This window comes from Peptoniphilus ovalis (assembly GCF_018919265.1).
Taxonomy (GTDB): Bacteria; Bacillota; Clostridia; order Tissierellales; family Peptoniphilaceae; genus Peptoniphilus_A; species Peptoniphilus_A ovalis.
The window spans coordinates 115,343-173,013 of the sequence record NZ_JAHLQO010000002.1 but is presented as its reverse complement, the minus strand read 5'-3'; the positions used below and the strand labels follow the sequence as shown (position 1 = coordinate 173,013).

Annotated in this window: 50 protein-coding genes (2 of these 50 running past the window's edge); 8 read left to right on the top strand and 42 right to left on the bottom strand. The window is 31.0% G+C overall.

All coding sequences use genetic code 11. The features are described from left to right. Positions 1-160 carry the start of a gamma-glutamyl-gamma-aminobutyrate hydrolase family protein gene (locus KQI68_RS03055; protein ID WP_216548658.1) on the bottom strand. It extends 596 nt beyond the left edge of the window, so 160 of the gene's 756 nt are visible here — the first part of the coding sequence; its start codon is at positions 158-160; its stop codon lies off the left edge, out of view. 174 nt (positions 161-334) lie between these two features. On the opposite strand from KQI68_RS03055, the gene KQI68_RS03050 reads away from it, so the two are divergent. Genes KQI68_RS03050 through KQI68_RS03040 form a run of 3 tightly spaced genes read left to right on the top strand, consistent with a single transcriptional unit; the run spans position 335 to position 2,978 of the window. Beyond that, positions 335-1,096, top strand: coding sequence for a carbon-nitrogen family hydrolase (locus tag KQI68_RS03050; RefSeq protein WP_216548657.1), 762 nt, complete (start codon positions 335-337; stop codon positions 1,094-1,096). A 15-nt stretch (positions 1,097-1,111) separates the two neighbouring features. Further along, positions 1,112-1,792: a DUF2848 family protein gene (locus KQI68_RS03045; protein ID WP_216548656.1), complete on the top strand. Its 681-nt coding sequence runs from the start codon at positions 1,112-1,114 to the stop codon at positions 1,790-1,792. Between the two features lies 1 nt (position 1,793). Next, on the top strand, positions 1,794-2,978 hold the full coding sequence (locus tag KQI68_RS03040; protein WP_216548655.1) for an NRAMP family divalent metal transporter: 1,185 nt from the start codon (positions 1,794-1,796) through the stop codon (positions 2,976-2,978). A 34-nt stretch (positions 2,979-3,012) separates the two neighbouring features. Here KQI68_RS03040 and KQI68_RS03035 read toward each other — a convergent pair whose 3' ends face one another. The 19 genes from KQI68_RS03035 to KQI68_RS02945 form a co-directional block, all read right to left on the bottom strand. After that, complete coding sequence (locus KQI68_RS03035; RefSeq protein ID WP_216548654.1) at positions 3,013-3,654, bottom strand: GntR family transcriptional regulator; 642 nt, start codon at positions 3,652-3,654, stop codon at positions 3,013-3,015. 5 nt (positions 3,655-3,659) lie between these two features. Further along, entirely contained in the window at positions 3,660-4,325 is a 666-nt protein-coding gene (locus KQI68_RS03030; protein ID WP_216548653.1) for a YoaK family protein, read from the bottom strand. Between the two features lie 384 nt (positions 4,326-4,709). Next, the gene (gene purD / locus KQI68_RS03025; RefSeq protein WP_216548652.1) at positions 4,710-5,954 is read right to left on the bottom strand and encodes a phosphoribosylamine--glycine ligase; all 1,245 of its coding nucleotides are present in this window, start codon (positions 5,952-5,954) and stop codon (positions 4,710-4,712) included. Between the two features lie 8 nt (positions 5,955-5,962). After that, positions 5,963-7,474 carry a bifunctional phosphoribosylaminoimidazolecarboxamide formyltransferase/IMP cyclohydrolase gene (gene purH / locus KQI68_RS03020; RefSeq protein WP_216548651.1) on the bottom strand — a complete coding sequence of 504 codons (1,512 nt, stop codon included), beginning with the start codon at positions 7,472-7,474 and terminating at the stop codon, positions 5,963-5,965. Position 7,475: 1 nt separating this feature from the next. Further along, positions 7,476-8,078, bottom strand: coding sequence for a phosphoribosylglycinamide formyltransferase (gene purN / locus KQI68_RS03015; RefSeq protein WP_216548650.1), 603 nt, complete (start codon positions 8,076-8,078; stop codon positions 7,476-7,478). Further along, complete coding sequence (gene purM, locus KQI68_RS03010; RefSeq protein ID WP_216548649.1) at positions 8,062-9,093, bottom strand: phosphoribosylformylglycinamidine cyclo-ligase; 1,032 nt, start codon at positions 9,091-9,093, stop codon at positions 8,062-8,064. Before purM ends, purN begins: the two co-directional genes overlap by 17 nt. A gap of 9 nt (positions 9,094-9,102) precedes the next feature. Then, on the bottom strand, positions 9,103-9,579 hold the full coding sequence (gene purE / locus KQI68_RS03005) for a 5-(carboxyamino)imidazole ribonucleotide mutase (protein ID WP_216548648.1): 477 nt from the start codon (positions 9,577-9,579) through the stop codon (positions 9,103-9,105). A gap of 9 nt (positions 9,580-9,588) precedes the next feature. After that, positions 9,589-10,269 carry a phosphoribosylaminoimidazolesuccinocarboxamide synthase gene (locus KQI68_RS03000; protein WP_216548647.1) on the bottom strand — a complete coding sequence of 227 codons (681 nt, stop codon included), beginning with the start codon at positions 10,267-10,269 and terminating at the stop codon, positions 9,589-9,591. Between the two features lie 294 nt (positions 10,270-10,563). Next, positions 10,564-12,786 (bottom strand): choice-of-anchor I family protein, encoded by a 2,223-nt coding sequence (locus KQI68_RS02995; RefSeq protein WP_216548646.1) that lies wholly within the window; start codon positions 12,784-12,786, stop codon positions 10,564-10,566. Positions 12,787-12,914: 128 nt separating this feature from the next. Further along, the gene (locus tag KQI68_RS02990) at positions 12,915-13,346 is read right to left on the bottom strand and encodes a Dps family protein (RefSeq protein ID WP_216548645.1); all 432 of its coding nucleotides are present in this window, start codon (positions 13,344-13,346) and stop codon (positions 12,915-12,917) included. A 125-nt stretch (positions 13,347-13,471) separates the two neighbouring features. Beyond that, a complete protein-coding gene (locus KQI68_RS02985) occupies positions 13,472-14,653 on the bottom strand; it encodes a M20 metallopeptidase family protein (RefSeq protein ID WP_216548644.1) in 1,182 nt (393 codons plus the stop codon). Positions 14,654-14,750: 97 nt separating this feature from the next. Beyond that, positions 14,751-16,304: a bifunctional metallophosphatase/5'-nucleotidase gene (locus KQI68_RS02980; protein ID WP_216548643.1), complete on the bottom strand. Its 1,554-nt coding sequence runs from the start codon at positions 16,302-16,304 to the stop codon at positions 14,751-14,753. 2 nt (positions 16,305-16,306) lie between these two features. Beyond that, positions 16,307-17,125: a phosphonate ABC transporter, permease protein PhnE gene (gene phnE, locus KQI68_RS02975; RefSeq protein WP_216548642.1), complete on the bottom strand. Its 819-nt coding sequence runs from the start codon at positions 17,123-17,125 to the stop codon at positions 16,307-16,309. An 8-nt stretch (positions 17,126-17,133) separates the two neighbouring features. Further along, the gene (gene phnE, locus KQI68_RS02970; protein WP_216548641.1) at positions 17,134-17,955 is read right to left on the bottom strand and encodes a phosphonate ABC transporter, permease protein PhnE; all 822 of its coding nucleotides are present in this window, start codon (positions 17,953-17,955) and stop codon (positions 17,134-17,136) included. A 9-nt stretch (positions 17,956-17,964) separates the two neighbouring features. Next, positions 17,965-18,723: a phosphonate ABC transporter ATP-binding protein gene (phnC, locus tag KQI68_RS02965; protein WP_216548777.1), complete on the bottom strand. Its 759-nt coding sequence runs from the start codon at positions 18,721-18,723 to the stop codon at positions 17,965-17,967. Positions 18,724-18,779: 56 nt separating this feature from the next. Beyond that, positions 18,780-19,844, bottom strand: coding sequence for a phosphate/phosphite/phosphonate ABC transporter substrate-binding protein (locus tag KQI68_RS02960; protein WP_216548640.1), 1,065 nt, complete (start codon positions 19,842-19,844; stop codon positions 18,780-18,782). A 215-nt stretch (positions 19,845-20,059) separates the two neighbouring features. Then, on the bottom strand, positions 20,060-22,183 hold the full coding sequence (ppk1, locus tag KQI68_RS02955; protein WP_216548639.1) for a polyphosphate kinase 1: 2,124 nt from the start codon (positions 22,181-22,183) through the stop codon (positions 20,060-20,062). Further along, a complete protein-coding gene (locus tag KQI68_RS02950; protein WP_216548638.1) occupies positions 22,184-23,083 on the bottom strand; it encodes a Ppx/GppA phosphatase family protein in 900 nt (299 codons plus the stop codon). A 134-nt stretch (positions 23,084-23,217) separates the two neighbouring features. Then, on the bottom strand, positions 23,218-26,109 hold the full coding sequence (locus KQI68_RS02945) for an insulinase family protein (RefSeq protein WP_216548637.1): 2,892 nt from the start codon (positions 26,107-26,109) through the stop codon (positions 23,218-23,220). A 223-nt stretch (positions 26,110-26,332) separates the two neighbouring features. Between KQI68_RS02945 and KQI68_RS02940 the strand changes: the two genes are divergently transcribed. Then, positions 26,333-27,862 (top strand): oleate hydratase, encoded by a 1,530-nt coding sequence (locus KQI68_RS02940; RefSeq protein WP_216548636.1) that lies wholly within the window; start codon positions 26,333-26,335, stop codon positions 27,860-27,862. 87 nt (positions 27,863-27,949) lie between these two features. Beyond that, positions 27,950-28,339: a pyridoxamine 5'-phosphate oxidase family protein gene (locus KQI68_RS02935; RefSeq protein WP_216548635.1), complete on the top strand. Its 390-nt coding sequence runs from the start codon at positions 27,950-27,952 to the stop codon at positions 28,337-28,339. Positions 28,340-28,458: 119 nt separating this feature from the next. Here the strand turns inward: KQI68_RS02935 and uidA are convergent, their stop codons facing one another. The 9 genes from uidA to dpaL all read right to left on the bottom strand — a co-directional run bounded on the left by uidA (position 28,459) and on the right by dpaL (position 40,310). Beyond that, positions 28,459-30,255, bottom strand: coding sequence for a beta-glucuronidase (gene uidA / locus KQI68_RS02930; RefSeq protein WP_216548634.1), 1,797 nt, complete (start codon positions 30,253-30,255; stop codon positions 28,459-28,461). A gap of 57 nt (positions 30,256-30,312) precedes the next feature. Beyond that, on the bottom strand, positions 30,313-31,308 hold the full coding sequence (gene tsaD, locus KQI68_RS02925) for a tRNA (adenosine(37)-N6)-threonylcarbamoyltransferase complex transferase subunit TsaD (protein WP_216548633.1): 996 nt from the start codon (positions 31,306-31,308) through the stop codon (positions 30,313-30,315). A 4-nt stretch (positions 31,309-31,312) separates the two neighbouring features. Continuing rightward, entirely contained in the window at positions 31,313-31,747 is a 435-nt protein-coding gene (gene rimI, locus KQI68_RS02920) for a ribosomal protein S18-alanine N-acetyltransferase (RefSeq protein ID WP_216548632.1), read from the bottom strand. Continuing rightward, positions 31,731-32,393 (bottom strand): tRNA (adenosine(37)-N6)-threonylcarbamoyltransferase complex dimerization subunit type 1 TsaB, encoded by a 663-nt coding sequence (gene tsaB / locus KQI68_RS02915; protein ID WP_216548631.1) that lies wholly within the window; start codon positions 32,391-32,393, stop codon positions 31,731-31,733. The genes rimI and tsaB overlap by 17 nt, the downstream gene beginning before the upstream one ends. Further along, on the bottom strand, positions 32,374-32,832 hold the full coding sequence (gene tsaE / locus KQI68_RS02910) for a tRNA (adenosine(37)-N6)-threonylcarbamoyltransferase complex ATPase subunit type 1 TsaE (RefSeq protein ID WP_216548630.1): 459 nt from the start codon (positions 32,830-32,832) through the stop codon (positions 32,374-32,376). Before tsaE ends, tsaB begins: the two co-directional genes overlap by 20 nt. Beyond that, complete coding sequence (locus KQI68_RS02905) at positions 32,816-33,349, bottom strand: nitroreductase family protein (protein WP_216548629.1); 534 nt, start codon at positions 33,347-33,349, stop codon at positions 32,816-32,818. The genes tsaE and KQI68_RS02905 overlap by 17 nt, the downstream gene beginning before the upstream one ends. Before the next feature lie 83 nt (positions 33,350-33,432). Next, entirely contained in the window at positions 33,433-37,650 is a 4,218-nt protein-coding gene (locus tag KQI68_RS02900) for an InlB B-repeat-containing protein (RefSeq protein WP_216548628.1), read from the bottom strand. 217 nt (positions 37,651-37,867) lie between these two features. Beyond that, the gene (locus KQI68_RS02895) at positions 37,868-39,094 is read right to left on the bottom strand and encodes a Zn-dependent hydrolase (protein WP_246541228.1); all 1,227 of its coding nucleotides are present in this window, start codon (positions 39,092-39,094) and stop codon (positions 37,868-37,870) included. Further along, on the bottom strand, positions 39,087-40,310 hold the full coding sequence (dpaL, locus tag KQI68_RS02890; protein WP_216548627.1) for a diaminopropionate ammonia-lyase: 1,224 nt from the start codon (positions 40,308-40,310) through the stop codon (positions 39,087-39,089). Before dpaL ends, KQI68_RS02895 begins: the two co-directional genes overlap by 8 nt. A 113-nt stretch (positions 40,311-40,423) precedes the next feature. On the opposite strand from dpaL, the gene KQI68_RS02885 reads away from it, so the two are divergent. Next, positions 40,424-41,350, top strand: a complete 927-nt coding sequence (locus tag KQI68_RS02885) for an AraC family transcriptional regulator (RefSeq protein WP_216548626.1) — start codon at positions 40,424-40,426, stop codon at positions 41,348-41,350. A gap of 42 nt (positions 41,351-41,392) precedes the next feature. Here the strand turns inward: KQI68_RS02885 and KQI68_RS02880 are convergent, their stop codons facing one another. From KQI68_RS02880 to KQI68_RS02830, 11 genes are all read right to left on the bottom strand, one after another. Further along, positions 41,393-42,190 carry a putative hydro-lyase gene (locus tag KQI68_RS02880; protein ID WP_216548625.1) on the bottom strand — a complete coding sequence of 266 codons (798 nt, stop codon included), beginning with the start codon at positions 42,188-42,190 and terminating at the stop codon, positions 41,393-41,395. Next, positions 42,187-43,131, bottom strand: a complete 945-nt coding sequence (locus KQI68_RS02875; protein ID WP_216548624.1) for a 5-oxoprolinase subunit C family protein — start codon at positions 43,129-43,131, stop codon at positions 42,187-42,189. The genes KQI68_RS02880 and KQI68_RS02875 overlap by 4 nt, the downstream gene beginning before the upstream one ends. Beyond that, positions 43,124-43,870, bottom strand: coding sequence for a 5-oxoprolinase subunit PxpB (gene pxpB, locus KQI68_RS02870; RefSeq protein WP_216548623.1), 747 nt, complete (start codon positions 43,868-43,870; stop codon positions 43,124-43,126). The genes KQI68_RS02875 and pxpB overlap by 8 nt, the downstream gene beginning before the upstream one ends. 14 nt (positions 43,871-43,884) lie before the next feature. Continuing rightward, positions 43,885-45,093 carry an NRAMP family divalent metal transporter gene (locus KQI68_RS02865; RefSeq protein ID WP_216548622.1) on the bottom strand — a complete coding sequence of 403 codons (1,209 nt, stop codon included), beginning with the start codon at positions 45,091-45,093 and terminating at the stop codon, positions 43,885-43,887. A gap of 13 nt (positions 45,094-45,106) precedes the next feature. Beyond that, positions 45,107-45,877 (bottom strand): LamB/YcsF family protein, encoded by a 771-nt coding sequence (locus KQI68_RS02860; RefSeq protein WP_216548621.1) that lies wholly within the window; start codon positions 45,875-45,877, stop codon positions 45,107-45,109. A gap of 271 nt (positions 45,878-46,148) precedes the next feature. Then, the gene (locus tag KQI68_RS02855; RefSeq protein ID WP_216548620.1) at positions 46,149-46,907 is read right to left on the bottom strand and encodes an ABC transporter ATP-binding protein; all 759 of its coding nucleotides are present in this window, start codon (positions 46,905-46,907) and stop codon (positions 46,149-46,151) included. Continuing rightward, a complete protein-coding gene (locus KQI68_RS02850) occupies positions 46,904-47,929 on the bottom strand; it encodes an ABC transporter substrate-binding protein (RefSeq protein WP_216548619.1) in 1,026 nt (341 codons plus the stop codon). The genes KQI68_RS02855 and KQI68_RS02850 overlap by 4 nt, the downstream gene beginning before the upstream one ends. Further along, complete coding sequence (locus tag KQI68_RS02845; RefSeq protein ID WP_216548618.1) at positions 47,926-48,693, bottom strand: ABC transporter permease; 768 nt, start codon at positions 48,691-48,693, stop codon at positions 47,926-47,928. The genes KQI68_RS02850 and KQI68_RS02845 overlap by 4 nt, the downstream gene beginning before the upstream one ends. Then, entirely contained in the window at positions 48,662-48,961 is a 300-nt protein-coding gene (locus tag KQI68_RS02840) for a thiamine-binding protein (protein WP_216548617.1), read from the bottom strand. The genes KQI68_RS02845 and KQI68_RS02840 overlap by 32 nt, the downstream gene beginning before the upstream one ends. A 246-nt stretch (positions 48,962-49,207) precedes the next feature. Further along, the gene (locus tag KQI68_RS02835; RefSeq protein ID WP_216548616.1) at positions 49,208-49,783 is read right to left on the bottom strand and encodes a nitroreductase family protein; all 576 of its coding nucleotides are present in this window, start codon (positions 49,781-49,783) and stop codon (positions 49,208-49,210) included. Positions 49,784-49,844: 61 nt separating this feature from the next. Beyond that, entirely contained in the window at positions 49,845-51,590 is a 1,746-nt protein-coding gene (locus KQI68_RS02830; protein ID WP_216548615.1) for an ABC transporter ATP-binding protein, read from the bottom strand. A gap of 141 nt (positions 51,591-51,731) precedes the next feature. On the opposite strand from KQI68_RS02830, the gene murJ reads away from it, so the two are divergent. After that, entirely contained in the window at positions 51,732-53,321 is a 1,590-nt protein-coding gene (gene murJ, locus KQI68_RS02825; protein ID WP_216548614.1) for a murein biosynthesis integral membrane protein MurJ, read from the top strand. A 105-nt stretch (positions 53,322-53,426) separates the two neighbouring features. Further along, the gene (locus KQI68_RS02820; RefSeq protein WP_216548613.1) at positions 53,427-54,914 is read left to right on the top strand and encodes a hypothetical protein; all 1,488 of its coding nucleotides are present in this window, start codon (positions 53,427-53,429) and stop codon (positions 54,912-54,914) included. A 1,011-nt stretch (positions 54,915-55,925) separates the two neighbouring features. Here KQI68_RS02820 and KQI68_RS02815 read toward each other — a convergent pair. Continuing rightward, positions 55,926-57,092, bottom strand: a complete 1,167-nt coding sequence (locus KQI68_RS02815) for a S41 family peptidase (RefSeq protein WP_216548612.1) — start codon at positions 57,090-57,092, stop codon at positions 55,926-55,928. Next, positions 57,092-57,671, bottom strand: the 3' portion of a protein-coding gene (locus KQI68_RS02810; protein ID WP_216548611.1) for a murein hydrolase activator EnvC family protein. Its footprint extends 656 nt past the window's final position; the window shows 580 of its 1,236 coding nt (coding positions 657-1,236); the start codon falls outside the window, past its right edge — the gene reads right to left on this strand; it ends in the stop codon at positions 57,092-57,094. The genes KQI68_RS02815 and KQI68_RS02810 overlap by 1 nt, the downstream gene beginning before the upstream one ends.

Here is a 57,671-nt window from a genome sequence, read left to right as displayed (position 1 = left end):
GCGTTGGAAGAATAACAGCAATTCCACCACTTCTGTTAATAGCATTTGCATAATCTCTTGTTACAAAATTATAAATTTTTCTTCTATTTTCATTTTCTTTTATAGTTAAATCTTTTTCATCAGCCTTGTAATTTGATGTAATTCCAATAATAGGCTTCAAAATAATCTCTCCTTTTATTTGTGTAAATATGTATTTAATAGTATACAACAAAATAATATTTTATCATATATTTCGTAAATATAAAAAATTTATAAAAATAACGTTTTCTATTGACAAAGATAAATAACACTGTTATTATTTGTATATGGTATACCGAATACAAAGGAGGATAAAATGAAAGTTAGTGTTGTTCAATGTAAATTAGAAATGGGAAATGTAGATAAAAATTTTGAAACTATCGAAAGAGCAATTAAAAACTCAATAGATCAAAATCCAGATGTTATAGTTTTACCAGAAATGTGGAATACATCTTTTTTCCCTGAAAACACCCAAGTCTTAGCAGATGAAAATGCCGAAAGATCAAGAAAATTTCTTTCTGAAATAGCTAAAGAATTAAATGTAAATATTGTAGGTGGTTCTGTAGCTAATTTAAGAGATAAAAAACTATATAATACTTGTTATATATTTGATAGAAAAGGTTCTGAAATTGCTAATTATGATAAAGTTCACTTGTTTTCTCCTTCTGGTGAAGGTGAAGTCTTTGAAAAAGGTGACAGATTAGTAACTTTTGAATTAGATGGAATTAAATGTGGCATAATAATTTGTTACGATGTAAGATTCCTTGAGTGGGTTAGAAAATATGCTTTAGAAGATATTCAAGTTTTATTCAACCCTGCAGCGTGGCCAGCTAAAAGAGCTACTCACTGGGATACTTTAAACAGAGCAAGGGCAATAGAAAATCAAATGTTTGTAGTTTGTGTTAATAGTACAGGAGATTTTGGCGGTCACAGTGCAATTATTGATCCTTGGGGAGAATATTTAGTTGACCCTTACGAAGAAGATGAGACAAAAACAGCCGATTTAGATTTTTCAGTTATAAAAGATATTAGAGAAAGTATAAATGTATTTAGAGATAGACGTCCAGAATTATATTAATAGAGGTGATTTATAATGAAAACATTAAAATTTAATTTAAAAGGTAAAGAAATTGACTTTAGTTTCGATAAAGTATATGTAATCGGATATGCAGGAAGAGATATGGCTAAAACTCAAGAACATATTGATGAACTTGAGAGAGAACTTGGCGTAGCTCCTCCTAAAAAAATTCCTACAATTTTCGAGGTTGCTAAAGAAATAGTAACTCAAGACTCAGACTTAAAATTCGTTGGCGATCAATCATCTGGAGAAGTTGAGTATATTATCTTACTTAAAGATGATAAAATCTACATTACTTTAGGATCTGATCATACGGATAGAGGACTTGAGAGTGTTAGTATATTTAAATCTAAACAAGTTTGTTTAAAGCCTATTGCTAAAACTATCTGGGATTACGAAGATATTAAAGACCATTGGGATTCTATTAAATTAAAATCATCACAAATTGTTAAGGGGAAAGAAATAGAATATCAAAATGACACTCTTGCTTCAATTTTGCCTGTAGAAAAAATACTATCAGAACTTAAAGAAAGAGTTGGAGATATAAATAACTCCGTGATTTATTCAGGTACAGTTCCTCTTTTAGGTGGATTTGAATATGGAAGTAAATTTATGTCTCAAATGGTGGATGAAGAATTAGGAAATACTATTAAACTTGACTATGATGTGAATGTAATTCCAGAAGAGGAAAGATAATATGAGCGAAAAGAAATCTAATAACCTCTCAGTCCTTATAGGATCCGCATTCATTCTAGCAACTTCATCAGTTGGGCCAGCTTTTCTGACACAAACAGCTCAATTTACAGGACAATACAGAGAAAGTTTCGGATTTGCTATATTAATAGCCATAGTTTTTTCTTGGATTGCTCAATTAAATTTTTCTAGAATAATTGGTGTTTCTAACTTAAGAGGACAAGAAATTGCAAATATTATAAAACCAGGTTTAGGAACAGTATTGGGTATAGTCATAGCTAGTGGTGGTTTATTCTTTAATATTGGAAATATTGCAGGGGTTTCTCTTGGCCTTACAGCTATTACAGGTCTTGATATTAGAATCACTGCAGCTATAGCCGGGATAATCGGAGTTATAATATTTTCTTCAAAACATATCGGCAAAGTTATGGATATGTCTGCTACAATAATGGGATCTATTATAATAATCCTTTTAGTAGCTATTACCGTTAAAGCAAATCCTCCATTTGCTCTAGCTTTTAAAGGAACTATAGCTCCTAAGAGCGTACCTGTTTTTGCTATACTTACTTTAATAGGGGGTACAGTAGGAGGATTCATTCCTTTTTCAGGTGCACATAGACTTATAGATGCTAATGTAACTGGTAAAGAAAATCTTCCTGAAATAAATAAATCTGTTAACTTAGGAATGATAGCTTCAGGTTGTGTAAGAGTTTTAATGTTTATTGCTACTCTTGCTGTTATTAATGAAGGTTTCTCACTTGATCCAAAAAATCCAGCTGCAAGTCCATTTGAGATAGTTTTTGGAAATACTGGATTATTAATATTTGGGATAGTGTTCGCATGCGCTTCATTAACATCTGTAATAGGTAACTCTTTTACATCTATTTCTTTCATTAAAAACTTCAAAGTAATTAATGAAAATGAAAATAAATTTATAGTTGGTTACATTCTAATTTCAACTATTGCTTGTATATTAGTGGGGCAACCTGCATTGTTACTAGTACTTGTAGGAACTGTTAATGCATTTATCCTACCGTTCGGATTAATCTTAATGTTTATAGCAGCAAAAAAACCTGAAATTGTTGGTGATTATGTTCATTCTAAAATATTAACTATACTAGGAATTATAGTTACTATTATTACATCAATTTTCGCTGTAATAACGTTATTTAACAATTTGATAAAATAAAATAAAATAAACTGCTTTGCTTGAACAAAGCAGTTTATTTTTTTCTCTTATATCTTTTGCATATCGATTTTTGAGTTTGATCCATATGAAATCTCATTGCATCTAATGCCTTATTTTTATTTCTATTCTTAATATTTTCGATTATTGAATTATGTTCTTCTATTGTCTCCCTTGTTCTACCTGGATTGTCAATAGCAACCAAACCAAAAAATCTAATAATATCATTTAAATTTCTCATAGTTGATTGTAAAAATTTATTTTCGCTTTTATTATAAAAATACTCATGAAATTTTCTATCAGAAAAAATAAACTCGTTATGTGTTTTAGATGTTCCTGTCTCTTCAACAATTTCTTCAAGACTTTTAATATCTTTATCTGTAAATTTATTAAAAGACTCATCTATAGCTAATAATTCTAAAGATGCTCTCACTCTTTGAGCTTGAATAATAGTTTCTAAATCAAAATTTCTAACTACATTTGGTTTATAAGGCTCATTAATTATCCAACCCTCGTATGAAAGTTGCATTAATGCTTCTCTAACTGGGGTTCGACTTATCCCAAATTCTTCTGATAATGTTCTTTCATTTAAAGATCTTCCCGGTTCATACTCTCCATTAATTATTTTATCTTTTATTTCTTCATAAGCTGCTTCTTTGTAGCTTTTAACTTCTAACAATCTTTTCACTCCCATTTTTCAAAAAATAATATTATAAATGCAATTAATAATAATACTGCTGTTACAACAATTGCTTTAAGTCCCATAAAACTTGACATTATATATCCAAGTCCTGCTCCAAGTCCAAATATTAATATGACTGCATAATATTTTTTTGCATTTTCTAAATTTTCTCTTTTACCTGTTATATGATAATTGCATAAATTTTCTGTTGCACTTCTTAAATTTCCTATGCACATTGTACTTGCAAAGTTTAGGCCATAAATTTTCTTAAAGGCATTTACTTGCATAGCACAAGAAAAAGAAAGCAGTGCATTTGCAATATTGTTGTGACTTTGTGGTATTATCGCGACAATTATCATAATAATTATTTCAAACATAATTATAAATTGTCTCCAATGAAGATTTTTGTCTTTAAATTTGTGTTCAAAAATTACTGCAACGTAAATTCCAAGTATAAAAGAAAAAATCGGCACTATGTATGATATTATACCAGATAAATTTAAATCAATTATATTTTTAAATAGAAGCACTATGTTTCCAGTTTGTGCATTTGCAAATACTCCTCCTCTTAATATGTAGGAGTAGGCATCTTGAAATCCACCAGCTAGAGTCATAAAAAATACTACTAAAAAAGTTTCGTGTAGATTTTCATAGGTTTTTATTTTCAACTCAATCACCAATTTATAGTTTAATACAAATTTATATTTTTACAAGAAAAAGCAGGCTCTCACCTGCTCTATTTTTTAGAAATTATATCAAAAATATTTACAATTATTAGAAAAACTATTGAGACAATATTTATTGGTTCTGCTCGTTCTGCTAAAATTAAAATCAGTTGAATTAGAATAAAAAATAAAGAGAATATGTAATAATACTTTTTATTTTTTAGTTCTGCATTTTTAAGTTTATATGAGTAAATTAAGAAAAATATAATATAAATTATATTTTTTAGCAAGATTATTATTTGGAATTTATTTATTTTATCACATCCTATTTTAATTATAAATTATAATTGTAAAATATATGTAAAAAGGCAGGTTTCCCTGCCAATTTTATTTCGTTCCAATATCTTTTCTATAATACGCCTTATCAAATTTTATTTTTTCCACGTTTTTGTAAGCTTTCTCTCTTGCTTCTTTTAGTGTTGATGCAAGGGAAGTTACTGAAAGAACTCTTCCTCCATTTGTTAAAAGCTTTTCTTCTTTTTTTGTACCGTTGTGAAAAACTATTATGTCGCTATCTACATCTTCAAGACCTGTAATGACTTTGCCCTTTTCATAAGAATCTGGATATCCGCCTGAGCACATAATTACAGTAAGACATGCCTCATCCTTCCACTTAATATCTTCTTCTTTTAGAGTGCCATCAATTGTCTTATTTAATATTTCAAATAAATCACAGTCAAGTCTTGGCATTAATACTTCTGTCTCAGGATCTCCAAATCGCACGTTAAATTCTAATACTTTTGGCACGTCTTTTTCTATCATAAATCCAATAAATAATATTCCAGAATATTTTAAGTTTTCAGCATCAAGTCCATCTTCAATTTGTCTGTAAATTTTATTTAGATTTTCTTCTAGTTTCTCACTTGCAGCAACTGGTGAATATGTTCCAACTCCGCCAGTGTTTGGCCCCTTGTCTCCATCGAAAATTTGCTTGTGATCTTTTGCTCTTTCAAGTGGGAATAATTTATTGTTTGACACAAGACATAGTACTGAAGCTTCTTCTCCTGTTAAAAATTCTTCTATCACTACGGTGTCTCCTTCATCTCCAAAAATTCTGTCTTTGAAGATTTTTGAAAGTGCATCAACAGCTTCTTCTTTATTTTCGCAAATACTTACGCCCTTTCCAAGGCATAGTCCGTCAGCTTTTATTACAAATGGATAGTCATATTCTTTTAAACCACTAAGTGCATCGTCATAATTTGTAAAGCTCTTGTATTTTGCAGTTCTAATATTATATTTTTCCGAGAACTTTTTTGTGAATTCTTTTGATTTTTCAAATCTCGCACATTCTTTATTTGGTCCAAATATTTTAAGTCCATTATCTCTAAATGCATCAACTATTCCATCGCAAAGCGGATCTTCAGGACCTACAACTGTCAAGTCGATTTTATTTTCTTTTGCAAATTTTAAAAGTTCATCTATATTTGTAGGGTCGATGTCTAAATTTTCTGCAAAACTTTCAGTTCCACCATTTCCCCTAGCCATATAAATTTTACTTACTTGTTCACTTTCACTAATTTTCCACGCAAGGGCATGTTCTCTTCCACCATTTCCAATAATTAGTACTTTCATATGTCCTCCTAGTGTCTAAAATGTCTCATGTGAGTAAATACAAGGCAAATATTATTTTCATTTGCATATTCTATAACTTCAGGGTCTTTAACAGATCCACCTGGCTCAACCATTACATCTATGCCAGCCTTGTCTAGTAGTTCAATTGTATCTTTAAAGAAAAATCCATCAGATGCAAGCACAGCTCCCTTTGCTTTTTCTCCTGCTCTTTCAATTGCTTCTTCAACTGCCCAAGATCTTTTTGTTTCGCCTTGACCTATGGCAAGAGTGCCGCCATCTTTTGCAATTACCACAGAATTAGATGCAGATGTCTTTACGCAAGCAAAGGCAAATTTTAATTCTTCAAGTTCTTCATCAGTTGGTTTTCTTTTTGATACAAATTCTAGTTCATCATCGTTCCAAATTGTATTGTCATCTTCTTGAATTATAATTCCATTTAAAACTTGTTTAAATCTCTTGCCTCTGTGATTTAATTTTTCAAATTCAGGAATTTCTACAAGTCTAATGTTTTTCTTTTGTGCAAGTAAATCATAAGCTTCTTTAGAAAAACTTGGTGCAATAACTATTTCTAAGAAAATCTTTGAAAGTTTTTCTGCAGTTTCTATGTCCACCTCTCTATTAAGAGCAATTATTCCGCCAAAAATTGACTCGTCATCACATTCATATGCCTTTTGAAAAGCAACTGATATGCTTTCGCCTGTTCCGATACCGCAAGGATTAGTGTGTTTAACTGCAACTGCTGCTGGCTTTTCGAAGTTAATCACTGCGTTTATTGCTCCAAACATATCGTTTAAATTGTTATAAGAAATTTGCTTTCCGTGAAGCACATTGTATTTCACATGATTTTTAGAATATGAATCTTCATAGAAAGCTGCTTTTTGATGAGGATTTTCTCCATATCTAAGTTCTTCACTTAAAGTATAAGATTTATTTAAATATCTTGGAAAATCTTCTGGCTCTCTTTCTAAGAAATAGTTGGCAATTAAGCTGTCGTAATGAGCAGTATAGCTAAATGCCTTCTTTGCCAAGTATTCTTTAAAATTTTCATCTCCACTTTCTAAATTTTTTAGAACTTTTTCGTAATCGCTTGGATCAGTTACGATATATACGTCTCTGTAATTTTTCGCAGCGGCTCTAATCATAGAAGGACCACCAATATCTATATTTTCAATCATTGTTTCGTGATCATTGTCTTCTAGTAATTTTTCTTCAAAAGGATAGAGATTGTTGACAACTATGTCTATTGGTGTGATTTTTTCTTCTTCAAGAGTCTTCATGTGTTTTTCATCATCTCTTCTTGCTAAAATCCCACCGTGAATTTTTGGATTTAAAGTCTTAACTCTTCCATCTAAAATCTCAGGAAATTCTGTCACATCTTCAACAGAAATTACATTTATTCCTGCCTCTTTAAGAATTTTAAAAGTTCCTCCAGTTGATATTATCTCGCAACCTCTCTTGTCTAGTTCCTTTGCAAATTCTACAATGCCACTTTTGTCATAAACTGAAATTAATGCTCTCATATCATTCTCCAATCTTAACCTTGCCATCTATCACTTTTAATTTATCTTCGCAAAAATATTTTACAGATTCCACTAATATTTCGTGCTCAAATTTTAAAACCTCTTGTTGCAGTTCTTCTGCATCTTCAGTTTTAACTTCAATACATTTTTGCATAATAATAGGACCTTCATCTGCATTTTCATTAACAAAATGAGTTGTGGCTCCAGTGTATTTAACGCCCTTTTCAATAACGGCTTCGTGAACTTTTAAGCCATAAAATCCCTTGCCACAAAATGAAGGTATAAGTGATGGATGAATATTAATAATTTTATTTTCGAATTTCCTAATAATTTCTTCTGGAAGGATTTTTAAATATCCCGCTAATACTATTAAATCAATATCTTTTTCCATAAGTAGAGATAAGAGCTTATCATTATCTCTAATGAAAGCTCCCTCTATTTCTGCATTTTTGGCTCTTTCAAGTCCATATGCATCTTTATTGTTAGAAATAACTATTTTAATCTCTCCATTGATATAGTTATTTCTAGTGTTGTCAATTAAAGCTTGAAGATTAGTTCCTCCGCCAGAAATTAAAACTGCAATATTTTTAGAATTTGATTTCAATTTTATCTTCTCCAGATTTTACTTTTCCAAGCTCATATATTTTTAAATCGCTATCTTTGAAGAAATCTTTGACTTTTTCTGAGTCTTCTTCTGCTACTGCAAATACAAATCCAACTCCCATATTAAAAGTCCTATACATATCTTCTATATTTAAGTCTGCCCATTCTTTTAATAGTTTAAAAATGGCAGGTGTTTCAATTACCTTAGTGTCAATTTCTGCACAAAGTCCATCAGGTATCATTCTTGGAATGTTTTCGTTAAAACCACCACCAGTGATGTGGCTCATCGCCTTAATATCAACTTGTTTTAAAAGTTCTAAAATTTCTTTTACATAAATTTTAGTTGGCTTTAGAAGTTCTTCGCCAAGAGTAGTGTCAAGTCCATCGTATTTTTCATTTAAGTCTAGTTTTGCATGGTCAAATACGATTTTTCTAACAAGAGAATAACCATTAGAATGAATTCCATTAGAGGAAAGCCCAAAGATTACATCTCCTTCTTTAACTTTAGATCCATCAATTATCTTTTCTTTATCCACTACGCCGACACAGAATCCTGCAAGGTCATAGGAGTCTTCTTCATAAACTCCAGGCATTTCAGCAGTTTCTCCGCCAATAAGTGAAGCTCCTGACTGAATACAACCTTCAGCAACGCCTGATACAATCTTTTCCATTTTTTCTGGAACAAGTTTACCAGTTGCTATATAGTCAAGGAAAAATAGAGGCTTGGCTCCTTGACATAATATATCATTTGCACACATTGCTACGCAGTCAATACCAATAGTATCGTGCTTATCAAGCATATGAGCAAGTATTACCTTAGTGCCTACACCATCAGTTCCACTAACAAGTACTGGGTTTTTAATTTCAGATAAATCTAAATTAAATAAACCAGAAAATCCACCTAGTGATGATAGCACATCTTTAGAATGAGTTTTTTCTACTACAGATTTTATAAGTTCTACTTCTCTTTGCCCGGCATCTGTATCTACGCCTGCATCTTTATAATTAATCGACATTTCTACTCCTTAACCTTCATAGATATATTCAGTATTTTTAATCTCTTCTTCCATTTTCGCTCTAAAATCTTTTAGCTTTTTGCTTAAATTCTCATCTGAAATTGCCATAATTTCGCAAGCAAGAATTGCAGCGTTTTTGCCACCATTAATTGCAACAGTTGCAACTGGCACACCACTTGGCATCTCAACCGTAGAAAGAAGTGCTTCAAGTCCACCAAGTGTTGAGCTCTTGCAAGGAACTCCAATTACAGGTCTTGTAGTTAAAGCTGCAATAACTCCACCTAAATGAGCAGCCTTTCCTGCAATTGAAATAAATACTGCAGTATCTTTTTCAGCTTCTTTTACATATTCTTCGAGGTGAGCGTGTGCTCTGTGAGCTGAAATAACTTTAGCATCATAATCAATTCCAAATTCTTTTAATTGTTTTACTATAGCATCTGCAATTTCTCTATCAGAAATTGAACCCATTATAATTGAAACTCTCATTTTATCTCCTTAAATTCCTAAATATTTAGAAACATTAAGAGGTTCTACATATTCTCCATCTTTGTAAGCTCTCATGTTTCCACCACTAACTTCATCAATTAGTACGATTTCATCAGAACCTTCTAATTTACCAAATTCAAATTTAATATCGTATAAATCTAGTCCATGTTCTTTAAGAATATCTTTAACAATATTTGCAATTTTAGCATTTAATTTTACAATTTCATCGTATTCTTCTGCTGTTAATAAATTAAGTTCAACTAATCCTTCTTTTGTGATTAGTGGATCTTCTCTTTTGTCGTCTTTTAGTGTTATTTCAGTGTAGTCGTTTAAATCTTGTCCTTCTTCTACATAAAGACCATATCTTCTGTAGAATGATCCAACAGCTTTAAATCTTGTGATAACTTCAAGGCCCTTTCCAAAAGTTTTAGCTCTTTTAACTTCCATTAAATTATTATCAACATCAGCAGAAATATAGTGAGTGTTGATTCCAGCTTCGTTAATTTTTTCAAAGAAAAATTTTGTAACTTTTAGACATTCTTTTCCAGCGCCGTCGATGCTTCCTGCAACTTCGTTTCCACCAGTATCAAAAACACCGTCAGTTCCTGTCATACTGTCCTTGAACTCTAAGAAACATTTTCCATTTTCTTCTAAAACATTTTTTGTTTTACCACTGTAAATTGTATTCATTTTTCCTCCTAAATTTTAGACAACAAATAAAGCCCAGAGAGGCAGATTTCGCAAAACCTACCCCTCTGGGCTTTTCTCCCTTAGGTGTAATACTTTTTATAATAAAAAGTACCCATGCCGCTTGGTCCTTGGCTATGCCTGGATCCCTAGGCATACTTTCGCTCAAAATGAGCTCTTACACAAATATAATAACAATAGAGTCTTTAATTGTCAATAAAATATTTGAATTATGTAACGCAGGTTTTCCTGCGCTTCTCTTACGAGAATAGGAGATTTATTTATTAAAAACTTGTACTAGAATTTAGTAATTGTAACTGTTCTTTCTTCTCCATTCCATTCGATATTTTGTTTTTCTCCATCATTTATATCTCCATTAGTTAGGTCAAAAGCCTTGGAAATATTTGTAAGTGGAAGAAGAATTCTATCATTTACAATTTTTACTTTGGAGTAAAGTTTTACCTTTTCTCCATTTACATCCATTTCATCTGAGTCTATTTGAATTTTTATAATTTTATCATCTTGTTTAAATATTGCAGTTCTTGTTTCTTCGTCGTATTCAACTTCAATTCCTAAAACTTCTGCAATAACTCTCATTGGAAGAAGTGTTCTGTCATTTTCGATAATTGGAGCTACATCAATTTTTTGTGAATTTTTTTCTTCTCCATTTATTATTTCATAGCTGTCTTTACCAATGTAAAATTTATAAATTTTTTTATTTTCTTTCTTGTCTTCTTTTCTTTCAACTTTAGCATCTTCATTTTTTGAAGATTTCGAGAAGTTTGCTTCTGCATAAACTGGATAAGTCTTAGCTTTTGTATCATTATTTACTAGATAATCATCCCAATTAGAGTCGATATCTGGTTTAACAGGTGTAACTGGCTTTATAACTTCTGGAGTTTTTTCTTCGTAATTAAATTCAATCACTTGTACAGTTCCTGAAATTTCATTAGCTACAAGAACTAGTGGTTTTCCAGTTGGAGAATCTTTTGCTTCAATTGCATAAAGTCCTTCTGGCCCAATATTTCCTCTCTTATCAAGTCCAACTTTTTCTTCCTTATCAACAGATTTTACAAAAATTCTATTGTTAAAATAATCTGCATATTTAGGACTTGTCGGGTTAGTTACATCATATATCATAATTCCTGAAATTCTTTCAAGACCAATTATTGCGTAGATTTTGTCTCCCACTCTTATTGTCTCAACATTTTCTGGTTCAGGTCCCTTTTTATTTGATCTCTTATCTTTCACATCTTCTTTTCCCTTATTGTCATCATTATCTGTGTTAAAGAAATCTGGGAAAAGTTCAGCTGTTATTTTTTCGAAATCTGAGCCTGAATTATAAACTTTTTCTAAAGTATTTGCATTGTATATTGAGAAGGATCTTCCGCCAAGTAGATAAATTTTTCCATCTGCAAGTCCGTCAGTTTCACTATTCAATAAAAATTCTGTCTTTTTATCAGCTGTATCATCAAATTTCTTGGAATCTACATTTTCATATTCTTCTTGACCTAAATCTTTATAGCCCCATTCTCTTGCATCGCCTTCATTGGCAGTTAGTATGAATTCTCCATGAATTGTCCTAAGATATGCAATTCCATCTGGCATAGGTGTTCCAAGAAAATTTTCATTTACAATTTTTATCTCTTTATTTTTATCTCTTACTGCATCAATTTCATTTCCTGGAAGGCTATGGTCAATAAATCCAAGGCCTCTTACATAATTTATTTTTCCACTTTCAATATCAATTGAAGCAATTGCATTATTTTCTTGAAGTGATACAAAAGCAGTTTTATCATCATCTGAAATTGTAATATATTCTGGTTCTAAATCTTCTTCTGGATTTGCTCCTTTTTTAAGAAGAACTCCATCTTTAATGGCTTGTTCTCTATCAATTTTAAATTCAACTTCTTTTGTAGTTTCTTTTTCAACATCTACAATTGTCACAGTTCCCTTAGGGTCAACTGCACCTTTTCCATAACCATTTCTTGGTTCACCTTCATTGGCTGATAAAATATATTTGCCATTGTTTGTGAAAGTTACCATATCTGGTTGGACTCCACATTCAAAGGATTTTACAAAATTTCCATCTTTATCTAAAATTACAATAGCACCATTTTTATCATAATCTGCATGTTGAACAGCAACTGCTAGAAGTTCTTTTTCATCATTATAAGATACTGACGTCATATCCCCTGCATTAATACCTGTTCCTTCTAAAACTTTTCCAATCTCAACTGTTTTTATTTTTTCAGTTTCACCATTTGATTTTATTTCAACAATATCAATGCTTTGAGTTTTTCCACTTACTACATAAAATCTTCCGTCTTTTTTATTATAAGTTACAATTTCAGCAACTCCACCATCTTCATGAGCTTCTCCAACAAAATATGTAGATAATTCTCTAACAAGTCCAGTGTGACTATTGTTTACTTGATAAGTTTCTGCTGCAAAGGCTGGCATAACTAAAGATGAAAGCATTACGGAAAATAATCCTACTTTTACTAAATTCTTTTTCATTTACACTCCTCCATTTGCTCCTATCTTATTAGAAAGAAGTATATAAAGTATCTATTAAATGTAAATTTTCCGTAAATTAAAAACCCTCTTTACTGGTATTCCAGTAAAGAGGGCTTTCTTTTAAAAGATTATTTTATATCTTTTAACATTGATTCCATGAACCAAATTTGTTTTTGATATTCAGTAACATGATCTTCCATTAAATTAGAAAGTAAGAAATCTTCTCCTGCTTCTTCACGAATTGCAAGAGCTGAATCCTTCATGTGTTTTATTAAAGCAAGTGCTTCTTCAATAGCTTTTTTTGGTCCAATTTCTTCTTTTCCAAGTTCTTTTACTTCAGTAAGTTCTAAATATTCTTTAACATTTGCAACTGGAAATTCTCCAATTTGCTTTTGATATTCAGCAACTTCATCATACTTTTCAAAGAAAGAATCATATAATCCTTCTAAATATTCATGAACAGCTTTAAAAGTAAATCCAACTACATTCCAATGAAGATTGTGTAATTTTACATTACCAACTAATAAATCTGCTACATATACATCAACTTTTTTACTCATAATTAATAACCTCCTATAGTATTTTTTATTTGATTTCTTTTTAATTTTAATAATATTTGTTATCATTAATAACTATTAATAAGATACCCTAGGAATTTTAAATTAAACATTTTTAATAAAAATTATCAATTATTTTCTTCTAAAAATCTTTTTGCAATGTATGCGTGCACTGCCGCTCCAACATAAAAATGGTCTTCTTTAAACTGCACATTTGGATGATGCAAATAATTTTCTACTCCTTCATCAATACTTCCTACTCCAAGTGTAAATAAAACTGATGGAACTTTTAATGCCAGTGATGAGAAATCTTCTGATCCAGTGAAACCTTTGGACTCTATTGCATTTTCATCTCCAAGAATTTCCTTCACATATTTTGTAAATTTCATTGAAAGTTCTTTTTCATTTATAAGAGGTGGCATCCCATAGACATGTTCAACTACTGCCTTTGCTCCAAATAAATTTGCATTATGAAGTGAAATTTCTTCTACTCTTTCAAAAAGTCTTTTTCGAGACTCGTGGCTTTCGCTTCTCAAAGAAACTTCCATCTCGCAATAATCCGCAACAGTATTAACAGCAGTACCTCCTGAAATTTTTCCAACAAGTGCTATATTTTCTTCTTTTGCAAAAAAATTTGTGCTGACCATTGAATTAATATCAATTGCGATTCTTGAAGCAACTTGTATTGCATCTACTCCAAGATATGGAGTTGAGCCATGTGCTGGCTTTCCAAAGACCTTTACTTTTATTGCATCTCCTGAAAGCATAAGAGGTCCTGATTTATATTGAACAGTTCCGGACTTCGTATCATCTCTTCCACTCATAACGTGAATTGCAAAAGCAGCATCTACTTTTGGATTTTCTAAAATTCCATTTTCAATCATATCCTCTGCTCCTGCCATAATTTCTTCTGCGGGTTGGAACATAAATTTTACATAACCTTTTAATTCTTCTTCGTGTTCCTTTAAGTACTTAGCCGTTGCAAGAAGCATTGATGTGTGAATATCGTGACCACATGCATGGCAATTTCCATTTCTCGCAGCAAAATCCAAATCAGATTCTTCTTCCATTGGAAGTGCATCCATGTCTGCTCTTAATAAAATAGTCTTTCCTCCAGGATTTCCTAAAGTGAAAGTAATTCCAGCTTTGCCGCAATCATTTGGTTTAATTCCATAAGAAACTAATCTTTCTTTTACAAAAGCTTTAGTTTTATCAAGTTCAAATCCAAGCTCTGCAAATTCGTGAATTGTTCTTCTATTTTTTATTATTTCATCATTTAAAAATTTAAAATCATTTAAAATTTTTTTCATCTCATCACCTTTTCTATTTTAATTATAATAATATATAATTTTGAAAATAACTATAATGAAAAGTTTAGCACAAAAAAATGCCGCAATAGCGACATTTCTATTTATAATCTTTGTATCCAATTATTTTTATGCTTGGCATATCTTTTATTTTTACATCTTCCTTTTCTTTAATATAATCAAAAATTATTTCAGGCATTTCTTTATTTGTCTCTGAAATTACTTGGCTTGAATCAAGCACCGGAAAATCTCCTCCTCCACCTGCTCTATAAGAGTTAAGTGCAATTTGAAGGATGTCTGTATCTTCAACTTCTTTTCCTTTATAAATTAAGGATACAATTCTATTGCCTGGTTCATTTTTGTAATCATATGTGTAAGAAATCCCTGAGTAGATATCGTAATTAAAAATTAAATTTTTAGGAAATTTATATTTTGGATTTACAATAAGACTTTCGCCATCTAATACAAAATAAAGTGAATTGAATTCTAAAATTTCTTTTAATTCCTTGCCAGTGATTTCAACCTTCATAAGAGTATTATTAAAGGGATAGCTCGCCATAATTTCTCTCATAGTTACATTTCTATCAAGTCCTCTAATATTTTCGTTAAATATAGAAGTTGCTGCGATATCTGCTCCCAAAGCTTCCATTTGAATTTGATTTATTAAATCTATAAATGTATGGCCATTAATTTGGGCGTCCATAATATCTTCAATTCTTGCAGAAGGCTCAATTGTTCCTGCTTTTTTATCGAGCATTTCATTAACAGAAATCATATCATTTTTAAGAAATTCTTCCATTTCTTCATTAGGAGAATAATCTTTTAAGTCCACTAGTTTTGCTTCTAAGTTTTTAACTTCTCCCTTTTCAAAATCAAAAGAAATTTCACTGATATTTGAAGCGGCAAATCCCGGCTGAGCATAGGCTTTTTCATCAATCACTCCTGACGTCATCAAGTGCTGATGACCAGTTAGCAGCACATCAAAATCAAGTCCACTGTTTAAAAGTGCATATCCTTCATTTTCTCCAGTTTGCTTTTCAAGTTCTTCTCCAGTTTCTAAATCTTTTTCAAATCCGCCGTGATATGCGACTATGACAATATCACAGTTTTCTTCATTTCTTAGAATAGGCACGAATTTTTTTGCAGATTCCAGTGCACTATTAAATTTTAGACCTGCAATATTTTCTTCGCCTTCCCAATGAGGGATATATTGAGTTACAAGTCCAAGAATTCCAATTCTCACATCTTCAATCTCAATAATTTTATAAGGTGAATCAAAAATTTCTTTATCAGAATTATTTTCAACATTTGCACAAAGTATTGGTGCATCTGAAGAATTTTTTGCACTTTCTAAATATGAAAGTCCATAATTAAAATCGTGATTGCCGAGGACAAGTGCATCTGGTTTTAATAAATTTATAGCATTTATATTCCCACTTGCTCGATTTTCTTCCTTGTAAAAACTTGATAAAGGTGAGCCTTGAATGAGATCACCTGTATCAACATAAATTACATTTGAATTTTCTCTTCTTATTTTTTCTATATATGTTTTTGCCCTAGATAGTCCATGACTTTCCATTACGTCCTTTTCTACAAAAGATTTAGATGTGAAATATCCATGGACATCAGATGTGTGTAAAATAATAAATTTCATAATCAATTCCCGTATGCTAATTTTTTACGAAGTTTTGTAGATAAATATTCAACTATTAATACAACTACCATTAGTGATATTAAAATTGCCCCAACTTCATTCCAACGATATGCATTAATTGCCATCATAAGAGGTGCACCTACACCACCTGCTCCTACTAAACCAAGAGTTGTAGCATCACGCATATTCATATCAAAACGATAAATTATTGTGGAAATAAAACTTGCAGAAAGCTGTGGTATAATTCCATATCTAATTTTTCCGAAAGTTTCGATTCCCAATGATTCAAAGGCTTCTAATATATTTGTATCAATATTTGAAATTGTTTCTTGGAATAACTTTGTCATCATACCAACAGATGTAAAGGTCATAGTCATAACCCCTGCAAAAGGTCCAGGACCTGTTACACGAATAAACATAAGACCATATACAATTGCTGGAACTGTACGAATTACTAAAATTAAAAATTGAAACAAAATAGCAACTGGCCTTGGAACAATATTATCAGATGATAAAAATGCAAGTGGCAGTGAAACTATTGCTCCAATAAGTGTACCAATAAATGCGATACAAATTGTCTCAAAAATTAAATACCAAAGTCCTCCACGTGAAAAATCAAAAAGTAGATTTGTATCAGGTGTCAAAATTCCTTTAATTATTGAATAGACAACTTCTCCACCATTTCCAGTATAATTTGAAAAATCTATAACACTAGAAGACCATACTAAAGATCCTATAACAATTATTGTAATTAATGTCTGAATAAGCCTAAAGTTGGGCTCATTTTCAAAGACTTCATCAATTCTTTTTACCTTTTCCATATTATCTCCTAACTTAATTTCTTACGGATGGTTCTAGAAGTTACTTCTATAATCATAACAGTGATAATTAAAGCAAAAAGGATTGTACCTACTTTATTATAATCTCTCCATCCAATGTTTTCATTAATAATAAGTCCCAGTCCACCTGCTCCTACATAACCAAGAATTGATGCATATCTTACATTTCCTTCAAAGTTAAATAGAGAAGTAGATATATAAGTTGCTAAAATTTCTGGCATAACACCTTTGATAAATGCCATTTGCTTAGTGTAACCCATAGAAATCATAGCTTCATAAGCTCCCATCTCCACTGTTTCAATTTCTTCATACATAATCTTTCCAACATAGGAGAAGGAAAATAGAAATATAGCAAAAGTACCTGCAAGTGTTCCTAGACCAAAGATATAAGTTGCGATAAGTGCTGATACAAGTGTAGGAAGTGTTCTAACAATTGTAAATAATAATTTCACAATCCAGTTAATAATGTTGTTGTGAATCATATTTTGCGCTGCCAAAAATGAAATTGGAAGTGCAACAAATGCCCCTAAGAATGATCCAAATAGAGACATCTTAATTGTATCAATTAAAGGTCCAATTACACTTGGAAGGTATTCCCAATTTGGTTTTAAAAGTTCTCCAACAATTTTCCAAAGTTGATGCATATTTCTAAAAAGCATTGCAACAGAAAATTCTGTCACAGAAAGAGCAACTACAAGTGCAATTAATAAAATAAGACAAATTGCAGGAACTCTGGATTTTTTCTCAAGTACTTCCTTTCCATTTGAAAGTACAATTCTTTTTGGTTTAAAAATTTTATCATAGAAATTCATAACAAACTCCTATTCTACTACAATACTCTTTGGGTCTTGCCCGTAAATATTTGTTATTACCTCATCATTTACTTCAGATGGATGACCTGAAAATACAATTTCTCCCTTTCTCACTCCAAGAACTCTAGTGGCATATTTTAAAGCCATGTCAACATCGTGGATATTAATAAGAATTGTAATATTGTATTTTTGGTTAAGATTTGTGAAGTAATTCATAACTTGTCTACTTGTTACTGGGTCAAGAGATGCAATAGGCTCATCAGCAAGGATAATTGTAGGCTTTTGTACAATAGTTCTTGCGAGTGCCACACGTTGTTTTTGTCCACCTGATAATGCGTCAGTTCTTTGATAAGCTTTGTCTAAGATGTCAACACTGTCTAATGCTTCAAGAGCTTTTTTCTTCATATCGTCACTGTAAAGTCCAAAAACTTTTTTAAATCCCGATAATTCTGGTATAAATGCTGATAAAACATTCTTTTGGACAGTAGTTCTCTCTACAAGGTTAAATCCTTGAAAGACCATTCCAATATCTCTACGAAAATCTCTTAGTTCTTGACCTTTAAGTGATGAAACATCTTTGCCATTTACAGTAAGCTTTCCACTTGTTATGTCGTGCATTTTATTTATAGTTCTAATAAGAGTTGACTTACCAGCTCCTGAACCACCAATTATTGCTACAAACTCTCCATCTTCAATAGTTAGATTGACATTCTTCAGGGCTTTAAATCCATTTTCATATTCTTTATCTACATTAATAAATTCAATCATTTCTAATCCTTTCAAAAATAATTAAGTAAAGGGAGCTTTTAAGCTCCCTTATAACTTTAATTTCCTTTTTTTACCATCTCTTGAACTTTACGCTCAGAATCATAATCTGTAGGGTTTGCTTTTTCATAACCATTGTGAGTGTAAACAGCGATTACTTCTTTACCTTCTGGAGTATTTCCAATGTTTATAAAGGCATTTTGAAGAGCAGCTATTAATTCTGGTGTCATCTTTGGAGATGATTCAGATACAGAGATTGTATCGTTCATCATTGGGTCAGTTACACCAATAACTTCAACGTCATCCCATATTGAATTTTTTCCACCAAATTCTGATTGCCATTGATCTTCGTAGTCAATTCTTGCATCAGCATAAGTTACAAGTACATCGATTTGTCCAGTAGCTAGACGAGCAAAAGATGATGGATATGAATCTGATTGCACTGCATTTGATAAATCAGAAATTGATTTGTCATAGTTTTCGTTCATCCAAAGTGATGGATAAAGATATCCAGCTGGTGAAGTAGGTCCCATTACAGCCCAGTTAGCTGAATCTAAATCTTCCCAAGTAAGTTTTTCGCCTGCATTTACTTTTGCAGCAAGCTCTTTACCTTTTTCAGATGGACCTGATAAGATTAGTCCTCTGTAGAAAGTAACTTGTTCGTCAACTTTTTGAATTGGGCTTCCTTCGTTCCAAACTTTTGGATCATCTGATTCAACTGAAAGTCCATCACGAGTTGCAGTAAGAATTGCTTCTACTCCATCGTCATAAGTTACATAAGTTCCACCTGGAATAAATCCAATGTCTACAGTTCCTGCTGAAAGTGCTTCACCTGTTGCTTCATAATTAGTTCCAACAGTGATGTCTACATTTTCAACTTCATAACCTTCTTTAGCTAATTCTTGAGTTAGCATATCTTTAAGTGGTTCAGTAATAGTTATAATTGCATCTGGTTCACGAGATGGAACAAATTGAACTGAAAGTTCTTCTAGTTTAACAACTTCTTGTCCATCAGCATTTGTTGTAACTTCTCCGGCGTCTTTATTTCCTCCGCCACCACAAGCTACAAGACTTAGTAAAGATAGTGAGCAAAGTCCTACCTTAAACATCTTTTTTAAATTCATAATATTCCTCCTAGGATAATGTTGTTTTACTCCCAAAGTATCCTATATTGATGTATATTGCGAATAAAGAGTATGTAAATGAATTGTAAATTTTTCAATAATTTTTTGTATAATTTTTTTAGTATTCTATTGTGATTATTAAATGTTTATTAGAATCTAAAAATACCCTCCTTACTGAGCTATTCAGTAAAAAAGGTATTCATACATCTTATTATTTATTTTTTGAAAATACTGAGAAGTTTTTGGAAGAAACCTTCTTCTCTTTCTTCAGCTTTGTTATCTTTTTTCTCTTCCATTTCTCTTGCTTTTTTCTCAGCTTCTTCTGTGAAATATTCCTGTGATGAAAGTCTTCCAACACTATCTTGTGTATCAATTTTTTCGTACTCGCCATTGTTATTCATAACCCTGGCGCCAACATTATCTTTAAGTTGGATTTCTAAATATTTTAATAATCTATCTTTAATATCTTTGTCTAGAATTGGAGTTGCAATCTCAACTCTTTTTTCAGTGTTTCTAGTCATTAAATCAGCTGAAGAAATATACATTGTGTGAGCATCTTTTCCAAATACATAAACTCTTGGATGCTCTAAAAATCTTCCTACTATAGAAATTATTCTAATATTGTCGCTGTATCCTTCAATTCCAGGAATTAAACAGGAAATTCCTCTAATTATTAAATCAATTTTAACTCCCTTTTGAGAAGCTTCAACAAATTTATCTATAAAGTCCTTGTCAGTTAGCGAATTAAATTTACATAGAATATATCCATCTTCTCCTTTTTTTATTTCATTTTCCACATGGTGCATTAAACCAGTTTTAAGTGAAGTTGGAGATTGGAGTAGGTGCATGTATTTTCCATCGAGATTTCCAAGTGACATATTCTTAAAAAAGTCTGTAGCATCAAGACCTATTTGATCATCTGCAGTCATAAGTGAAAAATCAGTGTATTGTTTTGCAGTTGACTCATTGTAGTTGCCTGTTCCAATTTGTGTGATGTAGTTTAAATGTCCTGTCTTTGGGTTTCTAAATGTTATAAGACAAATTTTTGAGTGAGTCTTGTATTTATTAAATCCATAAATAATATTGCAACCTTCTTCATAAAGTAGGTTTGCGTAGTGGATATTTGACTCTTCATCAAATCTTGCTTTTAGCTCAACAAATACAGTTACTTCCTTACCATTTTGTGCAGCTTCTTGTAAATATCTTACAACTTTTGAATCTTTTGCAAGTCTATAAATTGTTATTTTAATTGACTTACATTCTGGGTCATTTGCTGCTTCTCTTAATAGAGAGATAAAAGTTTCCATACTTTCATATGGGTATGAAAGGAGTCTGTCTTTTCTTCTTATGTCTTCGATAACGCTCTTTGAATATTTTTCTGGGTCGTATTGAATTAATTCGTCGTGAAGTAAAATACTCTTAGTTGCATTTGGCATATCTCCAATTAAACTAAATACATACTTCATATTAAGTGGCGAATTAATTTCAAAGTAGGCCTTTTCATCAAGCTCTAGTTTATTAAGTAAAAATTTAAGTGATTGCTTGGAAAGTTTATCTTGAGATTCAAGTCTTACTACATTAAGTCTCTTTCTCTTCTTGAGGATAGTCTTCATATATGCTTGATAATCGTCGAATTCTTCCCATGTATCTCTATCATCGACAAAATCAGTATTTCTCGTGATTTTAATTATGTTTTTTGAGACAACTTTATACTCTTTAAAGATTTGATTGATTTGATTTAAAATTATCTCTTCCATCAATATAAATTCAATATTCTCGCCAGGAAGCATTATATAATCAGGATAAGTATTTCTAACAGGAACTATCCCAAATACTTTTTCTTTATCCTTTTCAAGTTCTACAAAGGCATATAATTTATTATTTTCTAAAAAAGGAAAAGGATGATTTAAATCCACGATTTGTGGCGAAACTAATTGATCAATGCTCTTCATATAAAAGTCTTCAACAAATTTCTTTTGCTCATTGTCTAGCTCTTCATAAGAAAGACATCTAATGCTGTATTCATTAAGATGATCCATTACATCTTTATAGATAGCATCTTTTTTTCTATACATTGCAGGAAGCTCAGCAAGAATTGCATCAATTTGCTCACTTGCAGTCATTCCAGTCTTATTATCAACTACTTCTTTTTTAAGCTGAGATAAATCGTGAAGCGATCCAACTCTGACCATAAAAAACTCATCTAAATTTGAAACAAATATACTTACAAATTTTAATCTTTCAAGAGGAGGGACATGCTCCTCCATTGCCTCAACTAAAACTCTCTCATTAAATTTTAGCCATGAAATTTCCCTATTTTGAAAATATTCCTTTGTCATTTATTTCCCTTCCAATACTCTATAAATTAAATAACCCTCTCTAAGGCCCTTATTAGATACTCTAATCTCGTCAATATCAAAATATTTCATAACATTTCTTAGAATTATCATTCCAGGTATAATTGTGTGTATTCTTGCAGGATTTGCTCTAATTATTGTCCTAATAGCTTCAGTGTCTTTATCCTTAATTAATTCCAATAATCTATCAATGTGTTCTAATGTAAAGTGCTTTGAATCAGTATTCCATAAGTCAGAAATAACTTGTCCAGTAGTTCTTATAGTTCCACCAATTCCAATGATTTGGCCAAACTTTTTGGAAAAGCTATTACCCTTAAGTTCTCTGTAAACTGATTTTTTTATCATTCTAATTTCTTTTTTCTTTGGAGTTACAAAGCTTACATTCTCTCTAAATAGAAGAAGTGAACCTGTCTCTAAATTTACAAATTCTTGAGGTCCATCTTCATCAAACAAAACAATTTCTGTACTGGCACCACCAATGTCTATAGTTATTCCCTCTTCGGCACAGATTTCTTGTCTTATACCAATATTACCCATGTAAGCTTCATCAACTTGTTCTAAAACATCAATGTCAATATCAAGCTCATTATGAATTTCTTCTACAACTTCTTCAGTGTTGTCTAAATTTCTAAGTGATGCAGTCGCAAAGGGTGAAAAAGTGTCGCATTTTAGCTCATCAACAATATTTTTAATACTTTGAAGAGTTTTCTTTAATTTTTTAATACCTTTTCCAGACAATTCTCCATCATGTACATAAGTTATTAGTCCTGCTGTGTATTTTTTGTTCAATACTTTTTTTGAATTTTTAATATCATTATTTTCCACATCAAAAACTATAAGTCTTATAGTATTTGAACCGATATCTACTATTGCATGTCTCATATAGCGCTCCTTACATAAAATTCTAACTGACTTTTGTAAATTTCTTGTAAATTTTATTTTTAGTATTTGTAATATTTTCTTTACAAATAATATAAAAAAATATATGGTCTATTTCTAAACCATATATTTCCTTTTTATTTTAAACTTTTAACTTCTTTAAATATTTTTTGTGAATCTTTAATAATTTTTTCACTACCTAGAGCTGCAAAATAATTTTCATTCATTGCCTTATCAAAAATATCTGCATAGGACTTTAATCCGTCAATACTTGTAGCAAGAGCCTCTTTCTTTGATTTTTCTAAATCTTCTTCTTTAAGTCCAGTGATATATCTTGAAAGATTTATATCTCCAACTTGTGCAGGTGAAAGAAGTGGATCAAAGGCATTAAGTGAACCTATTATAAAGTTTTTAAGCTCTTCATCAGAGATTTTTAGATTTCTAATATATTCACCAATTTCATCATAAACTTTTAAAGTATTTGTAAGGTTTGGATCTCTGTAAGAATATGTCGCCATTTCAAGATTTCTTCCAACAGAAACTCCAGCGCCATATGCTCCACCTTTGGCTCTGATTTCGTTGTGTAGATAGGATGAATTTAAGATATTTTGTAAAACTACAATATCTCCCTTGTAATCAAGACCTAGCTTACTTAAATCATAACCCTTGGAAACATATACTACATTTGAAGTTGTATAAATTCCTTCATTTTTATTATTTGGCTTGAAATCATAATTTACTCTTTCATATTTTTCTGATTTTAGTGAATTTATATATTTCTCATATTCAGGTTTTAGATTATTAATTTCATCAATATCTCCTGTTAGAGAAATTATTAAATCATCTCTGTGGAATAATTCATGGTAAATTTTTTCCATTTCAGATTTTATTCCATCAAATTTATTTTCAAAATCTTCTGTTAACTCTTTTAAGAAATTATAATAATCTATTCCGCCTAAATGTGATTGTAAATCAGAAGTTTTACTGTAGTAAGACTTTACAATTGAAGCAATTACTTGATGACCGCTCTGTAAAATTGTAGATTCATATCTTGATTTTAAGATAAATAATAATTCAGAAATTCTCTTTTTAGAATCAAATTTAGAATTTTCTGTAATTTCTCTAATTATTTCAAGACCTCTTGCTACATTGTCTGAAGTTGACTTCATCTTAATGTTAAGCCTTATAGAAAACTTGTCGTTGTCATTAGAATCTACATATATTGTAGGATAGAATCCAATTCCACCAGTTGCCTTATAGATTTCATTATTTAATTCTTCGTAGGAATAATTTTCTGTGTCAATTAATCCAAGGAGTGCCACAAGAGTTTGTACTTTTTCTAAATCAGATTTTTCAACATGAGAAATTTCAGTAGAAATAGTTGTATAAACTATTCCATTTGTGTCTCGTGGAGTTTTTATAAGCTTAATTCCCTCAATTTCATCTTCTTCCATATCGTAGTGAGTTACTTTTTCATCGATATCTTCTATTTCAAGTGAAGGAATTGTTGCTTTAGCTTCATCTGAATCCTCATTACTTTGGTATTCATCAAGCTCCTTAGTTTTTCTTATTATCTCTTCAATTTCTTCATCAGTCATATTTTCTTTTTTGTTTTGAAGTTCAACTCTTAACTCTTCATCTTGTTTTTCATTTTTGTCAAGCTCAGGTCTTGCAGATAAAACTACACTGTAATTGTTGTTTAAGATTTTTTCTTCAATATATTTTTCAACAAATCCGTCATCGATTTTTGATTTAATTTCTTCAATTACATCGTTGTAAAATAATGAATCTAGCGGAGAACTGTCATATAGCCAAGAATTTAAAGCTCTGATATAGTAGATAATAGCTTTTTGAGTTCCGCCACCTTCTCTAAATATAAATTCAAATTTATTTAAAGTTGCTTGCAAGAAATCTCTGTCAATTCCATTTTTTACAAGGTCTTCTAAAGTTTCTCTTAAAACTTTTACAAATTCATCCTTTTTATCTGCATCAGTATTTTTAAGAACAATGGATAAATCAAGTGGAAGTGATGATGATGTCTCTGCGTAGACATCTTCTGCAAGCCCAAGTTCAAAAATTTTCTTTTTAAGAGGTGCAGCCTGTGCATCTATTAAAAGTTCTGATAAGAAATCCCTCATAAAGACGTCCATCTTATTGTCTTGATAGCCTATTGTCCAGCCCTGTGCTAGATAATCTACATTTCCCTTCATCTCTTCTTTTGAAGCGGAAAATGTGATTTCTACATCTTTAGTTTCTTTTAATTCATCATTTAAAATAACTTTTGAGTCAATTTCTTGTCTTTCAAAATCTTTTAAGTAATTTTCGTGAATGTAATCAAGAGCCTCTTCCATATTTAAATCTCCGTAAAGATAAATATATGAATTAGAAGGGTGGTAGTATTTCTTATGATAATTTTTAAATTCCTCATAACTTAAACTTGGGATTAATTTTGGATCTCCACCAGAATCTACGCCGTAACTAGAGTTTTCATGAAGTGCAAAAGTTATTCCATCAGCTACAATATTTTCTGAAGATGAGTAAACTCCCTTCATTTCGTTATATACAACTCCATTGTACTTTAACTCATCATCTTTATTTTCAAGTTCATAGTGCCAACCTTCTTGAAGAAAGATTTTTTCCTCTTCGTGAATCATTGGATAAAAAACTGCATCTAAATAAACATCCATTAAGTTGTAGAAATCTTTTTTATTCCTACTTGAAACTGGATATATTGTCTTGTCTGGGAAAGTCATTGCATTTAAAAATGTTTGAAGTGATGACTTTATTAAATCCATAAAAGGCTCTTTAGTTCTATATTTTTTAGAACCAGAAAGCACGCAGTGTTCAACTATGTGACAAACTCCGTTACCCTTTTCAGGCGGAGTTCTAAATCCAATTCCAAAGGCTTTATTGTTGTCATGATTTTCTAAAGTTAAAACTTTTGCTCCAGTATTGATATGTTCATAAACTGAAACATTAGAAGTTACTTCGTCAATATATTTTGTCTCAATAAGTTTATAATTTTTCAAATAAACCTCCTGTATATAAATTAAATATTTTAAAATTAAAATAAGGCGCATTGGCCTTAGTTTTTTTACCAGAATAATCTAATAATTCTTTTATGTTTATATTATACCCATATTGAGAAATCATAACAAATTTATGTTTTATATATTATTTTTGTTACATAAATTTATTTAACCAAATGCTTATTAATTGAATTTAGGGGTAAATTTAAAGTGAGGTGAGAGTATGGCAAATCGAAAAGACTTGCAAAAAATGGCAATAGCTGCTGCCACTATTTCTACTGCCATTTTTGCTCTAACAAAATTTGGTGAAGATAACGAAATAAAAAAGCTTAGCGTAAATAGAGATGAAAACACAAAAGCTTATTTATTGGGAGATGGCTTTGGAAATTTAGCCCTTGCATATTCTTTAATTAATCACGCAAATTTAAATCCAGAAAATATAATAATTTATACAAAAGAAATGAATGAATTTTTAAATATAAAAGATGAGAAGTCTGATGTAATTTATGCTAACTTTGAAAATAGATTTTCAAAATTTAATTTTAAAAACACTCTTGAGATTTTAGAAAATATCTTTAATCACGAAGAGCTTGAGGGAATTATTAAAATGATGGATACAAAGGAAAATCCTCTAATTCTTGATATTATGGGATACACTTCCTATGACCGTGATAGCGTAGATGAATCAACTAAGAAAACTTTGTACAAACTTCTTCTTTCTCCTATGGACATAAATGGAAAGACAATTGAAAAGTATTTCTTATTTACTGACTTTTTAGATTCAAATCTCTTCTTTTATCTTTCATCTATTTATTCACTTAAACCACAGAGTCCTGTCAAGCTACTTCGTGAAGCTTTAATTAACTACATTGGTTCTAAAAATTACTTTACACTTGATGCAGATAGACTTCATCTTAAACTTAAAAATTACTTAACAAGAAGTGGAGTTAATTTTAAAGACGGCTATGAATTTATAGATTTTTCAAAAAATGAAAATTATATTGACAAATTAGTATTTGAAAAGGGTGAGCAAATTGAAGAAGTTCTAGTAAATTCTAAAGACATAATATCCATTGAATCTCCTAGCTTTATGGATAAATTATCTCTTGGAACACTAACTGAAATCTCTACAAATATTTTAAATGCAGAAGATTTTTACAATAAGAAGAAAGATGTTTTAGAAGATTTATACAAAAAAATTGAATCAGAAAATTTAGATAGATCAGTTTTATATGCATACTTTGACTTTAAAGACGATAGTTTCGTAGAAAAAGTTCGTGAAAAATATGAAGACAGAGACTTTTTCGTATTTAAAATTAAATCCGGAGTTTCTGTAAAATTTATAAAAAACAATGTGATTTTAAAAGTTGTAAATCCAGATAAGAATTCAATCTTCGTTGGAGATAGTTTTAGAGCATTAAATGGAGAAGATTTCTTCTTTGAACTTATAAAACTATTTAATCTTGAAAATGATTATGGAGATTTGAGATTCTCACTAAAGACTGTTGGTATTACAATTCTTGAAAATTATTTAAATCGAGATGGAGAAAATTATAAGACTAATTTATATAATTTAGAAAATTTATCTTTTATATCATCTAAAAATAATGAAAAAGAAGATTTGTATTCAGTTGAAAAATTAATAACTCAGGGAATTAATAATGCACACTCCTTTATGGGAATAGATCACATAGAAGTGTATGAAAAAGATCTGTCAAAGCTTGAGATTCTAAAATATTTAAATACTTTATAAACAGTGGAAACACTGTTTATTTTTTTGTATTGATATTAGTTATCATCTGTATTATAATTTAATTATTAGTTATGAAAGGATGATATTATGAAACTAACAGATGAAATGAAAAAATTTGTTGAAGAAGAATTAGCATACATAGCAACTGCTGGTAATGATGGGCTTCCAAATGTTGGTCCTAAGAGAACAATGAGAGTTTTAGATGACAATAGATTAATTTATTGCGAAAATACAGGTGGCCGTCACTATAAAAATATTCAAGAAAACGGAAATATTTCAGTTTGCTTTATTAAAAGAGATGATAATTTAGGCTTTAGGTTTGAAGGAAAGGCAACTTCATATACTGACGACGAGCACATGAATCTCGCAAACGAAGTTGTTGGAGTAAAACCTAAAAAGGCTTGTGTAATAATCAATATTGAAAAATACTACACAATGTCATCTGGTCCACTTGCTGGAAAATTAATAGAAGAATAATAAAAAAACTCAGCATAGGCTGAGTTGAGGTTGTAAATAAACCCACTATAAAGGTCAAGGAACTTTTATAGTGGGTTTTTAATTTGCAAACATTCTTTATCAAACACAAGGGTTGAGTTTTATTTTTTATAATTAAAATCTGGAATATTTCTCCATCTATTTTTTAAAAATGCTGCTGCCTTCTTTGGCTCTCTACTTCTTGTAAAAATTCCCTTTTTATTTCCCTGAACTCTCGCAGTCCCAAATTTAGTTTGAAAATCTGCAAAGTTCCAAACTTGCTCTCCAATAAAGTTTTCAACTTTATCAAATTCATTACTATATACTTTGTAATAATCTTCTTGGAATTCTTCGGAGAATGGTTCACCAAATAATGAATGAAAACCAGCAACAGTATCTGCTCCATATTCAGTGTACATTATTGGCTTGTCTGGATATTTTTCTTGCCACTTTATTAGTTCTTCGTAGACATCTTTTGCTGCTTTCTCTAGATTTCCAGTATCTACATACCAACCATAATATCTATTTAAGCAAATCACATCTGTTAAATCAGTTGTTAAATCAGTTTCAGGCAGACTCATCATTATATTTATATAAGTGCAAGGTCTTTGTTGTAAATCTAAACTTTTTGCAAATTTAAATATTTCAGAAAAATATTCTTTTGCTCCTTTAGAAAAGTTTGCAGCTTCATTGGCTAAGGACCACATCACTACGCAGGCATGATTTTTATCTCTTTCTATTAATTCTCTTATGACATTTTTGTGATTTTCCATGGTATTTAATTTTTCCCAAGTTTTGTTTTCACTAAAGTTTTCCAAATTTTGTGGATTAAAATCAAATCCAGCTAAAAGTCCAACTGCTGGCACTTCATCAATTACAACAATTCCCTCTCTGTCACAAAGTCTCATCATTTCTTCAGAATATGGATAGTGAGAAGTCCTTATTGAATTTGCTCCCATGTCTTTAATTAAATTTATATCTAAAACATTTATTGCCTCGTTAATACCTCTGCCATTTATATAGCTATCTTCGTGTTTTCCAAATCCCTTAAAGTAAAATGGCTCATTATTAATTAAAAACTTTCCATCTCTTACTTCAACTTTTCTTATTCCAAATTCTTCAGTATAAGTATCGATAATCTCTTTATCTTTGTATAAATCAACTTTTAATTTGTACAAGTATGCATTAAGAGGCCACCAAAGTTTTGGATTATTTATTTCTAAGTTATTTTCCTTTGATTTTAAAATTTCATTTCCATCTTCATCAATTAAAGTAAATTCAATAAAATCATAATCCCCATTTATTTCTACTTTGCAATTTATTTTTGCAGTGGTTTTTTCAAAATCTATTTCTGGAACAATTACAATATCTTCGATAAAGGATTTTGGACATGTATAAATTTTAACGGGACGGTTTAATCCTGCATAATTAAAAAAGTCAAAATTTTCATCAACTTTGTGAACTACATTTCCTTCTTCATCTTCATATTTTGAATAGTTGCCCACAGGTAGTGTGGAATAATCTAATATATTATTCATCTTGACAGTAAGTAAGTTTTCGTCTTTAAAATTTTCTAATTCAACTTGAAAAGGAGTAAATCCGCCCTTGTGATGACAAATTTCCTTTCCATTTAAATAAACCCAAGCTTCATGAGTTGCTGATCCAAAATATAAAAATATTCTCTCATTCTCTAATGCCTTGGGTATTGTAAATTTTCTTTGATAATAAAAATAGCCAGCAAAATTTCTTATATCACTTGATAATAATTGATCGTTAAATGATGCTGGCACTGCTATTTGCATTTTGTCAGGTAATTCTTTCCCTGGATTTATTTTTTCATTTCCATTTTCAATTTGAAAAGACCATATTCCAGATAAATCTATTAGTGTTCTACTTTTACTTTGTTTTGGATATAACATAATTCCTCCTTATAAAAATCTACACTATATAATTACCCTTAAATTTAATATTAAATTTTATAATCCTAAATTAGGATTTGCAAAGTTTTTCTCATCTACATTTCCAGATTTATATAAATAATATGCAGCAGATGCAATCATAGCTGCATTATCTGTGCAAAGTTTTAATTCTGGATAATAAATTTTTATATTTTCATCTTCGCCCTTATTTTCAAAGGCTTCTCGAATTCTAGAGTTTGCAGAAACTCCACCGCATAGTACGATTTTATCTAGTTTCTTTTCCTTTGCAAGTCTAAATGTTTTTTCGATAAGCACATCAACCACTGCTTCTTGGAAAGATTTGCACACATCTTCTACAACTATTTCATCTCCACGAAGTTTTGTTGAATTTAAATAGTTTAAAACAGCAGTTTTAAGTCCACTAAATGAAAAATTATAATTATCTTCTTTTATCATAACTCTTGGAAATTCAATTGTTTCCTTACCTTCTCTTGCAAGCTTATCAATAATTGGTCCACCTGGATAACCAAGTCCTAGAGATCTTGCAACTTTGTCAAAAGCTTCTCCAACTGCATCATCAACTGTTCTTCCGTGAAGAGTAAAGTCAACATAATCATTTACTTCGATTAAATAAGTATGACCTCCTGAAATAATTAGTCCAATAAATGGCGGCTCTAAATCTTTAAAGGAAATATAATTTGCACAAACATGACCTATGATGTGATTTACACCAACAAAGGGTTTGTCCTTTGAAAGAGCAATTGTCTTTCCGGCAGAAAGCCCCACAAGTAAGGCTCCTATAAGTCCCGGCCCCTTAGTTGCAGAAACTACATCTATATCATCAAGGCTAACTCCTGCCTCATCAAGTCCTTCTTTAAGAACTGTGTTTATTGCTTCCACATGCTGTCTTGAAGCAATTTCTGGCACAACTCCTCCATATTTTTTATGAGTGTCAATTTGTGATGCAATTACATTTGAATGCACAATTCTTCCATCTTCAACAACTGCCACAGAAGTTTCATCGCAGGATGATTCTATAGCTAAAACTTTCATCTTCTCACTCCCTCCACATAATATAGGCGTCTTTATCTATTCCGTAATAATTTTTTCGCTCGCCTAAAATTTTAAATCCATATTTTCTATATAAATTAATTGCAATTTCATTTTTCTTGTCAACTTCTAAGGTGATTTTGAAATTTTCTCTGTCAGCAATCTTTGTAACTTCTTTTATTAAATCATTGCCGAAAGATTTGCCTCTAAATTTCTTTTTCACAGCAACATTTGCAATATGAATCTCGTCAAATATCTTCATATATCCAATATATGCTGCAAGCTCTCCATCTATTTCAATTACATATACATCAGATAATTCGTCTTCCACAATTTGAAGTCTTATAGTTTCTACTGACCAAGGTGTATCAAAAGTGTCCACTTCAATTTCATGAATGCCAAAGGCATCTTTTTCTTCTGCTAATCTAATTGTCTTTTTCATGTTCTTTTTCTGCTTGAGATAATTTGAGATAATTTGGAACTAAATTAAAGGCATCATCTTCGCCTCTTTTTTGAAATTCCATTAAACCTAATTTTGCAATATTTGCTCCCGACATATTTGGATTTAGAGAAAGTCTTGCACCTTCAATTTCCGAGATGAACTTTTCTCCATCAATTCCTGAAATTATTACATTGTCGTATTTCTTTAGCTCTTCTTTTAAATCCTCAAATGCCATCATTTTATCCTCAAATAAAACTTTTATTTCATCACGATTATCAACAATAGAAGCATAGACATTTCCACGTCTTGCATCTACAATTGTCGCAACAATTCCCCAGTCTTTCATTGCATTTGCAACAAGTGAAGACACACCAATTACTTTTTTCTCAAGTGAAAAAGCCATTACCTTTGCAATTGTAATGCCAATTCTAAGTCCTGTAAAAGATCCAGGTCCAATTCCAACTGCAATTAAATCAATATCTTCTAAATTAAAATTAAATTTAGAAAAAATTTCTTCTATCATTTCTGTCACTGATTCTGAATGAGAAATAAGTCCAGTTAAATTATATTCTGCAAGGACATTTCCATCTTCTATAAGTCCTATTGCTGTTGTCTTTGTAGATGTGTCAATTCCCAAAACTTTCATCTATTTTCTCCTTCAAGTTATTAAATCTATCTCCAATATAAATTATTTCTAGTTTTCTAAAACCTTCGCATGACTTAATATTTATCTCCATATACTCCTCTGGCAGAGCTTCTCTAATTTTTTCTGCCCACTCAACTACAGTTACTCCATCAGAATAAAAATATTCATCAAATCCTAGATAATCTACGTCAAGCTCATCATCAAGCCTATATGTGTCTATGTGATAAAGATTAATCTTGCCATAATATTCGTTAACAATTGTAAAAGTTGGACTTGTAACATAATCATTGATTCCAAGTCCCTCAGCAATGCTTTTAGTTAAAGTAGTCTTGCCTGCACCTAAATCTCCGTTGAGGCATAGTACATCTCCTGGGTTTAGATTTTCTCCCAAAAGTCTTCCAAATTTTTTTGTCTCTTCTAAATTATTTAGTCTTATCATATTTATCCTCGTAGACAACCTCTTTATAATCAAAGGGCTTTCTCTGAGATTTCTCCTCACCAATGTGACCAATTGCGATTATGCACTCAACATCATAATTTTCATCTAAATCGAAAAATTCTCTGAGAAAATCCTTGGCGCTCTTTCCGCTTTCATGAACTGCATCCACTACATTTACCCAAGTGCTTCCAAGACCAATATCAGTAACTGCAAGCATTAAAAAAGTCGCTGCAATGCATGCATCTTGATAATAAGTATTTGGTGCAATATTCTTGTCGCTTACCACTGCAATTGCAGCTCCAGCATCTTTTATAAAATTTGCGTTGCGAACTTTGTAATTAGAAAGTTCTTCTAGCCTATTTTTATCTTTAACAACAATATACCTAACTGCATTTCTATTTTTTGCCGTAGGTGCGTGTAGGGTAATCTCTAAAATTTTCTTTATATCATCATCTGAAACTTTTTCATCAGTAAATCTTCGTATACTTCTTCTTTTTTTAACAATATCTAAAAGCATTTTATCACCTTTTATAATTATAACATATTATAAATTCATTTTATTTGCATTTAAAAAGGGAAGACTTTGAATCTCCCCTAATTTTATTTTGAAATATATGAATCTTCACTAACTGTAAAAGTATTACTTGCACAAATTATGTCATAATAAGACCACATATTATCATCAATATCTTTGTATGAAATTAGATTTTTTACATTTTCTCTAATATATTTTTTATCCACAACTCTATCGAAAGCTCTATTGCTCACTGCTGCAACTTCTTCTCTTGTTATAAATTCATCTGGATTAAATTTTACTTTTCCTTCTTTATAAATATTTAACCATCCAGAATTTGATGCAGCTTCAATATCTTTTGTCGCCCAGTGACCTTCTTTTAATTTCATTTCATTCCCAACTTTGTCCGAGATATTTTTAAATCTTTTTAAAGTTACTATCCATTCAGCTCTTGTGATTTTATTTTGTGGTTTAAAGCTTCCGTCCTCATAGCCATTGAAAATTTTTGCCTCTGTCACTATTTTTATAGCTTCTGTGTACCATTCATCTCCTACATCACTATAAGAAATTTTAAAATCTTCTTTTAGTTTAAATCCGTCGTTAATCAATACATTTGCAAGAATTTGTGCAGCTTCTGCCCTCGTTAGCCTATCCTTAGGTCTGAACTCATCACTATAACCTTGCATAAAATTCTTTTCTATTTTGTAAGTTGGCTTTGATGATTTTTGGTTTATTTCTGTACTTACTTTGACCTCATTGTTCGTGTAGACTTTTGTAATTTTTTCAGAACTGTTTGAGTTATTTACTAAATAATCATCCCAATTATTTTGAATTTTATTTATTGTTTCTTTTTCTTCAATAAATTTATTATTTTCTTTAGTTTCTTCTTTTTTAATTGGAATATATTGAGCAACAAGAGTTATATTTTTTGTCACTTTATCTTTATTTGTATCAAAATTTTTTCCATCTAATACCCAGCCTGTAAACTTAAATCCTTCTCTATTTGGAATCTTAATTTCTCCAATTTTTTCATCATGATTTACAACAATTGGGTGGATTTTTTCGCCACCTTGAGTTTCAAAAATAACTTTGTAAGAATTTACTTTCCAAATAGCTTTGGCTATTGTATCTTTTGTAATTTCAAACTCTTCACCTGGAGCATATTCTTTTCCATCAATTTGCCAAGCTTTGAAGGCATGATTTTCTCTTGAAAGATTATTTATTTCAGAAATTTTTACCTTAGTTCCGATATTGTAGAAATTAGCTTCAGGAACAACGCCTGAAGTTTTATCATTTGCTTCATAAGTCATAGAAACTTTAATAGGCTTAAAAATAGCTTTGAAAATTTTATCACTTTTTATTTCTTCGCTAAGCTCTTCAGACCATCTGTCAAATTCATAATTTTTATTTGCAATTGGCCTTGGAATTTTAAATTCACCAGAATTTGCTTTTATCTTTTTGTTAGGATTTACAAAGTAAACTTTATTTCCACCTTCAAAACTTCCATTTTCATCTGAAATAAATTCTACTTTGACATATCCTGGTTTTGCTTCTGTTAAAATATCTGCAAGTGGAGTGAATTTGTATGTATAAACTGTATCCTCTTTATATTTCTTTTTAGTTATTTCTTTATCCCAATTTCCGCCTTCATATCCGATATTTGGTTTCTTAACAATTTCATTAGCAAGTTTTGCTAAATCTACTTCTTTTGTTGGGTTTACAAAATAAACTTTATTTCCTCCTTCAAAACTTCCATTTTCATCTGAAATAAATTCTACTTTGACATATCCTGGTTTTGCTTCTGTTAGTACATCTGCAAGTGGACTGAATTTGTATGTGTAAACTGTGTTCTCTTTGTATTTCTTTTTAGTTATTTCTTTATCCCAATCTCTAACTTCATATCCGATATTTGCTTTCTTAACAATTTCATTAGCAAATTTTGATAAATCTACTTCTTTTGTTGAGTTTACAAAGTAAACTTTATGCCCACCTTCAAAACTTCCATTTCCATCTGAAATAAATTCTACTTTAACATATCCTGGTTTTGCTTCTGTTAAAATATCTGCTAACTCATTATATTTGGCACTTATTACATCTCCGTCATTAAATTTTATCGGCTTACTGATTTCTCTGTCCCAACCTATAAACTCATATCCAGTGTTAGGACTTAATTGTGGTGCATAATCTTTTAGAATAATTTCATTTTTAGGATTGATGTAAAAAACTTTGTCTCCTTCTAATGTCCCATGATCTACTGCACTAAAAGTTACAGTTATATATCCATTAGGCTTTATGTTCATTTTTCCATTTGAATCTTTTAAAGGAATAATGTCTTCTAACTTTTCAAAAGTTCCTTTAATTATTGTTTCTTCATCGGTATAATTTGTTGCTTGGCTTGTATCTCTGCTCCAATTAACAGGTTTATATCCAATCTCATTTGAAGTATTTGGTTGTTTAATAGCTACTGATTTATTTGGATTTACATAATATTCAACTACTTCTCCCTCATTTATCTTTCCTCCATCACCTTCTACTTCAAACCTAACGCTAACATATCCTTCAGGCTTTTTTACTCCATCGGACTTTGGAATTAAATCTTTTAATTCTTCAGATTTAGCCTTAACAATAACATCGACATTTTTAATTTCAAAGTCATCATCTTTATCCCAAGAGATAAATTTATATCCCGTTTCTGCATCTACCCTTGGCTTAACAATATCTGCATTATCAAGTTTAATACCATTATTTTTCATCACAAAGTAGGCTTTATTTTCAAGTAATTTCAATCCTTTTTCAGCTTCAAATAAAATTTTAACATAGCCTTCAGGTGTTTTTATTTGTTCTTTAGGATCAAAACTAATTATATTTTTAGTTAATTCATAAGAAGCAATGATAGTTGTATTATTCTCAAATTTATAAGGTTTACTAGTATCGAAAGTTTCTTCTGCATTATTTATATTCCAACCGATAAATTTATAATTTTCATTAGCTCTTGGATTCGGTATTGTAATATTAACTTTTTCTTTAGGATTTACCCAATAAATTCTATTGGCATCTAATGTACCCTTTTCAGTCGGTTCAAAAGTTACCTGTACATAATTATCAGGAACTAAGGGTTTATTACTATCAGTTTGAGGAACAACATGATCTACATAAATGAGTTGAGCATTAATAGACTGTATTTTATGTGGTCTATTATAAATAGTTTTATACTGAGCAGAAACTTTCATATTTATTGTTTTTGGTTCATTCGATATGATGAATGGTCTGGCCTCATATTCATTTTCAAATCCATAAAATTCTGTTTCTTTTGGAAATATATAATCATATCCATTACTTCCATACTTATTTTTTACCATATTATGTACATATAATTGAGTTCCAACTGGTACAACATAAGGTTGTTTTAAAATAATAGGAATAAGTATTTGCTCACTAATAATACTATATTTAGCTTCAAAAATAGTATCTTTAGTAAATTTGCCAGATATAGTACCAATTTGTCCGTCTAAATTTTTATTATAAATTCCATATTTTATTTTAAAATCTTCCACAGAATTATGATTAATCCATTCTATAAATCTCCATTCAAGCTGCTGACCTTTTACCTTTATACCTTTACCAGATGGTTGTCTAACTTCAAAAGAAACCTCTTTCTCAGGATTTACCCAAAAAGTTTTATTCTTTTCTTCTCTTTTACCAAGTACTTTGTCAGTCATATCAAAATATACTTTTACATAATTCTTTGGAACATGAGTTGGTTTTTCAATACCATTTTGTTGAATAACATCATCTATCCATATAGCATAAAAAGTATTTGAATCAGTAACATTATTCAGATGATTATGATTTATAGGAACTAAATTGTTGTAGGCTTCACCTTTAATTCCCCATCCTATAAAAGTTTTGTTTTCATTTATTGGTTCTTCCACTAATTCAGTTAAACTATCCCCAGATTTTATTTGCTTCGTAAGAATTTGTTTGTCTTTTTTATTTAAAGAACTAAAATAACCTCCATTAGCATCAAAATAAATATTTAAAATATTGTTATCATTTATAACCTCATTTTCAACTATATTGTCTATATCTAAATTGTTCAGTAAATTTTTAGATTTGTTATAATTTATTCCTCCAGAATATAAATTTCCTTCAGTTTTATCAATATAATTTGATTCATATTCTCTTAAATCGTTGTGATTTAAACCTTTCTCAAGTTCATTATTATTTGCAATAGCTGTTGTTGGAACAAAAACTTGCGACAGCGTTATAAATGCCAAGCCAAAGGCAGTAAATCTTTTTCTCAAAATGTACCTCCTAATTAACTCAAATAATATGTTTTCAATAAAAATTTCCTAAAAATAGTTTATTTATTGCATTTTAATTTTAGTGAAAAATTACTACTCTCTTTATGAAAACGATTTTATACATTCTCTTTCATTATAGCAAAATTAATAGCTTCTTTAAGTAAAATAATCCCTCTAGATTTTTCTAAAGGGATTCTAATATATGTTTATTTTTAATTTATTCATTTGCTAATTTTTCTATTACTCCAAGAAGAATATTTGCACCTTGCACTAGGTCTTTATCCTCTGTTAACTCTTTTGGATTGTGGCTTATTCCATCAATTGATGGCACAAAAATCATCGCCACATCACAGATTCTTGCCATCATTTGTGCGTCGTGACCTGCTCCTGAAGTCATTCTCTTGATCTTTATATTTCTACTTTTTGCCTCATCTTCTATAAGCTTAACTATATGCTCATCAAATTTAACTGGGTCAAAGCGAACAAGTCTTTCTTTTTCAAACTCAACTTCTTCTCTCTCGCAGATTTCTTTTAAAAACGCATCAAACTTTTCTTCGAGTTCAATTAGTTTGTCATTGTCAGGATTTCTCAAATCTACTGTAAATTCACAAAGACTTGGTATTACATTTATTGCATTTGGAAGAAATTTTATCATTCCTATTGTTCCAACAGAATTTGGTATTTTTTCACACATATCGTGTACAAATTTTATTATTTCTGAAGCTACATATCCTGCATCATGTCTTAAATACATTGGAGTTGTTCCTGCGTGATTTGCCACTCCTTTAATTGTAATTTTTTGCCAAGATATTCCTTGTAAGTTTTCAACTGCTCCCACAGGAATACCTTCCTTGTGTAGTATTGAACCTTGCTCAACGTGAAGCTCAACATAAGAATGTGGTTTCAAAAATCCTGGCTCTTTATTTCCAGCATATCCAATTCTTTCGAGCTCTTCTCCAAGAATTGTTCCATCAGTTCCTACAGTTTTTAAAACTTCATCTACATCCATTCCACCAGCATAGACTAGAGATCCCATCATATCCGGTTGATATCTAACACCTTCTTCATTTGTGTAAAAACTTGCGACAATGGGTCTTTTTGTCTCGACATTATTTTCTTTTAAAGTTTCCACAACTTCAAGTCCTGACAAAATTCCATAGCAGCCGTCATAAATCCCTGCATTAATTACAGAATCAATATGAGAACCAATAAAAACAGGTTCTTCATTTTTATTTTCTTCAGTTTCCCAAATTCCAAATACATTTCCAATTCTGTCAATTTCTATTCTAAGTCCTGCTTCTTGCATCCATGATTTAACTAAATCGCGTCCCAATTTATCTTCATCAGTTGCTGCAACTCTCATAACTCTATTTTCAGCATCACGACCAGTGTCTCCAAGAGTTTTTATTCTATTTATAAGTCTTTCTTCATTAATATTAATCATTTTCCACCTCTAAATCTTTACTTGGATAATCTCCGTCCCAAACTATATCTCTATAACCTCTTTTATCAGTATCTCCCTCTGTCGAAAAACAAAGAACTACAGAATTTTCATCAAGCTCTAAAATATTCTTATAATCTTCTAGATTTTTATCAGTCATGAGTTTATAAACAACTCCACTTGTAACAGCACCTGATTCACCAGAAATAACTTTCCTATCGCCTCCCAATGGATTTCCAAGGATTCTCATTCCAGCAGCTGTATAAATATCATCAACAGAGATAAAATAATCTACATTATTTTCTAAAATTGGCCAACCAATAGTCACTGGCTCTCCGCAGTTAAGCCCTGCCATAATTGAGTCTAAATGGCCTTTGACTACATGAAGCTTTCCATCATTAGCCTTTGCAGTTCTGTAAAGACAGTTTGCTTTATTAGGCTCAACTACAATAATTTTCGGTTGATTTTCTTTTAAAACATTTCTAAAAAATGCAGTTATGCCTGATGCCAATGATCCAACTCCAGCTTGAATAAAAATATGAGTTGGAATCATTTCTTTTTCTTTCAAAGCTTCATGAGCTTCAAGCGCCATTGTCATGTAGCCCTTTAAAATATCTCTTGGAGTTTTTTCATAACCTTTCCAAGAAGTATCTTGAATTAGAGCTCCTCCATGTTCTTCTGCATATTTTGCAGCAAGTCTTACACAGTCATCGTAATTTCCTTGCATAATATTTGCATCAGAATTTTCTTTTCTAATGTTTTCTAGCCTTTCAATTGAAGATCCCTTTGGCATAAAAACTTTAGACTTTTGGTTGAGTTTATTGGCAGTCCATGCAACTGCCCTTCCGTGATTTCCATCAGTTGCAGTTGTAAAAGTTATATCTCCTAACTTTTCTTTTATTTCTGGCGATTTTATTTTTTCATAAGAAAGATTTTTCACATCCATGCCAAGTTTATCTGCTATATAATTTGCAATTGCATAGCTTGCACCTAAAACCTTAAAAGCATTGAGACCAAATCTGTAAGACTCGTCTTTTACAAAAAATCCTTTGAGACCAATTTCTTTGGAAAGATTTTTTAAATCAACAAGAGGTGTTACTTCATACATGTCAAAGGACTGGTGAAATTTTCTTGCAATTTCTGCAGTATCAAGACCTAAATCTGAAATATCTGCATTCTCATAATGTTTATTTATTTTCGTAAGATTAAATTTTTCCATTTTTTCTCCTTTTAAAATTTATAATTTTTACTTAAGTAGACTCTATCAAATTTAGAGAATTAATAATATAATTAATTTATAATAAAAATATAAATATATTGTGGTGATAAGAATTGAAAGAAAAACATATTTTAGTTGATGAAAATAATATGGAGCTTCCTATTCAATTAAAAAAGTCATTTCCCATAGGAATTTATCACTCTAGATTTTGCAAAGAAAAATATAATATGGTTGATTATCATTGGCATAAAGAATTTCAATTTGCACTAATTACAAGGGGAAGTTTTATTTATAAGGTTGGAAATATAAAATATGAACTTTTTAAAGACGATTTAATATTTATAAATACGAATCAAATACATAAAACTATTGCTCTTGAAGAAAATTCTAGCTATATCTTTATTTATTTTAACCCCGATATTTTATCCTCTGACAAAGATTCATATATTTATAAAAATTATGTAGAGCCACTTGTTAGAGACAATAAAATAGGATCATATAAGGTGGATAAATCAAATGATTTTGGATTGATAGACTTAATAAGAGAAACTTATGAAATTAGCAAAAGTAATAATGAGTACTTTGAATTAGATTTGGTTTCTAATCTTTTTAAGATATGGAAATCTCACTTTAAAATTTTAAAAAACATAAATTCCGGTTTTTTAATATTAGATCCTTTGATTAATTCAAGACTTAGGTCAATCTTAAACTTTATATCAATTAATTATGATGAAAATATAAGCCTTGATGACATAGCCGAATATGTGAATTTAAGCAAAAGTGAATGTTCAAGATTTTTTAAAAAATATTTTCAGGAGAATTTATTTGATTATCTTCTGAATTATAGAATAAATAAAAGTGTTGATCTAATATTAAACTCTAATAAGTCTATTACAGATATTGCATTTAGCGTTGGATTTAATTCACAAAGTTATTTTATAAGTAAGTTTAAAAATATAAAGGGAATAACACCTCTAAAAATGAGAAAAGAATTTAATCTTTCAAGAGAAAAATATTTTAAAGATTATAAAGACGAATAAAAAATCCTAGCAAGAAAACTTACTAGGATTAAAGTTTATTATCTAAAATACTGAAACATAGGCGTCTTTCTTATCTAATATAAGCATGTGCCCTGGTGCATGAGTTATCATTATTTCAGGTTTTGATGCCATGGCTACAGCTTGAGGTGTTACTCCACAAGCCCAAAATACTGGTACTTCGCCTTCTCTTATTTCACTTCTTTCTCCAAAGTCTGGCTCATCTACATTTTTAATTCCTATAATTGATGGATCTCCAATGTGAATAGGTGCTCCGTGAGTGTCAGGAAATCTTGCTGTTACTGTTGTTGCTTTGACTACATCTTTATAAGGAATTGGTCTCATTGAGACAACAGTTTTTCCATGAAACATTCCTGCAGGTTCTGTTTCTATATTTGTAATATACATTGGCACATTATGTTTGTCTTCAATATGTCTTACTGGCACATCTGCTTCTAGCATCGCCTTTTCAAAGGAAAAAGAGCATCCTATTACAAATGTCACGAAATCATCTTGCCATATATCTTTAAGGTCTTTGACTTCTTCTACATATTCTCCATTTTTATATACTCTATATCTTGGAACATCAGTCCTAATGTCTGCTCCATCGGCCATAATTTTAGTAAGTGGAGAACCTTCATCTAAAACTTCAAGTATTGGACATGGCTTTGGATTTCTTTGGGCAAATAATAAAAAGTCATACGCATATTTTTTTGGAAGTATTGCAAGATTTGCCTGAAGATAACCTTCACTCATTCCTGATGTAGGAGCATCAACTTTTCCCTTTCTTATTAATTCTCTAACATCTTTTGGATGCATTTTTGCAAGTTCGTTTAAATTCATATAATAGACTCCTCTTTTATTTTTTCAAAATTAGTTTTATATTCTCTCGTAGCTTGTTCTGCTTCTTCAATGCTAACTTCATCAAATAAAACTTTATCTAAGAAAGACATTTGAGCAAGCTTTGGTAAATCTGGTGTTATAACTGTTCCAATTTTTGTGTATCCACCAGTTGTTTGTCTGTCAGCTACAAGAATAATCGGTTGTCCATTTGCAGGCACTTGAATTGAGCCAAAGTTTGTTCCATCAGATATTATATCTGCTGTTTCTTTACGTTCAATTGCTGTTCCTTTTAATCTAATTCCCATTCTGTCGAAGTCTTTTGTAACTTGGTATCCACCTGAACGGAATAAGTCGTTAATTCCCTTTTCAGTGAAATAATCATCTTGAGGTCCAAGTACAACTCTTAAAATATTAAATCTAGAAATATGAGGAATATATTTTTCAGGTATTCTTCTCATAGTCTTGTTTTTATTTTTAATGATTTTAATTTCGTCCTTTGCCTTTAAAGCTCTTCCATCTATTCCACCCATTTTAGTCTTTATATGAGTTGATTTAGATCCATTTACAACTGGAACATCAATTTTTCCACCAAAAGCAATATATCCTCTTATCCCTTCTTTTAATTTTCCAAATTGAAGTGTTTGTCCAGCTTTAACTTTTATAGTTTCAAACATTGGAGCATCAACGCCATCAATTTTAGCACTCATGTCTGCTCCTGTTATTGCTATAATTAAATCTTCGTTAAATTTAATCATTGGACCGAAGTAAGTCGTTTCAAAAACAGCCTCATCTAAATCATTTCCTACTAATATATTTGCAAGTCTGTAGTTGTAATCATCCATGACACCTGATACAGGTATTCCAAGTTCTTGGTATCCATATCTTCCACTGTCTTGAATAGTTGTTAAAATTCCTGGATTTATAACTGAAATACTACTCATGAAGATCACCCCTCTTTACTTTCTTAATTGAAACTTTGTAAGTTCCATTTTCTACTTCATTTTTAATCTTGTCGTATTGTTTTTGATCTATTGAGACATATCTGATGTAGTCTCCTGCTTGAATAAATACAGGTGGCTCTTTAGTATCATCATAAAGTTTAAGTGGCGTTCTTCCAATTAATTGCCATCCGCCAGGCGATTCTAATGGATACATTCCTGTTTGATTTGCAGCAATTCCAACAGAACCAGCTTCAATTTTAAGTCTTGGACTTTTTAGTCTTGGAGTTGCAATTCTTTCATCTAATCCACCAAGATAAGTAAATCCTGGCATAAAGCCCATCATATAAACTAGATAATCTGTGCCTGTATGAATCTTTACAACTTCTTTTTCGCTCATTCCCGCATGTTCAGCTACATTTTTAATATCTAGTCCATACTCGCCACCATAAATTGTCGGAATTTCAATTAATCTAACATCATCTGATTGATTAGATGAATTTAATTTTGAAAGTTCAGTTAAAATGTCAACAATTTCAGAATGACTTATCTTCATTGGGTTATAGTTTATCAAAATAGATCTATAAGTTGGTAGAATATCTAATATTCCATCTACTTTTTTCTTTTTTAAATTTTCTACAACAGTGGCGATTTTTGCATTTATGTCCTTTGCAATTTCATTTCCAAATTCCATAACAAGTGCAGAATCTCCAGCGTTTAGAAATTTTACCTTATTATACATTTTATACTCCTAACTTATCCAAATAGTTTTCCCATATTTGCTATTACTGTTTGAACACTCATGAAAGCTGTGATTGCAACAACTATCCATCCAAGAACTAAAAGTGCTGTTGGGTGATTGTAATCTCCAACAATCTTTCTATTTTTAGATGCTAGTAAAATCACTGCAAGAGTTATAGGAAGAATTAATCCATTTAATGTACCAACAACTACAAGAAGAGTTTGTGGTTGTCCTATAAAGATAAAGCAAATTGTAGAAAGAACTATAAATGCTATAGTTACAATATTTGCATTATCATCAATTGGTTTAAATAATGTTCTTAAAAAAGAAACTGAAGTATAAGCTGCACCTACTACTGATGTGAAAGCTGCTGCTGCGAATACAAAACCAAAAATCTTATATCCTATTACTCCAGAAGCTGCTAAGAAAGATGAAGCTGCAATATTTTCTGGATCTATATTTGCATTAGTCATTTTAGTAACACCAAGAATTGCTAAGAATAAAAGAACTCTAACTATAAAAGCTACTCCAACACCAAGAGAAGCTGATCTAGTTACATCTGGAAGTGCTTCTTTACCAACAATTCCTGCATCTATAAGTCTGTGTCCACCTGAGAATATGATGTATCCACCAACAGTTCCACCTATTAATGTTAAAGTTGGTTGTACAAGATTCATAAATCCTCCTGCTGGCGCTACTGATGACTTAAGTGCTTCTCCTACTGGAGGTTGAGTTTTTATTGCAACAAATGCAATTAATACTATCATAGATGCACCTAGTACTTGAGTCACTCTATCCATTGCAGAACTTGCGGATTTAGATGAAAAAAGAATAATTCCTATAACTCCACCAATAGCTGCACCAATTTTTACGTCGATTCCGAAAATTACATTTAAACCAACGCCAGCTCCGCCGACATTACCAATATTAAATGCAAGTCCTCCTATTGCAACTAAAAAAGCGATAAAATATCCAAGACCTGGTAATACATTGTTAGCAATGTCTTGACCTCTCATCTTTGAAACCGCTATTACTCTCCAAACATTAAGTTGTGCTATGTAAGAAAAGATTATAGATATTAATATAACCGCTGCGAAGTCTGCACCTATATCTGTTGTAAACTTTGCAGTTTGCGTCATAAATCCCGGACCAATGGCAGAAGTTGCCATCAAAAATGCAGCACCAATAAGTACTGACAGATTATTTTTTTTATTATTTTCCATACCTTACTCCTTATTATAGAAATTCAATTAGCGGTTTAATTTCAATTCCTTCCGCTTTTAAGCCTTCTCTAATATTTTTAACAAATTCAAGAGCTTCAGGATTGTCACCATGAACACATATAGAATCTGCAACTATATCAATTTCTTTACCATCAGCAGTAGTTACTTTATTTTCTTTAATCATCTTAACAACTCTAGGAATTGCTTCTTTAGGATCTTTTACAAAAGCTCCTGGAAGTGAACGATTAACTAAAGTTCCATCTTCGTTATATCCTCTATCTGCGAAAACTTCTTGCGCAACTCTTAGCCCTCTTCTTTTTGCTTCTTTTGCAATATATGATCCACTAAGAACCATTAAGATTAAATCTTTATCATATTCTTCAACTGCATCTAGTACTGCATTTGCAAGCTTTTCATCATTACAAGCAGTATTATAAAAAGCTCCGTGAAGTTTCATGTGTTGTAATTTCTTGCCATGAGCTTTAGCAAAAGCTGCAAGTGCTCCAACTTGATAAAGCATATAAGCTCTAGCTTCTTCAGGTTTAACATCCATTTTTCTTCTACCAAATCCCATTAAATCTGGATAACCTGGGTGAGCCCCAATCTCAACACCATTTTCAGCTGCCATTCTTGCTGTTTCATCCATGATTAGTGGGTCGCCTGCGTGGTAACCACATGCACAGTTAATACTTGTTACATATTTAATTATTTCTGAATCCATACCCATTTTATATGCGCCAAAAGATTCTCCTATGTCACTGTTTAAGTCAACAAAATAATTCATAATAACCTCCTATTTACATTTTTTATTTATACTTTACTGTATTAAATGTAATTATATTATAATAAAATAGTTGTGATTATGCAATTATTTTCAAACTTTATGTTTACTATTGGAAAGCTTAAAAATATTCTCATTAAAGTATTGAAATTTCAAACACTTACTCGGATTGTTTCTCACAATCAAATAATCGAATATATGAAAACATTTTTATACTTTCTTTATTAATGCATTTAAACATAAAAAAAGATGGGCAAAACCCACCTTTTTTATCCTATATTTTTAAATTTTCTTCAATAGAATTTAATTTCTCAATTATATATCTTTTATACTTAATAAACTTGTCATTTTCGAAATAATCTTCTCCAAAACCTTCATCAATTTCAATTTCATCAATAATCATTCCAGGGTCTTTTCCTAAAACATAAATTCTGTCAGATAGTTTAATTGCCTCTTCAATGTCATGGGTTATAAAAATGGTAGAAATTTCCATTTCATGTATTATTTTCTTATACCATTTGTGAATTTGAGATTTTGTTATAGCATCAAGTGCGGAAAAAGGTTCGTCTAATAATGCCACTTCATTAGAAAATACATAGGTTCTTAAAAGTGCCACTCTTTGAGCCATTCCACCTGATAATTCATGTGGAAATTTATTTTCGGTACCTTCAAGACCAAATTCCTTAAAAAGTCCTTTAACTTTTTCTCTTGCTTCTTTTTTATTTTCTCCCCTCAATACTAAGGGAAGTGCTACATTATCGATAACAGTCATATAGTGAAGCAAAAGATTTTTCTGAAGCATATAGGAAACACGACCTACCTCGCCAGTAATTTTTTCTCCCTTTAGAAAAACATCTCCACTATCAGGCTTTAAAAGACCTGCTATTATATTAAATAGAGTAGTCTTTCCGCTTCCAGATACACCGATTAAAGAAATTAATTCTCCCTTATTAAGTTTTATATTTATATCCTTTAAGACTTTCCTTCCATCAAAGGATTTGTTAATATTTTCTGTTCTTAGTATTTCTATCATTTTAATTTTGCAGGATCACAAAAATCATTAGTAAATCCAAAATCCTTAGGAATCTCTTTGTCAATTAAATTATTATCCCATAACCATGCATAGAAATTATTCCATCTATTTGCATCAATTTGTCCAAAATAATCTGATTCAGCTTGATACTTATCAGCAATATATTCCATTCCTTTTTTAACAAAATCTAAATCAAGTTCTGGATTTGCCTTAACTAATATTTCTGCTGCTTCATCAGGGTTTTTAATTGCATCTTCATATCCCTTTATAAAAGCTCTCATAAATCTTTTTGCAACATCTTCCCTATTCTTTAAGAAGTCGTTATTTGCAATTAAAATTGGAGTGTAATAGTCAAATGTTTCGTTAATGTCTTTAAAAGCAAAATAATTAATTGGGACATTTGCCATTTCTGCTGCAATTCCATCTACTGGGTAGAAAATCCATACAGTATCAATGTCTTTACCTTGAATTGCTGCGATAGTATTTGTAACATCTCCAGGCACTAAGTTAACTTTAGAAAAGTCTCCACCATCATCTTCTACAACTTGTTTTAAAATTGCTTGTTCAATTGGAAGTCCCCAAGTTGAATGATTATGTCCTTCCATGTCCTTAGGAGATTTGATATTTCTATCTTTTACAGAAATAATTCCTGAAGTATTGTGGTTTATAATTGCTGCAACTGCTGTAACTGGAAGTGGCTCATCCTTTGCAAAAGCTGGCGCTATTGTGTCTTGAAAAGAAATTCCAAAATCAGCTTTACCTGAACTTATAAGTGCTTCCGCTCCATTTGCAGGTGGTTGATTTACTTCAACTTCAATTCCTTCATCTGCAAAGTATCCCTTGTCCATAGCTACATAAAGCCCTGAATGATTAATATTAGGTGTCCAATCAAGTAAGAAACTTACTTTTTCTAATCCCTTATTGTTGCTTTCTTCTTTAGTGTCTTCTTTTTTATTATTTCCACAAGCTGTAAGTAAGCTAATCATTAGTAGTAAAAATAATACTTTTTTTAGTCTTTTCATTTGTCCTCCTCTATCCATGGCATTGTCTTTTTTTGTACGAAGTTTACTAACCTCATGAGAATAAGAGAAATGCCGGAAATTAAAAATATAACTGCAAACATTTTGTCAAAGGAGTAATTTTTTTGGACTCTAATCATATAAACACCAAGTCCTTTAAATCCTCCAAGCCATTCGGCAATTACTGCACCAACAACAGAATAAGAAACTGCAATCTTAAATGCAGAGAAAAAATTTCCCATACTTTCAGGAATTTTAATATACTTATAGATTTTATATCTATCTGCCCCCATAGCCCTTAAAAGTTTAACCTTGTCGGCATCAACTGACTTAAAGCCTTCAAGTAAACTTATAGCTACAGGAAAAAATGTAACTATAACTATTAAAACAATTTTGGGAAGAATACCATATCCCATCCACAAAACAAGAAGAGGAGCTATTGCAACAGTTGGAACTGTTTGTGTAAGCACTAAAATTGGATAAAGTGCATGATATAAAGTTTCTGAAAAATCCATTAAAAGTGCGGCAATAAATCCCAGTGTAACACCTGCAAAAAGGCCTAAAAAAGCTTCAAGTAGTGTTATTCCCGTATGTGATGCAATTGTGGGAAAATCTTCTATAAAAGCCTTCACCACATCAAGCGGTTTTGGTAGTAAAAATGGCCCTACAATTCCTGTTGTCGTTAAAAAATGCCATATTAACAAAATTACAATTATCAGAGAAGCTGCTGAGATATTATCCTTGATACTTGCTTGTTTTTTCTTCAATTGTTAAGATTCCTCTTTCAGAATAAAAAATCTTTGAATAGCATACTACTTGCTCAGAGTTTTCTCCAGCTAATTTCACACAGTTTTGTAAAATTTCAAATGCTTTGTTAAAATCATCTAATTCAATCACTGTCTCAAAGGGTGAGACAATATAATTTACATTTTCACTTTGTATATATTCTATAACTTTATCTACTACTGCAACAATTGATTCTGAAGTCGCTTCTTTTGTAGTAGGTAAAATTTGTATAGCTACTGATATTTTCATATAACCTCCTAATAAAAAATAAAATAAAAAAAGCCTCTACAAATAGAGGCATCGCGTTCCCTAGACAGCATTACCTGTCCCGGTTCAAAGGGTTTAAGGAATATCCTAATCTCAGCATGCGGCTCCCCTGATACATTTAATTATAGGTCTTATGCTTACTTATTACAAGTATTGTAAAAATTTAGTAAATAATTTTATTTTTTAAGACATATAAAAAGATGAGCGACAAACTCATCTTTTCTAACTTTATTCAATTACTTTTAATTTTTCTTCAATTGGTTTCTTTTCTTTAGGTGCTGGTTCTTCTTCAATCTTTCCAAAAGGCATTTGTGCTATTAACTCCCAAGAATCTGGAAGTTCATAAAGTTTTTTAACCCACTTATCGATTACTGGATTGTAATGTTGATTGCTTGCACCTATTTCTTCGTCGCGAAGTCCTTGCCAAATATTAAGTTGCATCATAGCAGCTCCATGATGAGCCCATGGTCTGAAGTTTTCAGCATATGTTGGCATTTCCTTTTCTTGATTTTCTACTATTTCATTGTCTATAAATATTAATGCTGTTCCCTTTGCATGGTAAAATCCATGGAATTTTTCTTCATTGATTTTATTGTCAAAGGTTTCGTTAACTCTATTCCAAAAATCTTTTGATTTATCATCGAATAATAACACAACTCTTGTTGATTCTGCATTCATTGCAGATGGAGTCACATTCATAATGTCTTCAAATAGATATTTAATTTCTTCATTAGAAAGTTTCACATCTTCTGATAAATTGTAATATGATCTTCTCTTCTTAATAATTTCTATATAATCTTGCATATTTCACCTCGTTAAATAAATAAATTCACTCGTATTATTAATCTACCCAAGAATTTTAAAATTATTCTAATCTACCACCCTTTGTGTAAAGATTGTAATAATATCCCTTAGCTTCCATTAATTCTTCGTGCTTGCCTCGTTCAATTATTCCGTCTTTTGTCATCACGAGAATTAAATCTGCATTCTGAACTGTTGTAAGTCTATGAGCAATTGTAATTGTAGTTCTTCCCTTTGAAAGTTTTTCTATTGAGTCTTGAACTATAACTTCGCTCTTGTTATCAAGTGCTGATGTTGCCTCATCTAAAATTAATATTGGAGGATTTTTAAGGAATACTCTGGCAATAGAAATTCTCTGTTTTTGTCCACCTGAAAGTTTAACTCCTCTCTCACCAACATAAGTGTCAAACCCTTCAGGAAGATTTTTAATAAATTCATAGGCACCTGCAAGTTTTGCAGCTTCTATGATTTCTCTATCAGTTGCATCACTTTTGCCATATCCAATATTATCTCTTACAGTTCCTGAAAATAAATATACATCTTGCTGCACAATTCCAATATTTTCACGAAGAGATTTAAGTTTTATATCTCGCACATCAATACCATCTATTTTAACAGCACCATCATCTACATCGTAAAATCTAGGAATTAAATTACATATTGTAGTCTTTCCTGCACCACTTGGTCCAACAATTGCAAGTTTTTCTCCTGCTCTAATATTTACGTTAAAATCATCTAGGACCTTGTCCTCGCCTTTGCCATAAGAAAAGTCAACATTGTCAAATTCTATATTTCCAATAAAGTTATCTACTTCTTTTGCATTATCTCTATCTACAATGTCAGACTTAATTGACATAATTTCAGAAAATCTTTCAATTCCTGTCATTCCCTTTTGAAACTGCTCGGTAAATTCAATAATTCTTCTAACCGTTGCAAGAAGTGATTGCACATACATCACATAGACTATTAAATCTTCTGGACCAATTTCTCCTTTCATCATAAAGTATCCACCACTTAAGATGAGAATTAAATACATTAGTCCGTCAAAAATTCTTGTAACAGTGTTAAATCCAGCCATTGACTTATAATAAACTTTTTTAATTCCAAGGAATTTATTATTTTCGTGATTAAACTTTTCACTTTCCACATCTTCATTTGCAAAACTCTTCACAACTTTTATTCCAAGAAGTGAATCTTCAATTGATGAATTTAAATCTCCAATGTGAACTCTTTGATCCTTTTGTGCCTTTCTCATTCTGTTTCTAAAATATCCTGATGAAAAAATCATTAGCGGAATCATTATATAAATGAGAAGAGTCATCTTCACATTGATTGCAAGTAGTATCACAAGTGAAACTATTATTTTAATAAATCCTATAAAGTATTCTTCTGGACAGTGATGTGCAAATTCTGTTATGTCAAATAAATCATTTGTGATTCTTGACATTATAACTCCCACTTTAGTTTCGTTGTAAAAAGTATCAGAAAGAGTTTGAAGATGTGCATATAAATCACGTCTCATATCAGTTTCTATTTTTGCTCCCATTATGTGGCCAATACTTGTCATAAAATACTGTGCAATAACTTCAATTATTTTAATCACAATATAAATTAACGCAAGCTTACCCACAAAATCAAAAGTGAGATTTGCCACACCTTTAAGACCTGCATTTGTAAGTGCTCTTAATAGCAGTGGCAAAATCATCTCGCTTGCAGTTGTAAGAGCCGCACAAAATAAATCTAGAAAAAGTGTAAATCTGTATTTGTAAAAGTAAGGCATTACTCTTTTTATCAAGTTAAAACTATTCATATTTCCCTCCCAATAGAATATATTAACATATATCAAAATTTGTTTACAGTTAAGGACTTGTGAATTTTGAAATCTTCCCTCTCCTTGACATAAATTTTTAAACAAATTATAATTTATGAAGAATAAAGCGAGGGATTAAATTTGGAAAATAATCAAGGCTCTAAAGTTGCAAAGTCAACACTGGGCATAATTATATTTTTATTAATAGGAAAGATTTTTGGATTCTTTAGAGAATCCTTGACAGCATATGTATTTGGTGCAGGAGTTGAAATGGATGCCTTTTCACTTGCACAATCAGCAACAGCAATGATTGCAGGTTTTGTAACTCAAGCAATAGCAACTACTTATATACCTTCAGTTCAAAAGGCAACTACAGAACTAGGCCATGATAGAAAGAATTATTTTACCAATAATCTTTTGCTAATAGCTTCATTAGTTTCCTTAGTGCTAATTGTTTTAGGTATAATATTTCCAAAACAAATTGCATTTTTATCAGCCTCACAGGCATCTCCTGAAACTTATAAAATAGTAGTAGAACTTATAAAAGTTGGAATGCCCGTTGTCATATTTTCTGCATGGGTTGGAGTAATGGAAGGCTATCTTCATCATGGTGGAAAATTTGCAGTAACTGGAGCAATTGCAATTCCACTTAACTTAACTTATATAGTTTATTTAATTGCATTTTCTCATCATGTTGGAATTATAGGACTTACAATAGCATCAGTTTTAGGAATACTTGCACAATTTATTTTTCTACTTCCAAGTGCAATTAAAATTGGATACAGACCAAAATTTATATTGGATTTTAAAGATAAATATGTGCGTGAAGCCCTCGTGCTTGCACTTCCAGTTTTTGTCTCTGTATCTGTAAATGATATAAATACAATTGTAAATAGAAACCTTGCCTCAGGAATGGGCAAAGGTGCAGCTTCAATTTTATATTACTCCAATAAAATGAACACAATGATTATTGGAATATTTATTACAGCAATAACTGCTACAGTTTTTCCAATTCTAACAAGAACTTTGGGCTCTGGAGATATGAAAATTGGCAAGAAAGTTATGAACGCATCTGTTAAGACTGTTTTATTTATAACTGTGCCAGCGACAATTGGACTTATTATTTTGGCAAGACCAATTATAGAAATTGCCTTTGTAAGAGGATCCTTTACAATGGCAGATGGTATGGCAGCAACATCAACGCTTAGATGTTACTCACTATCTTTAATTTCAATTTCTCTAACAAATGTGCTAAATAGAATTTACTATTCAATTGAAGATACAAAGACTCCATTTTACGTTGGAGTGGTGAATGTGGCAATAAATGTTGGACTAAACCTATTAGTTGCAAGACATTTTGGAACAAATGGACTTGCCGCATCAGTTTCTATTGCAACTACAATTGCAGTTTTAATTTCCTTTGTGCTTTTGAGAAGAAAAATTGGAAATCTTGGAACTAAATCATATATTAGAGCTTTAATAAAAACATTAATTGCCTCTATTTTTATGGGAATTGTGGCACTATGTTACTTCCCATACGAAAGTTTAATTATGACTTTTGTACCAGGTGGAGTTCTGCTAACAGTGCTTAAACTAATAATGCTAATGTTTATAGTGGCAGTGGCTGGAGTTGTATATGTAATATTTTTATACTACCTTGGAGTTCGAGAAGTTAAAGATGTCGTTGGAATTTTAAAAACAAAAATAGAAAAAAGAAAGCTAAAAAATTAATCACCTCATGAAGGTGATTTTTTTTGCAATATTTTCAATAAATTACCAAATTAAAGTATTTATTTTCTATCAATAGGGTATAATATAGCTATATGGAGGTGTGATATGCAAATTTTATGGTTAATTATTTGTATTGTTGTAGTTGTAGCGATAATGGCAAGATCTAAAACTTTAAAAAATAAACCCGAGGAAAATATTGTAAACAAAAGTAAAGATGATCCTGTAGTTATGAATTTACATAAAGATATTAATTCAGTAACTACAGAAGATAAATCTGATGTTAAAGAAGAAAAGAAAAAAGAATACAATAATTCTCGTAAAAAAAATCGCGGCAAAAAGAGAAGAGAAAGAAAACTCGACAATGTTGATTTAGACATTGATAAAGAAAATCTTCATGAGGATCCAGTTGAAATCGAAAAGTCTGAAGATATTGAGCCTACTGATTTACAAAAATCTAATTTAAAAACTTCTGCTGATACTAAAGAAGAAAAAGAAGAAGTTAAATCTAAGGATAAAGTTGAAGATAATATCGAAGATGTTGAGCTTGATATTGATAGAGATGACCTTCACGAAGATCCTGTTGAAATTCAAAAGTCTGAAGACATCGAACCTACTAATTTACAAAAATCTAATTTAAAAACTTCTACTAATACTAAAGAAGAAAAAGAAGAAGTTAAGTCTAAGGATAAAGTTGAAAATAATATCGAAGATGTGGACCTTGACATCGATAGAAGCGACCTTCACGAAGATCCTGTTGAAATTCAAAAGTCTGAAGACATCGAACCTACTGATTTACAAAAATCTAATCTATTGACTTCAGCTGGCGCTCTTGAAGGTGCAAATGCAAAACCTAAAAAAGAAACTAAGTCTAAAAGAAAATCTATGTCTGAAGATAAAGTAGAAGAGGTAAAAACAGAAAATATCGAAGACGTTAAACTTGATATCGATAGAGATGATCTTCACGAAGATCCTGTTGAAACCCAAAAATCTGAAAACATCGAGCCTACTGATTTACAAAAATCTAATTTAGAAACTTCTAGAGATAATAAAACTAAATCTTCTGACGAACTTTCTGAAGCTGACGTTCTTCCTAAAGAAGAAAAATCTCGAGAAATTGAAACTTCAGAGGAAAAAGTTTCTAAAGACTTTAAATCATCTGGCAAATATCCAATTATCTTTGAAGCAATGGAAAGACAAGAGCTTTCACTTGAAAAAATTGTAATTAAATCAGAAAACACAAAGGATAAAAAATGGAAAGAACTTTATCCAAAAAATGAAGAAGATAGTTTAAACTTCTCAATAAATAAAATCAAAGAAAACCTAAATAATTCTAGCCTTTCTGAATTTTTAAATAATACAAGTGAAAATCCAGCTGTGTTAAAGAAAAAAGATACAGAATCCTATGAATTTACTTCATCAGATGCAAAAGATATTGAGAATATATTAAACAGATATGGCTTAGATTTAAATTCAGATGAGGTTTCAAAAATAACATCAAAAATAAAAGTCGATAAAAATAATATTGCTATTTGCGAAATTACTGATATAATTTCCACTGGCAACTTTAGATATCACTTTGAAAACAAATTTTAATTTTTAGTCCCCTCTTTGGGGACTTTTTTCACGTGGATTTGGTGACTGTCTCCTTTTTCATTTGTTGTTTCTTTTCTTGCTACACCTTAGCAGGCTGCCCTTTAGGGCTGTCTGCTTCTTTTGATGCTTCTTTTCTTACTCTACCTTAGCAGGCTTCTTTTGTTGGATTTGGGGACTGCTGCGTGCCCTGTGGGTATCCCAGAACTGATAAATAAAAATCTATTAGTATGAGAATAATATGTAAAAGAATTAGTTTTATGAATATTGGGACTGTCCCTATTCTTTGTTGCTTCTTTTGATGATGTTTCCTTTGCGAGGACAGCCCCTTTCTTTTCTCTTCATGTTTCTATTTCATCATTTCATTTTCATTATAAATTTATTTTATTGACAACAAGGGACAGCCCTCTAGGTTTTTCATATTCTGGGACTGCTGCGTGTCCTGTGGGTATCCCAGAACTGATAAATAAAAATCTATTTGGATGAGAATAATTTGTAAAGGAATTAGGTTTATGGAGCATGGGACTGTCACCATTCTTTGTTATTTCAGCATTCTTCACGCTGATTAATTAGCGTAGCAAAATTAGAGGCAATGAAAGACCAACGGCACAGCTAGGGATGTCTACTTCTTTTCTTGCTTCTTTTCCAATCTTTTTCTCTTGTACGGACAGCCCTGAAGGGCAGCCCGTTTGATGATCCTCTACCATTCGCGACTCTCGCTGCCCTTGGTTTTTCTTCAACTCAGTCTTGATAAATAAAAATCTATTTGGATGAGAATAATATGTAAAAGAATTAGTTTTATGGATATTGGGACTGTCCCTATTCTTTGTTGCTTCTTTTGAAGATGTTTACTTTGCGAGGACAGCCACTTCTTTTCTCTTCATGTTTCTATTTCATCATTTCATTTTCATTATAAATTTATTTTATTGACAACAAGGGACAGCCCTCTAGGTTTTGAGGTGCACCCAAAAACACGGACTTTTTAATGCAAAAAAATAGAGACATCTTTGGTCTCTAATTTTTTAATATTTCTAATGCTTTTTGAAGTTGATTGTCTTCAGCTTGATGTTCAATTCCAATTCCCTTGGCATCTTTATTTAATTCAACTTTTACGTCAGGTTCAATTCCAACTTTGTTAATTGAATCTCCACTTGGCGTAAAGTATTCTGATGTTGTTAGCTTTAAGCCATCTCCCTTAGGAAATTTCACAACATTTTGAACTACTCCCTTGCCATAGGTTTTTTGACCTATAATCTTTGCACGATTTAAGTCTTTAATCGCTCCTGCTAAGATTTCTGAAGCTGATGCTGATCCTTCGTTAACAAGGACAGCCATTTTTATATTATTGTATTTCTCATCGGTTTTATAACTTTCAACAACTTCATCTTTGTTATTTTTCAAAGTACAAAAATTTGATTTTGGAAGAATTGCATCTCCAATTTCAACTGCCGCATCAACAACTCCACCAGGGTTTCCTCGTAAATCTAATACTAGAGATTTTACTCCTTCTTTTGTCAGCTCATTTAAAGCCTTTTTAAAATCAGCCCCAGTGTCTGTGTCAAACATTATAATTCCAATGTAGCCAACGTCTCCGATTTTTCCCTTAATAATTGAGTCCATTTTTATTTCTTGTCTTTTAACTTTCAATTCCTTAGTGGTCTTGGAATCATTTTTTAAAATTAAAAGTTCAACTTCTGATCCAGCTTCTCCTCTAATAGCTTTAGAAGCTTCATCAATTTTGTCCGCAGTAAAATCTTCTCCGTTTATTTTAAGGATTTTATCTCCTGATTCAATGCCAGCCTTTTCTGCAGGCGAACCTTTGATTGGAGATACTACTGTCACTGTTCCATCTTCATGTGGAGAAATTATAACTCCAATTCCTTGGAACTTTCCAGTAGTTTGCTCTGAAAGTTTATTCATTTCATCTTTTGTGAGATATTGTGAATAGGGATCTCTAAGACCTGCAACTAAACCTTTAAGTTGCCCCGTCTCTAAATCTTCATCCTTAATATCCTTTGAATATAGATAATTTTCCTTTAGATACTGTTCTATAACTAAGAACTTGCTAAAGTCTTTATCAGATCCGAATACCTGTGTCAATGTAAATATTCTTGTAGCCATGGCAGTTACAATAACAACAGCAAATATTCCAAGAAACTTTAAAAATTTATTTTTATTCATTATACATATCCTAATGGATTTACAGGTTTACCATTTACTCTCACTTCAAAATGAAGGTGTGAACCTGTTGAAAGTCCAGTTGATCCAACAAAGCTTACTACATCTCCCTTGTTTACAGATTGTCCAACTGATACATTAAGCGCTGAGTTGTGAGCATAAACTGTAACTGTGTCGCCATGGTCAATCATTACAACATTTCCATATCCATTCATAAACTTAGACATTATTACAGTCCCTGATTTTGCAGCAACTACTGGAGTTCCTGTTGGAGCTGGAATGTCGATGCCTGAGTGGAATTTAGAATATCCTAAAATCGGATGGGTTCTGTATCCAAAAGGTGAAGATATTCTATAATATCCTGAGACTGGCCAGTTATATGATCCTCCCGCTCTTGGAGCAGATGAAACTTTAATATCTGAATTTACTCTTGACGCCTTTCTTTGTTCAGCACGTCTTTTAGCAGCTTCTTCTTCCTTTTTCTTTTGAGCTTTAATCTCAGTTTGAAGTCTAACTATTTCTGCATCAAGACTTGCCCAATCTGATTGAGCCTTTTCAAATTCTTGTTTATATAAATCAAGG

What these genes read in the sequence shown, in the direction of transcription:
- KQI68_RS03050 (WP_216548657.1), top strand. Translation starts at nt 335, where the DNA reads ATGAAAGTTAGTGTTGTTCAATGTAAATTAGAAATGGGAAATGTAGAT.
- KQI68_RS03045 (WP_216548656.1), top strand. Translation starts at nt 1,112, where the DNA reads ATGAAAACATTAAAATTTAATTTAAAAGGTAAAGAAATTGACTTTAGT.
- KQI68_RS03040 (WP_216548655.1), top strand. Translation starts at nt 1,794, where the DNA reads ATGAGCGAAAAGAAATCTAATAACCTCTCAGTCCTTATAGGATCCGCA.
- purD (WP_216548652.1), bottom strand. Translation starts at nt 5,954, where the DNA reads ATGAAAGTACTAATTATTGGAAATGGTGGAAGAGAACATGCCCTTGCG.
- purH (WP_216548651.1), bottom strand. Translation starts at nt 7,474, where the DNA reads ATGAGAGCATTAATTTCAGTTTATGACAAAAGTGGCATTGTAGAATTT.
- purM (WP_216548649.1), bottom strand. Translation starts at nt 9,093, where the DNA reads ATGTCGATTAATTATAAAGATGCAGGCGTAGATACAGATGCCGGGCAA.
- purE (WP_216548648.1), bottom strand. Translation starts at nt 9,579, where the DNA reads ATGAGAGTTTCAATTATAATGGGTTCAATTTCTGATAGAGAAATTGCA.
- KQI68_RS03000 (WP_216548647.1), bottom strand. Translation starts at nt 10,269, where the DNA reads ATGAATACAATTTACAGTGGTAAAACAAAAAATGTTTTAGAAGAAAAT.
- KQI68_RS02995 (WP_216548646.1), bottom strand. Translation starts at nt 12,786, where the DNA reads ATGAAAAAGAATTTAGTAAAAGTAGGATTATTTTCCGTAATGCTTTCA.
- KQI68_RS02990 (WP_216548645.1), bottom strand. Translation starts at nt 13,346, where the DNA reads ATGAGTAAAAAAGTTGATGTATATGTAGCAGATTTATTAGTTGGTAAT.
- KQI68_RS02985 (WP_216548644.1), bottom strand. Translation starts at nt 14,653, where the DNA reads ATGAAAAAAATTTTAAATGATTTTAAATTTTTAAATGATGAAATAATA.
- KQI68_RS02980 (WP_216548643.1), bottom strand. Translation starts at nt 16,304, where the DNA reads ATGAAATTTATTATTTTACACACATCTGATGTCCATGGATATTTCACA.
- phnE (WP_216548642.1), bottom strand. Translation starts at nt 17,125, where the DNA reads ATGGAAAAGGTAAAAAGAATTGATGAAGTCTTTGAAAATGAGCCCAAC.
- phnE (WP_216548641.1), bottom strand. Translation starts at nt 17,955, where the DNA reads ATGAATTTCTATGATAAAATTTTTAAACCAAAAAGAATTGTACTTTCA.
- phnC (WP_216548777.1), bottom strand. Translation starts at nt 18,723, where the DNA reads ATGATTGAATTTATTAATGTAGATAAAGAATATGAAAATGGATTTAAA.
- KQI68_RS02960 (WP_216548640.1), bottom strand. Translation starts at nt 19,844, where the DNA reads ATGAATTTAAAAAAGATGTTTAAGGTAGGACTTTGCTCACTATCTTTA.
- ppk1 (WP_216548639.1), bottom strand. Translation starts at nt 22,183, where the DNA reads ATGACAAAGGAATATTTTCAAAATAGGGAAATTTCATGGCTAAAATTT.
- KQI68_RS02950 (WP_216548638.1), bottom strand. Translation starts at nt 23,083, where the DNA reads ATGAGACATGCAATAGTAGATATCGGTTCAAATACTATAAGACTTATA.
- KQI68_RS02940 (WP_216548636.1), top strand. Translation starts at nt 26,333, where the DNA reads ATGGCAAATCGAAAAGACTTGCAAAAAATGGCAATAGCTGCTGCCACT.
- KQI68_RS02935 (WP_216548635.1), top strand. Translation starts at nt 27,950, where the DNA reads ATGAAACTAACAGATGAAATGAAAAAATTTGTTGAAGAAGAATTAGCA.
- uidA (WP_216548634.1), bottom strand. Translation starts at nt 30,255, where the DNA reads ATGTTATATCCAAAACAAAGTAAAAGTAGAACACTAATAGATTTATCT.
- tsaD (WP_216548633.1), bottom strand. Translation starts at nt 31,308, where the DNA reads ATGAAAGTTTTAGCTATAGAATCATCCTGCGATGAAACTTCTGTGGCA.
- rimI (WP_216548632.1), bottom strand. Translation starts at nt 31,747, where the DNA reads ATGAAAAAGACAATTAGATTAGCAGAAGAAAAAGATGCCTTTGGCATT.
- tsaB (WP_216548631.1), bottom strand. Translation starts at nt 32,393, where the DNA reads ATGAAAGTTTTGGGAATTGACACATCTACAAAGACAACAGCAATAGGA.
- tsaE (WP_216548630.1), bottom strand. Translation starts at nt 32,832, where the DNA reads ATGATAAGACTAAATAATTTAGAAGAGACAAAAAAATTTGGAAGACTT.
- KQI68_RS02905 (WP_216548629.1), bottom strand. Translation starts at nt 33,349, where the DNA reads ATGCTTTTAGATATTGTTAAAAAAAGAAGAAGTATACGAAGATTTACT.
- KQI68_RS02895 (WP_246541228.1), bottom strand. Translation starts at nt 39,094, where the DNA reads ATGATTAATATTAATGAAGAAAGACTTATAAATAGAATAAAAACTCTT.
- dpaL (WP_216548627.1), bottom strand. Translation starts at nt 40,310, where the DNA reads ATGGAAAAATTTAATCTTACGAAAATAAATAAACATTATGAGAATGCA.
- KQI68_RS02880 (WP_216548625.1), bottom strand. Translation starts at nt 42,190, where the DNA reads ATGAATTTAAACGAACTTGCAAAAATGCATCCAAAAGATGTTAGAGAA.
- KQI68_RS02875 (WP_216548624.1), bottom strand. Translation starts at nt 43,131, where the DNA reads ATGAGTAGTATTTCAGTTATAAATCCAGGAATTTTAACAACTATTCAA.
- pxpB (WP_216548623.1), bottom strand. Translation starts at nt 43,870, where the DNA reads ATGTATAATAAGGTAAAATTTCTAAACGCTGGAGATTCTGCACTTGTT.
- KQI68_RS02865 (WP_216548622.1), bottom strand. Translation starts at nt 45,093, where the DNA reads ATGGAAAATAATAAAAAAAATAATCTGTCAGTACTTATTGGTGCTGCA.
- KQI68_RS02860 (WP_216548621.1), bottom strand. Translation starts at nt 45,877, where the DNA reads ATGAATTATTTTGTTGACTTAAACAGTGACATAGGAGAATCTTTTGGC.
- KQI68_RS02855 (WP_216548620.1), bottom strand. Translation starts at nt 46,907, where the DNA reads ATGATAGAAATACTAAGAACAGAAAATATTAACAAATCCTTTGATGGA.
- KQI68_RS02850 (WP_216548619.1), bottom strand. Translation starts at nt 47,929, where the DNA reads ATGAAAAGACTAAAAAAAGTATTATTTTTACTACTAATGATTAGCTTA.
- KQI68_RS02840 (WP_216548617.1), bottom strand. Translation starts at nt 48,961, where the DNA reads ATGAAAATATCAGTAGCTATACAAATTTTACCTACTACAAAAGAAGCG.
- KQI68_RS02835 (WP_216548616.1), bottom strand. Translation starts at nt 49,783, where the DNA reads ATGCAAGATTATATAGAAATTATTAAGAAGAGAAGATCATATTACAAT.
- KQI68_RS02830 (WP_216548615.1), bottom strand. Translation starts at nt 51,590, where the DNA reads ATGAATAGTTTTAACTTGATAAAAAGAGTAATGCCTTACTTTTACAAA.
- KQI68_RS02820 (WP_216548613.1), top strand. Translation starts at nt 53,427, where the DNA reads ATGCAAATTTTATGGTTAATTATTTGTATTGTTGTAGTTGTAGCGATA.
- KQI68_RS02815 (WP_216548612.1), bottom strand. Translation starts at nt 57,092, where the DNA reads ATGAATAAAAATAAATTTTTAAAGTTTCTTGGAATATTTGCTGTTGTT.